At 72.3% G+C, this 52,256-nt stretch carries 47 protein-coding genes, 4 pseudogenes and 1 riboswitch; of the genes and pseudogenes, 22 read left to right on the forward strand and 29 right to left on the reverse strand.

Features of this window, described 5'->3' with window-relative positions:
- Positions 1–238 precede the first annotated feature (238 nt).
- The 5 genes and pseudogenes from ABZV31_RS28020 (at position 239) to ABZV31_RS28040 (ending at position 4,729) form a co-directional block, all read left to right on the forward strand.
- On the forward strand, positions 239–1,561 hold the full coding sequence (locus tag ABZV31_RS28020) for an MFS transporter (protein ID WP_355899223.1): 1,323 nt from the start codon (positions 239–241) through the stop codon (positions 1,559–1,561).
- A gap of 92 nt (positions 1,562–1,653) precedes the next feature.
- Positions 1,654–2,450, forward strand: a pseudogene (locus tag ABZV31_RS28025) (putative hydro-lyase).
- 19 nt (positions 2,451–2,469) lie between these two features.
- Positions 2,470–3,228: a 5-oxoprolinase subunit PxpA gene (locus ABZV31_RS28030; protein ID WP_355899225.1), complete on the forward strand. Its 759-nt coding sequence runs from the start codon at positions 2,470–2,472 to the stop codon at positions 3,226–3,228.
- A gap of 17 nt (positions 3,229–3,245) precedes the next feature.
- Positions 3,246–3,863 (forward strand): allophanate hydrolase subunit 1, encoded by a 618-nt coding sequence (locus ABZV31_RS28035; protein ID WP_355899227.1) that lies wholly within the window; start codon positions 3,246–3,248, stop codon positions 3,861–3,863.
- Complete coding sequence (locus tag ABZV31_RS28040) at positions 3,860–4,729, forward strand: biotin-dependent carboxyltransferase family protein (RefSeq protein WP_355899229.1); 870 nt, start codon at positions 3,860–3,862, stop codon at positions 4,727–4,729. Before ABZV31_RS28035 ends, ABZV31_RS28040 begins: the two co-directional genes overlap by 4 nt.
- Positions 4,730–5,205: 476 nt before the next feature.
- Here ABZV31_RS28040 and ABZV31_RS28045 read toward each other — a convergent pair whose 3' ends face one another.
- From ABZV31_RS28045 to ABZV31_RS28065, 5 genes are all read right to left on the reverse strand, one after another.
- Complete coding sequence (locus ABZV31_RS28045; protein WP_355899232.1) at positions 5,206–6,060, reverse strand: SGNH/GDSL hydrolase family protein; 855 nt, start codon at positions 6,058–6,060, stop codon at positions 5,206–5,208.
- Entirely contained in the window at positions 6,057–7,217 is a 1,161-nt protein-coding gene (locus ABZV31_RS28050) for a glycosyltransferase (protein WP_355899235.1), read from the reverse strand. Before ABZV31_RS28050 ends, ABZV31_RS28045 begins: the two co-directional genes overlap by 4 nt.
- Entirely contained in the window at positions 7,214–8,341 is a 1,128-nt protein-coding gene (locus ABZV31_RS28055) for a glycosyltransferase family 1 protein (protein ID WP_355899238.1), read from the reverse strand. Before ABZV31_RS28055 ends, ABZV31_RS28050 begins: the two co-directional genes overlap by 4 nt.
- Before the next feature lie 139 nt (positions 8,342–8,480).
- The gene (locus ABZV31_RS28060; protein WP_355899241.1) at positions 8,481–9,899 is read right to left on the reverse strand and encodes a HEAT repeat domain-containing protein; all 1,419 of its coding nucleotides are present in this window, start codon (positions 9,897–9,899) and stop codon (positions 8,481–8,483) included.
- 323 nt (positions 9,900–10,222) lie between these two features.
- Complete coding sequence (locus ABZV31_RS28065) at positions 10,223–10,615, reverse strand: ankyrin repeat domain-containing protein (protein ID WP_355899244.1); 393 nt, start codon at positions 10,613–10,615, stop codon at positions 10,223–10,225.
- A gap of 308 nt (positions 10,616–10,923) precedes the next feature.
- Between ABZV31_RS28065 and ABZV31_RS28070 the strand changes: the two genes are divergently transcribed.
- Positions 10,924–11,118 (forward strand): hypothetical protein, encoded by a 195-nt coding sequence (locus ABZV31_RS28070; RefSeq protein ID WP_355899247.1) that lies wholly within the window; start codon positions 10,924–10,926, stop codon positions 11,116–11,118.
- A 40-nt stretch (positions 11,119–11,158) separates the two neighbouring features.
- A complete protein-coding gene (locus ABZV31_RS28075; RefSeq protein ID WP_355899250.1) occupies positions 11,159–12,751 on the forward strand; it encodes a hypothetical protein in 1,593 nt (530 codons plus the stop codon).
- Positions 12,752–12,798: 47 nt separating this feature from the next.
- Here the strand turns inward: ABZV31_RS28075 and ABZV31_RS28080 are convergent, their stop codons facing one another.
- Positions 12,799–14,298, reverse strand: coding sequence for a PLP-dependent aminotransferase family protein (locus tag ABZV31_RS28080; RefSeq protein ID WP_355899253.1), 1,500 nt, complete (start codon positions 14,296–14,298; stop codon positions 12,799–12,801).
- A 34-nt stretch (positions 14,299–14,332) separates the two neighbouring features.
- Here ABZV31_RS28080 and ABZV31_RS28085 point away from each other — a divergent pair, with 34 nt between their 5' ends.
- From ABZV31_RS28085 to ABZV31_RS28100, 4 genes are all read left to right on the forward strand, one after another.
- Positions 14,333–15,061, forward strand: coding sequence for a hypothetical protein (locus ABZV31_RS28085; protein ID WP_355899256.1), 729 nt, complete (start codon positions 14,333–14,335; stop codon positions 15,059–15,061).
- A complete protein-coding gene (locus tag ABZV31_RS28090; RefSeq protein WP_355899259.1) occupies positions 15,058–15,825 on the forward strand; it encodes a glycerophosphodiester phosphodiesterase in 768 nt (255 codons plus the stop codon). Before ABZV31_RS28085 ends, ABZV31_RS28090 begins: the two co-directional genes overlap by 4 nt.
- Positions 15,826–15,886: 61 nt before the next feature.
- Positions 15,887–17,236, forward strand: coding sequence for an MFS transporter (locus ABZV31_RS28095; RefSeq protein ID WP_355899262.1), 1,350 nt, complete (start codon positions 15,887–15,889; stop codon positions 17,234–17,236).
- A gap of 279 nt (positions 17,237–17,515) precedes the next feature.
- Positions 17,516–17,890: an RNA polymerase-binding protein RbpA gene (locus tag ABZV31_RS28100; protein ID WP_003977404.1), complete on the forward strand. Its 375-nt coding sequence runs from the start codon at positions 17,516–17,518 to the stop codon at positions 17,888–17,890.
- Between the two features lie 137 nt (positions 17,891–18,027).
- Here the strand turns inward: ABZV31_RS28100 and fxsA are convergent, their stop codons facing one another.
- The 4 genes from fxsA to ABZV31_RS28120 all read right to left on the reverse strand — a co-directional run bounded on the left by fxsA (position 18,028) and on the right by ABZV31_RS28120 (position 22,216).
- A complete protein-coding gene (gene fxsA / locus ABZV31_RS28105) occupies positions 18,028–18,585 on the reverse strand; it encodes an FxsA family membrane protein (protein ID WP_355899265.1) in 558 nt (185 codons plus the stop codon).
- A gap of 208 nt (positions 18,586–18,793) precedes the next feature.
- Complete coding sequence (locus ABZV31_RS28110) at positions 18,794–19,594, reverse strand: polyprenol monophosphomannose synthase (protein WP_355899268.1); 801 nt, start codon at positions 19,592–19,594, stop codon at positions 18,794–18,796.
- A gap of 532 nt (positions 19,595–20,126) precedes the next feature.
- Complete coding sequence (locus tag ABZV31_RS28115; protein WP_355899270.1) at positions 20,127–21,728, reverse strand: amidohydrolase; 1,602 nt, start codon at positions 21,726–21,728, stop codon at positions 20,127–20,129.
- 47 nt (positions 21,729–21,775) lie between these two features.
- Complete coding sequence (locus ABZV31_RS28120; protein WP_093768230.1) at positions 21,776–22,216, reverse strand: Lrp/AsnC family transcriptional regulator; 441 nt, start codon at positions 22,214–22,216, stop codon at positions 21,776–21,778.
- Positions 22,217–22,485: 269 nt separating this feature from the next.
- On the opposite strand from ABZV31_RS28120, the gene ABZV31_RS28125 reads away from it, so the two are divergent.
- The gene (locus tag ABZV31_RS28125; RefSeq protein ID WP_355899273.1) at positions 22,486–22,932 is read left to right on the forward strand and encodes a hypothetical protein; all 447 of its coding nucleotides are present in this window, start codon (positions 22,486–22,488) and stop codon (positions 22,930–22,932) included.
- A 10-nt stretch (positions 22,933–22,942) separates the two neighbouring features.
- Here ABZV31_RS28125 and ABZV31_RS28130 read toward each other — a convergent pair.
- Positions 22,943–23,158: pseudogene (locus tag ABZV31_RS28130) on the reverse strand (phosphotransferase family protein); the annotation flags it as partial.
- Between the two features lie 348 nt (positions 23,159–23,506).
- On the reverse strand, positions 23,507–24,679 hold the full coding sequence (locus ABZV31_RS28135) for an acyl-CoA dehydrogenase family protein (protein WP_355899275.1): 1,173 nt from the start codon (positions 24,677–24,679) through the stop codon (positions 23,507–23,509).
- 470 nt (positions 24,680–25,149) lie between these two features.
- Here ABZV31_RS28135 and ABZV31_RS28140 point away from each other — a divergent pair.
- Positions 25,150–25,422: pseudogene (locus ABZV31_RS28140) on the forward strand (glycoside hydrolase family 18 protein); the annotation flags it as partial.
- A gap of 56 nt (positions 25,423–25,478) precedes the next feature.
- Here ABZV31_RS28140 and ABZV31_RS28145 read toward each other — a convergent pair.
- From ABZV31_RS28145 to ABZV31_RS28165, 5 genes are all read right to left on the reverse strand, one after another.
- Positions 25,479–26,138, reverse strand: coding sequence for a TetR/AcrR family transcriptional regulator (locus ABZV31_RS28145; RefSeq protein WP_355899278.1), 660 nt, complete (start codon positions 26,136–26,138; stop codon positions 25,479–25,481).
- Between the two features lie 61 nt (positions 26,139–26,199).
- On the reverse strand, positions 26,200–26,340 hold the full coding sequence (locus tag ABZV31_RS28150) for an SCO1431 family membrane protein (protein ID WP_355899281.1): 141 nt from the start codon (positions 26,338–26,340) through the stop codon (positions 26,200–26,202).
- 143 nt (positions 26,341–26,483) lie between these two features.
- On the reverse strand, positions 26,484–27,893 hold the full coding sequence (locus ABZV31_RS28155) for a peptidase C39 family protein (RefSeq protein ID WP_355899284.1): 1,410 nt from the start codon (positions 27,891–27,893) through the stop codon (positions 26,484–26,486).
- A gap of 411 nt (positions 27,894–28,304) precedes the next feature.
- On the reverse strand, positions 28,305–29,846 hold the full coding sequence (locus ABZV31_RS28160) for an amino acid permease (RefSeq protein ID WP_355899287.1): 1,542 nt from the start codon (positions 29,844–29,846) through the stop codon (positions 28,305–28,307).
- Positions 29,847–29,883: 37 nt separating this feature from the next.
- Positions 29,884–30,840 (reverse strand): hypothetical protein, encoded by a 957-nt coding sequence (locus tag ABZV31_RS28165; RefSeq protein WP_355899290.1) that lies wholly within the window; start codon positions 30,838–30,840, stop codon positions 29,884–29,886.
- Positions 30,841–31,057: 217 nt separating this feature from the next.
- Between ABZV31_RS28165 and ABZV31_RS28170 the strand changes: the two genes are divergently transcribed.
- A complete protein-coding gene (locus ABZV31_RS28170) occupies positions 31,058–31,711 on the forward strand; it encodes a hypothetical protein (RefSeq protein WP_355899293.1) in 654 nt (217 codons plus the stop codon).
- Positions 31,712–32,142: 431 nt separating this feature from the next.
- Entirely contained in the window at positions 32,143–34,008 is a 1,866-nt protein-coding gene (locus ABZV31_RS28175) for an AAA family ATPase (protein ID WP_355899296.1), read from the forward strand.
- A 159-nt stretch (positions 34,009–34,167) separates the two neighbouring features.
- Here ABZV31_RS28175 and ABZV31_RS28180 read toward each other — a convergent pair whose 3' ends face one another.
- The 9 genes from ABZV31_RS28180 to ABZV31_RS28220 all read right to left on the reverse strand — a co-directional run bounded on the left by ABZV31_RS28180 (position 34,168) and on the right by ABZV31_RS28220 (position 41,579).
- Positions 34,168–35,253: a hemolysin family protein gene (locus tag ABZV31_RS28180; protein ID WP_355899299.1), complete on the reverse strand. Its 1,086-nt coding sequence runs from the start codon at positions 35,251–35,253 to the stop codon at positions 34,168–34,170.
- Positions 35,250–36,596, reverse strand: a complete 1,347-nt coding sequence (locus ABZV31_RS28185) for a hemolysin family protein (protein WP_355899302.1) — start codon at positions 36,594–36,596, stop codon at positions 35,250–35,252. The genes ABZV31_RS28180 and ABZV31_RS28185 overlap by 4 nt, the downstream gene beginning before the upstream one ends.
- Positions 36,597–36,821: 225 nt before the next feature.
- Positions 36,822–37,289, reverse strand: coding sequence for a PH domain-containing protein (locus tag ABZV31_RS28190; protein ID WP_355899305.1), 468 nt, complete (start codon positions 37,287–37,289; stop codon positions 36,822–36,824).
- A gap of 22 nt (positions 37,290–37,311) precedes the next feature.
- Complete coding sequence (gene hisG / locus ABZV31_RS28195) at positions 37,312–38,169, reverse strand: ATP phosphoribosyltransferase (protein ID WP_355899306.1); 858 nt, start codon at positions 38,167–38,169, stop codon at positions 37,312–37,314.
- Between the two features lie 60 nt (positions 38,170–38,229).
- Complete coding sequence (locus ABZV31_RS28200) at positions 38,230–38,502, reverse strand: phosphoribosyl-ATP diphosphatase (RefSeq protein ID WP_355899309.1); 273 nt, start codon at positions 38,500–38,502, stop codon at positions 38,230–38,232.
- A gap of 34 nt (positions 38,503–38,536) precedes the next feature.
- Positions 38,537–39,022: a 6,7-dimethyl-8-ribityllumazine synthase gene (gene ribH, locus ABZV31_RS28205; RefSeq protein WP_355899312.1), complete on the reverse strand. Its 486-nt coding sequence runs from the start codon at positions 39,020–39,022 to the stop codon at positions 38,537–38,539.
- A 21-nt stretch (positions 39,023–39,043) separates the two neighbouring features.
- The gene (locus ABZV31_RS28210; protein WP_355899315.1) at positions 39,044–40,333 is read right to left on the reverse strand and encodes a bifunctional 3,4-dihydroxy-2-butanone-4-phosphate synthase/GTP cyclohydrolase II; all 1,290 of its coding nucleotides are present in this window, start codon (positions 40,331–40,333) and stop codon (positions 39,044–39,046) included.
- Positions 40,330–40,974, reverse strand: a complete 645-nt coding sequence (locus ABZV31_RS28215) for a nicotinamide mononucleotide transporter family protein (RefSeq protein ID WP_355899317.1) — start codon at positions 40,972–40,974, stop codon at positions 40,330–40,332. The genes ABZV31_RS28210 and ABZV31_RS28215 overlap by 4 nt, the downstream gene beginning before the upstream one ends.
- On the reverse strand, positions 40,971–41,579 hold the full coding sequence (locus tag ABZV31_RS28220; protein WP_355899320.1) for a riboflavin synthase: 609 nt from the start codon (positions 41,577–41,579) through the stop codon (positions 40,971–40,973). The genes ABZV31_RS28215 and ABZV31_RS28220 overlap by 4 nt, the downstream gene beginning before the upstream one ends.
- Positions 41,580–41,723: 144 nt before the next feature.
- A riboswitch (FMN riboswitch) is annotated at positions 41,724–41,854 on the reverse strand.
- Positions 41,855–42,133: 279 nt separating this feature from the next.
- Between ABZV31_RS28220 and ABZV31_RS28225 the strand changes: the two genes are divergently transcribed.
- The 3 genes from ABZV31_RS28225 to ABZV31_RS28235 all read left to right on the forward strand — a co-directional run bounded on the left by ABZV31_RS28225 (position 42,134) and on the right by ABZV31_RS28235 (position 43,862).
- Entirely contained in the window at positions 42,134–42,328 is a 195-nt protein-coding gene (locus ABZV31_RS28225) for a sigma factor (RefSeq protein WP_355899323.1), read from the forward strand.
- A 62-nt stretch (positions 42,329–42,390) separates the two neighbouring features.
- The gene (locus tag ABZV31_RS28230; protein ID WP_355899326.1) at positions 42,391–43,020 is read left to right on the forward strand and encodes a sigma factor-like helix-turn-helix DNA-binding protein; all 630 of its coding nucleotides are present in this window, start codon (positions 42,391–42,393) and stop codon (positions 43,018–43,020) included.
- An 89-nt stretch (positions 43,021–43,109) separates the two neighbouring features.
- On the forward strand, positions 43,110–43,862 hold the full coding sequence (locus ABZV31_RS28235; RefSeq protein ID WP_355899329.1) for an SDR family oxidoreductase: 753 nt from the start codon (positions 43,110–43,112) through the stop codon (positions 43,860–43,862).
- Positions 43,863–43,887: 25 nt separating this feature from the next.
- On the opposite strand, the gene ABZV31_RS28240 is transcribed toward ABZV31_RS28235, so the two are convergent.
- The gene (locus ABZV31_RS28240; RefSeq protein WP_355899332.1) at positions 43,888–45,342 is read right to left on the reverse strand and encodes an ROK family transcriptional regulator; all 1,455 of its coding nucleotides are present in this window, start codon (positions 45,340–45,342) and stop codon (positions 43,888–43,890) included.
- A 129-nt stretch (positions 45,343–45,471) separates the two neighbouring features.
- Here ABZV31_RS28240 and ABZV31_RS28245 point away from each other — a divergent pair, with 129 nt between their 5' ends.
- Positions 45,472–46,683 (forward strand): MFS transporter, encoded by a 1,212-nt coding sequence (locus tag ABZV31_RS28245; RefSeq protein WP_355899334.1) that lies wholly within the window; start codon positions 45,472–45,474, stop codon positions 46,681–46,683.
- Between the two features lie 234 nt (positions 46,684–46,917).
- Here ABZV31_RS28245 and ABZV31_RS28250 read toward each other — a convergent pair whose 3' ends face one another.
- The gene (locus tag ABZV31_RS28250) at positions 46,918–48,183 is read right to left on the reverse strand and encodes an alginate lyase family protein (protein WP_355899337.1); all 1,266 of its coding nucleotides are present in this window, start codon (positions 48,181–48,183) and stop codon (positions 46,918–46,920) included.
- A 122-nt stretch (positions 48,184–48,305) separates the two neighbouring features.
- On the opposite strand from ABZV31_RS28250, the gene ABZV31_RS28255 reads away from it, so the two are divergent.
- On the forward strand, positions 48,306–49,709 hold the full coding sequence (locus ABZV31_RS28255; protein ID WP_355899340.1) for a solute carrier family 23 protein: 1,404 nt from the start codon (positions 48,306–48,308) through the stop codon (positions 49,707–49,709).
- Positions 49,710–49,770: 61 nt separating this feature from the next.
- Here the strand turns inward: ABZV31_RS28255 and ABZV31_RS28260 are convergent, their stop codons facing one another.
- On the reverse strand, positions 49,771–50,148 hold the full coding sequence (locus tag ABZV31_RS28260) for a glycoside hydrolase family 6 protein (protein WP_355899349.1): 378 nt from the start codon (positions 50,146–50,148) through the stop codon (positions 49,771–49,773).
- A gap of 273 nt (positions 50,149–50,421) precedes the next feature.
- Here ABZV31_RS28260 and ABZV31_RS28265 point away from each other — a divergent pair, with 273 nt between their 5' ends.
- Positions 50,422–51,117 (forward strand): DUF5995 family protein, encoded by a 696-nt coding sequence (locus ABZV31_RS28265; protein ID WP_355899343.1) that lies wholly within the window; start codon positions 50,422–50,424, stop codon positions 51,115–51,117.
- Positions 51,118–51,210: 93 nt separating this feature from the next.
- Positions 51,211–52,151: pseudogene (locus ABZV31_RS28270) on the forward strand (LLM class F420-dependent oxidoreductase).
- Positions 52,152–52,256 lie beyond the last annotated feature (105 nt).

Raw genomic sequence — 52,256 nt, forward strand, 5'->3', positions numbered from 1 at the left:
GCACGAATCCCTGACGGCACGACTTCGGCGGCACGAACCCCTCACCGGCACCACGTCCGCACGGCACGAACCCTCCCCGGCACGACTTCCGCACGGCACGAATCCCTGACGGCACGACTTCGGCGGCACGAACCCCTCACCGGCACCACGTCCGCACGGCACGAACCCTCACCGGCACGACTTCCGCACGGCACGGCTCAGTCCTCAGCACCCTCCGTCCCTCACCTGCGAGGTGCCCATGAGCACGACCCCTCCACCCCAGGCCCTGACCTCCGGCGAAGCACGGCCCGGAACGAGTGAACACACCGTCGGCGACGGCGCGTTGGGCTGGTTGCGGGCCCTGGACCCGCGCGGCCGGCGCGCCTTCGCGGGCGCGTTCGGCGGCTATGCCCTGGACTCGTACGACTACTTCACGCTGCCGCTGACCATGGTCACGCTGGCGGCGTACTTCGGCCTGGACAGCGGCCAGACCGGCCTGTTCACCACCGTCACCCTGGTCGTCTCCGCGATCGGCGGCGCCGTCGCCGGCGTGGTCGCGGACCGGGTCGGCCGGGTCAGGGCACTGATGATTACGGTGATCACGTACGCGGTGTTCACCGTGGCGTGCGGCTTCGCCCCCAACTACGAGACGCTGCTGGCGTGCCGCGCCCTCCAGGGCCTGGGGTTCGGCGGGGAGTGGGCGGTCGGCGCGATCCTGGTCGCCGAGTACGCGAGCGCCAAGCACCGGGGCCGCACGCTCGGCGCGATCCAGAGCTCCTGGGCCGTCGGCTGGGCACTGGCCGTGATCGTCTACACGGTGGTCTTCTCCTTCGTCGGCGACGACCTGGCCTGGCGCGTGATGTTCTGGACCGGCGCGCTGCCCGCGCTGCTCGTGGTCTGGGTGCGGCGCCGGGTGCACGACGCGCCGGAGGCGACGGCGGTCCGTGAGAAGAGCGCCGAGAAGGGCTTGTTCGCCGCGATCTTCAAGCCGGGCACGGCCGGGGCTCCGGGCCTGCTGCGGACGACGGTCTTCGCGGGCCTGCTCTCCACCGGTGTCCAGGGCGGCTACTACACGCTGGCGACCTGGGTGCCGACGTACCTGAAGACGGAGCGGGGTCTGTCGGTCGTGGGCACCGGCTCGTACCTGGCGTTCCTGATCTCCGGCGCCTTCATTGGCTACCTGACCGGCGGCTACCTCACCGACCGGCTGGGCCGCCGGCGCAACATCTGGCTGTTCGCCCTGCTGTCGGCGATCTGCATCCTGGCGTACGCGAACATCCCGAGCGGCGCCAACACCCTGCTCCTGGTGCTCGGCTTCCCGCTCGGGTTCTGCATGTCGGCGATCTTCAGCGGCTTCGGCTCCTACCTGAGCGAGCTGTACCCGACGGCGGTGCGCGGCACGGGCCAGGGCTTCACCTACAACACCGGCCGCGCCGTGGGCGCCGTCTTCCCGACCCTGGTGGGCTTCCTGGCCGACAGCTGGGGCGTGGGCGGTGCGCTGGTCTTCGGCGCGATCGGATACGGACTGGCCGCACTGGCACTGCTGGGGCTGCCGGAGACGCGCGGGAAGGAGCTGGCGTGAACCGTACGGACGACCGTCCTCCGACCGTTGCGGAGGACCGCCCCCTGGCCGCCTCGGACGACCGCCCCCCGGCCGTTGCGGAGGACCGCCCCCTGGTCCTCGTCGACGAGCACGCGCACGCGTGGAGCCCGAAAGCGGCTCGGGCCCGCTTCAGGGACGGGCTGGCGGGCCCCACGGCCGGGGTCGCGGCGGGCCACACCCAGGTGAACCTGGTCTCGGTCCCCGCCGACTGGGCGTACGACATGCTGCTGTTCTGCCAGCGCAACCCCAAACCCTGTCCCGTTCTCGACGTCACCGACGCCGGATCCTTCACCACCGTCCTCGCCGACGGCGCGGATCTGCGCACCGACCTGCCCCGCTACCGGGTCTGGCAGGACGGCGAGCTGGTGGCCGAGCCGACGGACGTGCGCGCCCACTGGCGCGAGGACCTGGTGTCGTTCCTGATCGGCTGCAGCTTCACCTTCGAGTGGGCGCTGACGGAGGCAGGCGTCCCGGTCCGCCACATCGAGCAGGGCCGCAACGTCCCGATGTACGTGACGAGCCGTCAGTGCAGGCCCGCCGGGCGACTGCACGGTCCTCTGGTGGTGTCCATGCGTCCGGTGCCGCCGGAGCACCTGGCGGCCGCGATCCGGGAGAGCAGTCTGCTCCCGGCGGTGCACGGCAGCCCCGTCCACTGCGGCGAACCGTCGGTGCTGGGCATCGAGGACCTCGGCCGCCCGACTTCGGCGACCCGGTGGACGCCGAGCCCGACGACATCCCGGTGTTCTGGGCCTGCGGAGTGACCCCGCAGGCGGCGGTGACGGCCTCCCGCCCGCCGTTCGCCATCACCCACGCACCGGGCCAGATGTTCCTGACCGACGCCCGCGACGAGCAGTACCGCGTGGCCTGAGGAGAAACACATAGGAGCCATGACCTCGATCGATCTGAACGCCGACCTCGGCGAGGGCTTCGGCCGCTGGCGGCTGACCGACGACGAGCGGCTGCTGTCCGTCGTCACCAGCGCCAACGTGGCCTGCGGCTTCCACGCCGGGGACGCGGCCACCATGCGGCGGGTGTGCGAGCTGGCGGCCGAGCGCGGGGTGCGGATCGGCGCGCAGGTCTCCTACCGGGACCTCGCGGGGTTCGGACGGCGCGCGATGGACGTGCCGCCCGCCGAGCTGGCGGCCGAAGTGGCCTACCAGATCGGCGCCCTGGAGGTCTTCGCGCGGGCGGCGGGCACGCGCGTGTCGTACGTCAAGCCGCACGGCGCCCTGTACAACCGCGTGGTGCACGACGAGGAGCAGGCGGGCGCGGTGGTTGAGGGGGTGCTGCTCGCGGACGCCGCGCTGCCGGTGCTCGGGCTGCCCAACTCGCGGCTGCTGGAGCTGGCCGAGAAGGCCGGGCTCCCGGCGGTCACCGAGGCGTTCGCGGACCGTGCCTACACCGACGAGGGCACGCTGGTGCCGCGGGGCAGCGACGGTGCCGTGGTCACCGACCCGGAGGCCGTCGTGGAGCGCTCGCTGGGTCTGGCCCGCTCCGGGACGGTCACCTCGCACTCCGGGGCGCGCATCGAGATGCGGGCCCGCTCCCTGTGCCTGCACGGCGACACTCCGGGCGCGGTGGACCTGGCCCGCCGGGTCAGGGACCGGCTCGTGGAGTCCGGTGTCCGGGTGGAGGCCTTCGCATGAGGGGCGGAGGCCTTCGCATGAGGGCGCTGCCCGTCGGCGAGAGCGCCCTGCTGGTCGAGGTCTCCTCGGGCGAGGAGGCCCAGGCCCTGCACGCGGAGCTGCTGCGCCGCCGCGCGGAGGGCCGGCTGACCGTCCGCGAGATCGTGCCCACGGCCCGCACGGTCCTCCTCGACGGCCTGGACGACCCGGACCGACTGGCATCCGAACTGACCACCTCGCAGGTGCCACCCTCACCCCCGCGCGAGCAGTACGTCGTGGAACTCCCCGTGCGCTACGACGGCCCGGACGTCGCCGCCGTCGCCGCCCACTGGAACGTCCCCGAGTCGGAGGTGTCCCGCATCCACGCGGCCACCGAGTTCCGCGTCGCCTTCTGCGGGTTCGCCCCCGGCTTCGGCTACCTCACCGGCCTGCCCGACCGCTACCACGTTCCGCGCCGGGCCACCCCGCGCACGGCCGTCCCGGCCGGTGCGGTGGCGCTGGCGGGCCCGTACACAGGCGTGTACCCCCGCTCGTCGCCGGGCGGGTGGCAGCTGATCGGCACGACGGACGCGGTGCTGTGGGACCACGCGCGCGTGCCGGCCGCGCTGCTGTCGCCGGGCACGCGCGTGCGCTTCGTCCCGGTGGGTGCCGCATGACGGACCGCGCGCTCGCCGTCGTACGCGCCGGGGCGCTGACCACCGTGCAGGACGAGGGGCGCCCCGGTCACGCGCACCTCGGCGTGCCCCGTTCCGGAGCGCTCGACGCACCGGCGGCCGCGCTCGTCAACCGCCTGGTCGGCAATCCCCCTGGGGCGGCCGTTCTGGAGACCACTTTCAACGGCTGCGCCCTGCGGCCCCGTTCGACGGTCACCGTGGCGGTCGGGGGCGCGCCCTGCCCGGTCTCGGTGGACGGCCGGCCGGTCGCCTGGGGAGCGCCGGTGCGGGTCGCCGCGGGGGCGCTGCTCGACGTGGGGGCGGCCGTGTCCGGAGTACGCAGCTACGTCGCCGTCTCCGGCGGCATCGCCGTCGAGCCGGTCCTCGGCAGCCGCTCCACCGACCTGCTGTCCGGGCTGGGCCCAGCCCCGCTCACGGACGGCACGGTGCTTCCCCTGGGGCAGCCGGTCGGCCTCCACGGGCGCGTGGACGTCGCCCCGCAGCCGCGCCCTCCGGCCGAGCTGGTCCTTCGCGTGACCCTCGGGCCCCGCGACGACTGGTTCACCCCGCAGGCCGTGCGCGTCTTCACCTCACGCACGTACCGCGTGTCGTCGGCGAGCAACCGTATCGGGCTGCGGACCGAAGGACCCGCGCTGGAGCGGGCCCTGCCGGGTGAACTCCCGAGCGAGGGCATGGTGCTGGGTGCGGTCCAGGTGCCGCCCGACGGCCGGCCGGTGGTCTTCCTGGCCGACCACCCGACCACCGGGGGCTACCCGGTGATCGGGGTGGTGCGTGCCGCCGACCTCCCGGCCGCCGCACAGGCGGTGCCGGGCACGCCGGTCCGCTTCGTGGCCGTACGCCGCCGCTGAGGCCGACCGGCGCGGGCAGGCCTGGACGCCTCGCGCGGCGTCCGCTCGCGCCCGGCCCCCGGCGCCCCACACCACGCGCCCGGCCGCCCGCGCCCCACGCCACACGCCCGGCCCCCAGCGCCTCACACCACACGCCCGGCCGCCCGCGCCTCACGCCACACGCCCGGCCCCGGCACCTCACGCCACACGCCCGGCCCCGGCGCCCCACACCACACGCCAGGCCCCGGCGCCCCACACCACGCCGGCCTCCAGCGCCTCACACCACACGCCCGGCCGCCCGCGCCTCATGCCACACGCCAGGCCCCGGCGCCCCACACCACACGCCAGGCCCCGGCGCCCCACACCACACGCCGGCCTCCACGCCTCACACCACACGCCCGGTTGCCCGCGCCCCACGCCACACGCCCGGCCCCCGGCGCCCCACACCACGCGCCCGGCCGCCGGCGCCCCACACCACGCGCCCGGCCGCCCGCGCCTCACGCCACCTCGGGCTCCGACGTTTCCGCCACCGACAGCGCGGCCAGCGCCGCGGACACCGCGGCGGATGCCCGCAGATCGAGGCGGGCGCTGGTGCCCCGGGCGCGGTGGCGCATCTCGTCGGCGGCCAGGGTGAGGAGCTGCGGCAGGAGGTCGGTGCAGCGGCGGGCCACCCAGCCGGTGCCCGCGGTGACCAGCCACCACAGGGTCGCCGCCTTGGTGGGCGCGGGGAACTCGGGCTCGGGCGAGGGCGCGGCCCCCGTCGCCAGCCCCGCCTCGGCGAGCAGAGCGTGGAAGCGGACGGCCAGCTGCCGGTGACCGCGCTCGCCGGGGTGCAGCCGGTCCGCGCTCCACATCGCGCGGTCCGTGAGCCACGCCCCCTCGCCAGCGTGCAGGTGCACGGCCCCGTACCGGTCGGACAGCGCGTGCACCACCGTGTTGACCGCCCGCTGCCGCCGGGCCAGCGGGCGGGCGAGCGCACCCGGCAGGCCGAGCATCGCGCCGGGGTCGGGCAGACACGCCGTCAGCAGGACCGCGCCCTGGCCGGTGAAGGCCGCGTACACCTGGTCGAGCCGGGCGGCCACGGCATGGATGTCGAAGGTGCAGCGCAGGGTGTCGTTGACGCCGATGAGGACGGACACGATGTCGGGCCGCAGGGCCAGCCCGGCCGGGGTCTGCCGTTCCAGCACGTCCCGGGTCTGTGCCCCGCTGACCGCGAGGTTGGTGAACTCCACGGGCTCCTCGGCGAGTCCGCCGGCCAGCAGCGCGGCCCAGCCGCGCCACCCGTCGCCCACGGGGTCGCCCACGCCCTCGGTCAGCGAGTCACCGAGGGCGACGAAGCGGACGGGTCTCATGCCACGCCCTCCGGCACGAAGCGACGGGAGGGCACCGGCGCGTCGTGGGCGGCGAGGAACGCCTCGACGGAGGTGGCCCACCCGAAGCACTCCGCACGCGCGCGTGCCGCCTCGCGCCGCTCCCGCTCCGGGCGTTCCAGCAGCGTCTCCACGGCGTCCGCGAAGGCCTCCCCGCGGTCCGCCGCGGTGGCCCCGGCGGTGCCGATCACCTCCGGCAGGGCGGAGGAGGCGCTCGCCACCACGGGCGTGCCGCAGGCCAGCGCCTCCAGGGCGGCGAGGCCGAACGTCTCGGCGGGCCCCGGTGCCAGGCACACGTCGGCGGAGGCCTGGAGCGCGCCCAGGAGGCCGCGGTCGGAGACGTGCCCCAGGAAGGTGACCGGCAGGCCGCGCTCGCGCGCCCGCTGTTCCAGGCGGGGCCGCAGCGGACCGTCCCCGGCCACCACCAGCACCGCCCGCCGCCCGCGCCGCAGCAACGCCTCCAGCGCGTCGAGCGCGTTGCCGGGCCGCTTCTCCACCGAGAGCCGGGAGCACATCACCAGCAGCGCCTCGCCCACGCGCGCGTGCCGAGCGCGGAACCCCGCATCCCGCAGCGCGGGGTGGCGCTGCACCAGGTCGACGCCGAGGGGAGCGCGTACGACGTTGCGCGCGCCGATCCGGACGAACTCCCGCTCGGCGAACTCCGTGGTGCACACGACCCGTGAATAGGTGTGCGCGGTACGGACGTTGAGGGCGTCGGCGGCGCGCCGGGACAGGTTCTCCGACAGGCCCCAGGTGCGCAGCACGCCGTCGGCGGTCTCGTGGGACACCATCACGGCGGGGACGCGGGCCCGCCGGGCCCACTTGCCGGTCCACCGCAGCGTCGTACGGTCGGAGACCTCCAGGCGGTCCGGGGCCAGCTTCTCCAGGAGGGCGGCCACGCGCCGCTTGTCGGTGAGGACGCGGTAGCCGCCGGTGCCGGGCAGCAGCGGCCCGGGCAGGGTGATGACCCGGCCCTGCTCGGTCTCGCGGTCGGTGTGGCGCTCGGCCGGCACGATGAGCACCGGTTCGTGGCCCGCCGCCTTGAAGCCCTTGCCCAGCTCCCGCAGGGCGGTGCGCAGTCCGCCGGAGGCGGGGGCGACGAAGTTCGCGAGCCGGACGATGCGCAGGGAGCCGTTCATGCGGCCACCACCGTCTTCCGTGCGGCGAGGACGTCCTCGTAGTGCGCGATGAGCTGGTCGCCGACGGCCGCCCAGGTACGGCCCTCGACGGTGGCGCGCCCGGCGGCCCCGTACGCGGCCCGCAGCGCGGGGTCGGCGACCAGCGACCACACGGCGTCGCGTACGGCGGCCGCGTCGCGCGGCGGGACCAGCAGCCCGGTGCGGCCGTGGGCGACCAGATCGAGCGGGCCGCCGGCGGCGGGCGCGACGACGGGCACGGCGCTGGCCATGGCCTCCTGCACGGTCTGGCAGAAGGTCTCGAAGGGGCCCGTGTGCACGAAGACGTCCAACGAGGCGAAGATCCGGGCGAGTTCGTCACCGGTGCGCCGGCCCAGGAAGGCCGCGCCCGGCAGGGCCTCGGTCAGGTGTGCCTGGCTGGGCCCGTCGCCCACCACCACGACCCGCACGCCCTGCAGGCCGCAGACCCCGGCGAGGAGTTCGACCTGCTTCTCGGGGGCGAGCCGTCCGACGTAGCCGACGATCAGCTCGCCGTTCGGGGCGAGTTCGCGGCGCAGTGCGTCGTCGCGGTGCTCGGGGCGGAAGCGGACGGTGTCCACGCCACGTGGCCACAGCCGGACCCGGGGCACGCCGTGCGCCTCCAGATCGTGCAGGGCCGCGCTGGAGGGGGCGAGGGTGCGGTCGGCGGCGGCGTGGACGGAGCGGATGCGCCGCCAGGCCGCGGCCTCGCCGGCGCCCATGTAGGTGCGGGCGTACCCGGCGAGGTCGGTCTGGTAGACGGCCACGGCCGGGATGCCGAGCCGGGTGGCGGCCGCCATGCCGCGGACGCCGAGGACGAAGGGGCTGGCCAGGTGGACGAGGTCGGCGCGGTGCTCGGTGAGCGCCGCGGCGACGCGCCGGCTGGGGAGGGCGACGCGGACCTGGGGGTAGCCGGGGAGCGGAAGGGAGGGGACACGGACGACGGGGCACGGCGCCTGGGCGTCGGGCCCGGTCCCGGCGGCGGTGGCCGGAGCGACGACGAGGGGAGCGTGACCGCGATCGACGAGGTGCCGGGCGGTCTGGAACGCGCAGTGGGCCACGCCGTTCACATCGGGGGGAAAGGATTCGGTCACGATGACGACACGCATACCGGTGTTGTCGCCGTGCTGGACGTGGCCGCGTCAACGTGGATCTTTCCGGACGAGGAACGTCCCATGAGCGTTGGGCTGCACAGCCGAGCAGGTCAGCCCGTGTCCACGCGCTCCTGACTCCCGGGTCACCGGACGTTCATGCAGTCGGCATGTCGGGCCCGAACCGGCTGCGTACGGCTGTCTGGACCTCGGCCTCCTCGGCCGGATCGGCGGCGAGCCGGCGCAGCCGCTCGACGACGCGGGTGTCGCCGGTTTCGGCGTGCCGGGCGGCGAGCTCTCGGGTGGTCTCCTCGCAGTCCCACAGGCATTCGACGGCGAATCCGGCGGCGAAGGAGGGGTCGGTGGCGGCGAGGGCGCGGGCGGCCCGGCCGCGCAGGTGGGAGGAGGCGGTCTCGCGGTAGATGTGGCGCAGGACCGGCGCGGCGCAGGTGATGCCGAGCCGTCCGGTGCCGTCGACGAGAGTCCACAGGGTCGGTGCGTCGGGGCCCTCGCCCCGGACGGCCTCCCGGAGGGCGGCGAGGACCAGGTCGCGGTCGCGGGTTCCACCGCGGCAGGCGAGCATGCGTCCGGCGGCGGCACCGAGGGGGTCCGGCCGGTGGGCCCAGCCGCGGGCCCGGTCGACGGCGGCGACGCTGCGCATGCGTTCGAAGGCGTCGACGGCGGCCTCCACGACGACGGTCGAGCCGTCGGTCACCGCGGACTCGATCAGGTCGAGGGCGTCGGAGTCGTTGCTGTCGGCGAGGTAGCGCAGGGCGGTGCAGCGGGCTCCGTCGGTGCCGTCCTTGGCAGCCTGGACGATCTCGGGCCGGTCCTCGGGCCCGGCGACGGCGGTGAGACAGCGGGCGGCCGGGACGTGGAGGGCGGCACCGCGTTCGAGGCCCTGCTGGGCCCACTCGAAGACGGCCTGCACACTCCACCCCGGACGGGGCCCGGTGGGGCGCATCTGCCGCTGCCAGCGGTCGAAGCATCCGGTCTCCTGGGCGGCACGCACGCGCGTGGAGACGTATGCGCGCGGATCCTCGGCCCACAGCCGCCACGGCCGGGGCTCGAAGGCGTCCCGCATGGCCGCGGCCAGCTCGGCCTCGCCCTCGGCGTCGGCCGGAAAGCGCGCCAGGACGGGCAGGGCGAGGGCACGCAGCCCCGCGTCGTCGTCCCGGAGGGCCAGTTCGTCCAGGGCCCAGGCCCAGTTGGAGCCGGAGGCGGCGTACCTGCGCAGCAGGTCGAGCGCGTCCGGCCTGCCGTACGAGGCGAGGTGCCCGAGGACGGCGAGGGCGAGCCCGGTGCGTGACTCGTCGGTGTCGAGGGCGTCCTCGGGATCGAAGAGGTGTGCCTCGATCGCGTCCAGGTCGCCGTTCAGGTCGAGGAAGAGCCGGGCGTAGTAAAGGGAGCGGTTCTCCACCTGCCAGTCGTGGCGGGGGTCGCGCAGCACACAGTGGTTCAATGCCGCGAGTGCTTCGGCGCGCGGCGCGGTGAGCGCGTGCAGCGTGCCGTCGCCGCGGCCCCGCTGGAGCAGGCCGAGCAGCGTACCGCTGGGCGCTATGACCGGATCGAACATGGGAAACAGCCTCACATCAAGCGTCGACGCAACCGGGGACGTGCACTACCTGGCCGCGTGACAACACGTCGGGGCGCCCGCCGTTTCCTGCTTGCTGTAAGCCATCTTCCTCTGCCTCTCGTCGGTGGCCCATGCGGACCGCATCACGGTCCGCGCGGTGCGGCGTCACCTGCCCAGCCATCGCGTCCGTGAATCACGACGTCATGATGACCCGGCGTGTGAGCTGCCGCGACCGAAATTTCCGGCGGCCCCGTACCGCCTCCCCCGTTTTCCGTGTCCTGCCTGGTCAGGAAGGTCGTTTCAGCTACTCACGGCCCTGAAGATCACTGTTCGCCGAACAGTTCCAGCAGTTCCGTCCTGCCGAACATCCGGGCCGTGTCGACGGCCGACGGTGTCCCCGCGGCCGGGTCCGCGCCGCCCGCCAGCAGAACCTTGATCACTTCCTGCTCGCCCTTGAAGACGGCTCCGGCGAGGGGCGTCTGCCCCCGGTCGTTGACGCGGTCGACGTCGGCACCGCGGGCCAGCAGTGCGCGGACCGCGTCGGCGTGGCCGTGGTAGGCGGCGAGCATCACGAGGGAGTCGCCGCGGTCGTTGGTGAGGTTGGCCGGAACGCCCGCGTCGACGTACGCCACGAGCGCCTCGGTCCGCCCCTGCCGGGCCAGATCGAAGATCTTGGTCGCCAGCTCCACGACCTCGGGGTCGGGGGCTTCACTCATCGGCCGGACCGCCTCTCACTGCGAACGATGGGACTGCGGGGAGCAAGCGTACGGCGGCGAGCGATGCAGCCGTACGGGTGAATCGCCAGCGTACTGGCTCGTGCGGCACATGACCCGATGTGCCCGAGGTAAAGATCACCACAGACGCGGTCGGACGCAACAGTGCTGCTCATCCGGCCCAAGCGACTCCACCAAGCGACGGAAATCGAACAAAATTCACCCAGTTGCACCTTTTGTCATATGGATACATGCTGTGATCCTGGAAGGACTCAGGGTGACTGTCCCCCCTCGACACCAGGAGATCTCACATGATCCTCTCCATCTCAGGCGTCGTCATGCTCGGCGTACTCGTCGTCGTGTTCTTCCGCAAGGACGGACTGAAGCCGTCGCACGCCTGCACCTCCGCCCTGTTCGGCTTCTACCTGGCGAGCACAGCCCTCGCCCCGAGCATCAAGGCCGGCGGCGAGAGCCTGGCCAGCCTGCTCGGCGGCATGAAGTTCTGACGCCGCCGCTCCCGCCCGCACGCACCTCCAGGAGGCAGCAGTGGCCCGGCGCCCCCTCCCCCGCATTCTCAGCACAGGCAGCGCGCAGCTCGCCCGGAGCCGGGAGCTGGCCCGGACGGCGGCCGACAGCGCCACCGACGTCCTCCACCCGCTGATCACCATCGCCCGCGGTCTGCGTCGGCTGGCCTCGGGCGGGCGGCGCAAGTGGGCGGACACGCCCAAGGACCGGCGCGGGCCACTGCTGTTCCTGGTCGCCTCGCTGATCCTGGTCGTGGCGCTCGTGCCGTACGGCCCGCTGCTCGCCGCCATCGCGCTGATGGCGGCGGCGGCCTGGCAGGGCCGCGACGGCACGCGGGAGCCCGAGGGCCCCGACGAGTCGCGCATCAAGCGCCTCCAGTCGCTGTACGAGGCCCTGGTCCCGTACTTCTCGGCCGCCGAGGACCCGGCGCCCCTGTACGGGTACGGCGGCGAGTGGGCGAAGGCCTTCCCGTCCTACGAGTTCGACGACTCCGGCCGCGTCTCCCACCTGGTGATCCGCTACCCCGCGTACTTCACCGACGGCGAGCCCGAGGCCCGCGCCCGGATCGAGCACCTGCTCACCGCCAAGGCGGGCCGTGGCCGCGAGTACCTCTTCACCTGGGACGAGGAGGGAAACCAGCTCGCGGTCACCGCCCTGGCCCCGCTCCCCACCGACGTCGCCGCCCAGCGCTTCGTCACGGCCCCGGGCGAGACGGTCCTCGGCTTCACCGACCCCAGCGAGGTCCAGCGCACGCTTCCCCTCACCTACGGTGAGAAACAGCGCGACGTGCCGCCGGTCGTCTGGCGCACGGGCATCCGCTCCACCGAGCCGCACCTGCTGACCCTTGGCCAGCCGGGCAGCGGCACCTCGACGCTGCTGCGCTCCATCGCGCTGCAGGCCCTCCAGCACGGCGACGTAGTGATCGTCGACGGCGGCGGCACCGGCGAGTACGCCTGCCTGACCGGCCGGGACGGCGTCCTGGCGGTCGAGTGCGGGCTGGCCGGGGTGCTGGCGAGCCTGGAGTGGGCGGCCACCGAGACCGAGCGCCGGCTGATCGCCGTCAACCGGGCCCGGCAGGCCGGCCACCCGCCGCCGGACGACACCAAGCGGCCCCTGTGGATCCTGCTCGACCGGCCGACCGCGTTCACGCACCTGGCTGCCGCGGACGGCCGCAAGGACCCGCAGGTCCTGCTCCAGGTGCCGCTGCGGCACGGCCGCGCGGTGAACGTGACGGTCATCGTGGCCGACCAGTTCGACAGCGCGGACGCGCTGAGCGACGCCGTACGGCAGCACACGCGCGCGCGTGTCGTCCTCGGGCCCGCGACGGCCGAGCAGCTGAAGGCGGTGCTGGGGGCGCCACCGCACACCACGCCGCTTGCGATCGTCCCACCCGGGCGCGGGTACGCACGGCTCGGCACAGGGGCGGTCCACCGGCTGCAGGTTCCGGCCACTCCGGATCCCTACGACGACGCGACGAGCGAGACGCACCGGCAGGCGGTGCTGGATCTCCTGCCGCCGAAGACCACGCCGGCGGACGGGGAGTCGGTTCCGGAGCCGGACCCTGTTCCGAAGGAGGCAGTCGTGACGGAGGCTGCCGTGGCGGAGCCTTCTTGAGGGCCGGAGCCTTCTTGAAGGGCCGGAGCCTTCTTGAAGGGCGGCCGTTACGCCACGAACGTGCGGGGTGCCTCCGTCCCCGCGCTCCCGCCCGTCTCCACCAGCCGCGCCGCCGCCGCCAGCCGCGTCGCCGCTTCCTCCGCCACCGCTCCCCCGACGGTGAACGGCAGCCGGACATACCCCTCGAAGGCGCCGTCGACCCCGAAGCGCGGGCCGGACGGAACCCGCACCCCCACCCGCTCCCCCGCCTCGGCGAGCCGGGACCCCGACAAGCCCCCGGTGCGCACCCACAGGGTGAGTCCGCCGCGCGGCACCTCGAACTCCCAGCCGGGCAGCTCCCGCCGTACCGCCGCGACCAGCGCGTCCCGGTTCTCGCGGGCCTGACCGCGCCGGATCTCCACGGCCTGCTCCCAGCCACCGGTGCTGAACAGCCAGTTCACGGCCAGCTGCTCCAGCACGGGCGTGCCCAGGTCGGCGTACGCCCGTGCGGCGACCAGGCTGCGGATCACGTCGGGAGCGGCCCGGACCCAGCCGATGCGCATCCCGGCCCAGAAGGCCTTGCTGGCCGATCCGACGGTGATGACCGTGGACCCGGCCGGATCGAAGCCGCACACGGGCCGCGGCATCTCCAGGTCCTGCTCCAGGTACAGCTCGCTCATCGTCTCGTCGACGACCAGCACCGTCCCCGCCGACCGGGCCGCCTCCACCAGCCGGCGCCGCTGGTCCTCGTCGGCGAGCGCGCCGGTCGGGTTGTGGAAGTCGGCGACGACGTACGCGATCCGGGGCGCGGCCTCCCGCAGCACCTGCCGCCAGCGGTCCATGTCCCACCCCGCGAGCCCCTCGGCCATCGCGACCGGCACGAGTCGGGCGCCGGCCTCCCGCATCAGCTGGAGAATGTTCGCGTACGACGGCGACTCCACGGCGATGCGTTCGCCGCGGCCGCCGAAGAGGTGGCAGATGGCGTCGATGGCGCCCATCGCGCCCGTCGTCACCATGATCTGCTCGGGCATCGTCGGGATCCCGCGCCCGGTGTACCGCTCGGCGATCATCGAGCGCAGCGCGGGCAGACCGGCCGGGTAGTCGCCGTGCGTGTGGGCGTACGGCGGCAGCTCCTCCAGCGCGCCCTGCACGGCACGGGTGAGCCACGGCTCGGGCGCGGGCAGCGCGGCACAGCCCAGGTCGATCATCGAGCCCAGCGCCTCGGGCGGCAGCGGCTCCAGACCGCGCGCCGGGAGCGGATTGCCCGCCGGTACGGCGGTCCAACTGCCCGCGCCGCGCCGGGACTCCAGGAAGCCTTCCGTGCGCAGCGCCTCGTAGGCGGCGGCGACCGTGGTGCGGCTGACGGACAGGGCCACGGCCAGCTCGCGCTCGGCGGGCAACCGGGCGGCCACCGGTACCCGGCCTTCGAGCACCAGCAGCCGGATGCCATCGGCGAGCGCGCGATAGGCGGGCGGGCGGCGGGTGCCGGGACCCGCCGGGCGGTCCTGCTGGGAGTTGAGCAGGCGGGCGAGCTGCGCGGCACCCACCGCCGAGGTCCACTGAGCCATGACTACCAGTCCACCTTCCCCGAATTGGCCATGGATGGCTTTTCGTCCCAAGCCACAGAGTGTCACGCATCAGGCCACTACCACCACCAGGGGGCATGTCTTGTCCGCGGTCACAGCCAAGCGCCGTCTCGGGCGACGACTGATCCAGCTGTACGCCGGCCTCGCGCTGTACGGCGCGAGCTCCGCGCTCCTCGTCGAGGCGGGTCTCGGTCTGGAGCCCTGGAACGTGCTGCACCAGGGCCTGGCCGAGCTCACGGGCCTGACGATCGGCGTGGTGTCGATCATCGTCGGGGCGGTGGTGCTGCTCCTGTGGATCCCGATGCGCCAGCGCCCGGGTCTCGGCACGGTGTCCAACGTCTTCGTCGTCGGCATGGCCATGGACGGCACCCTCGCCCTGGTGCCCGACGCGCACACTCTGGCCGTGCGGGTTCCCCTGCTCCTGGCGGGCATCCTGCTCAACGGCGTGGCAACAGGCCTCTACATCGCCGCCCGCTTCGGGCCCGGCCCCCGGGACGGGCTGATGACCGGGCTGCACCGGCGTACGGGCCGCTCGATCCGCCTGATGCGGACCGCCGTCGAGGTGGCGGTCGTCGTCACCGGCTTCGCCCTCGGCGGCACCATCGGCGTCGGCACCCTCCTGTACGCGGTGTCCATCGGCCCGCTGGCGCAGCTGTTCCTCCGCATGTTCGCCGTCCCGACGGCATCCGGCGGCAGCACGGTCGTTGCCGCCGGGACACCACGGCGCGCGATACTGCGAGGGTGACCACGCTCATACGCCACCCGTATCTCGACCACCCGGGCCCCATCGCCTTCGCGCACCGCGGCGGGGCCGCCGACGGCCTGGAGAACACCGTGGCGCAGTTCCGGCGCGCGGTCGAACTCGGCTACCGGTACATCGAGACCGACGTCCACGCCACGAGGGACGGCAGGCTCGTCGCCTTCCACGACGCGACCCTGGACCGGGTGACGGACGGCGCGGGACGGATCGCCGACCTGCCGTGGGAGGACGTACGGCACGCGCGCGTGGGGGGCAGGGAGCCGGTGCCCCTCTTCGACGAACTGCTGGAGACCTTCCCCGAGGTGCGCTGGAACGTGGACGTGAAGGCGGAGCCGGCGCTGCGTCCGTTCCTCGACCTGATCGAGCGCACGAACTCCTGGGACCGCGTCTGCCTCGGCTCGTTCTCCGAGGCCCGCGTGGTCCGCGCCCAGCGACTGGCCGGGCCGCGCCTGGCGACGTCGTACGGCACGCGCGGGGTGCTCGGCCTGCGGCTGCGCTCGTGGGGCCTGCCGGCCGCGCTGCGCCGGTCCGCGGTCGCCGCGCAGGTCCCCGAGTCCCAGTCGGGCGTCCGGGTGGTCGACCCGCTGTTCCTCCGCGCCGCCCACGCGCGCGGGCTGCAGGTGCACGTGTGGACGGTCAACGAGCCCGAGCGGATGCACCGGCTCCTGGACCTCGGTGTCGATGGCATCATGACCGATCACATCGACACGTTGCGCAAGGTCATGGAGGAGCGGGGCGTCTGGGTCTGAACCCCTGAGCCCGAGACCCCGGGACCTGCACGGCATCTTCGGCGGGGAAGCGAGGGCACGGGTGGGCACCGACACCGTGCGGGCACAGGCGGCCGACCGGGCGGCCGCCGAGCGGCGGCGCGAGCAGCGCGGCTGGTACTTCTACGACTGGGCGTGCTCCGTCTATTCGACGAGCGTGCTCACCGTGTTTCTCGGCCCCTACCTCACGTCGGTCGCCGAGTCGGCGGCGGACGCGGACGGGTTCGTGCATCCGCTGGGGATCCCGGTGCGGGCCGGGTCGTTCTTCGCGTACACCGTGTCCGTGTCCGTGATCGTCGCGATCCTCGTGATGCCGCCGGCGGGCGCTGCGGCCGACCGCACGGGGCGCAAGAAGCCGCTGCTGGCCGCCGCCGCCTATGTGGGCGCGACCGCCACCACGGGCCTGTTCTTCCTGGACGGCGACCGCTACCTGCTGGGCGGTGTCCTGCTTGTCCTCGCCAACGCGTCCGTGGCCGTCTCGATGGTCCTGTACAACTCCTACCTGCCGCAGATCGCCCCGCCCGAGGAGCGCGACGCGGTCTCCTCGCGCGGCTGGGCCTTCGGCTACGCGGCCGGCTCCCTGGTGCTGATCGCCAACCTGGTGCTCTTCACCGCCCACGGCTCCTTCGGCGTCTCCGAGTCCATGGCCGTCCGCATCTGTCTCGCCTCGGCGGGCTTGTGGTGGGGTGCCTTCACGCTCGTCCCGCTGAAGCGGCTGCGCGACCGCCGTACGGCCGCCACGGCTCCGCCGGTGCACGGCTGGCGCCAACTGGCGGCCACGATCAGGGATATGCGGGGCAAACCGCTCACGCTGGCCTTCCTGCTCGCCTACCTCGTCTACAACGACGGCATCCAGACGGTGATCTCCCAGGCCTCGGTGTACGGCTCCGAGGAGTTGGGTCTGGGCCAGTCGACACTCATCACGGCCGTGCTGATGGTCCAGGTGCTGGCGGTGGCGGGGGCGCTGGGTATGGGGCGGCTGGCCCGGACGTACGGCGCGAAGCGCACGATCCTCGGTTCACTGGTCGCATGGACGGTCACCCTGGGGGCCGGGTACTTCCTGCCGGCCGGGGCGCCCGTGTGGTTCTTCGTGCTGGCGGCCGGGATCGGGCTGGTCCTCGGCGGGAGCCAGGCACTGTCCCGGTCACTGTTCTCCCATCTCGTCCCGCCCGGCAAGGAGGCCGAGTACTTCTCCGCGTACGAGATGAGCGACCGCGGCATGAGCTGGCTGGGTCCCCTATTGTTCGGGATCACCTACCAGGTGACCGGAAGCTACCGGGACGCGATCATCTCGCTGGTGGCCTTCTTCGCGATCGGGTTCGTGCTGCTCGCCCGGGTTCCGGTGCGGCGGGCGATCGCCGACGCGGGCAATCCGATTCCTGATCGGATTTAGCACTCGGGGCGAAAGGGCTGTAGTGTACGCGTTTGGCCTGCCAAGCGTACCGTTACTGCGCGTCAAAGAAGCCGAAACGCTGGGTGACATCTCCTAGCAGATGTGACAAACCGGGCGCCGGTGGGTACTGCACTGGTTGACAAGGCTGCGGCTACGACGGCGACGCATGACCCGGAACGGGACCTCGGAACGGGAATCTTTACCGCCGACCGGACGTTGACCGGATGACGACGACAGCGACACCTGTCCTGTGGGCGACAAGCCCGGGAGGCACGATTCATGAGTGAGCGAGCTCTTCGCGGCACGCGCCTCGTGGTGACCAGCTACGAGACGGACCGCGGTATCGACCTGGCTCCGCGCCAGGCCGTGGAGTACGCATGCGAGAAGGGGCACCGCTTCGAGATGCCCTTCTCGGTCGAGGCGGAGATCCCGCCGGAGTGGGAGTGCAAGGTCTGCGGGGCCCAGGCACTCCTGGTGGACGGCGACGGCCCTGAGGAGAAGAAGGCCAAGCCGGCGCGTACGCACTGGGACATGCTGATGGAGCGGCGCACACGTGAGGAGCTGGAAGAGGTCCTCGAGGAGCGCCTCGCCGTTCTGCGCTCCGGTGCGATGAACATTGCCGTGCACCCCCGGGACAGCCGCAAGTCGGCGTAGTTCCGGCGGGGCTTGGGCCAGATCACAGCTCACACCAATAACCGCGGGCGCCGTACGTGAGGGTTGACGTACGGCGCCCGCGGTTTGCGCGTGCGCAGGTCGGCCCTGCCCTCAACCCGGCTGAGCCGACCGCCTGCTCAGCGGTTCAACGGCGGCCGCTGCTCCCGCGGCGCATCCCCCGGCTGCTGCTCCCTGATCACCTCGCCCTGGACGACCTTGCCGTCGGGGCGGTGAATACGGGCCTGCTGGAAGGCGTCGCCCAGGCTGCCGGGGACGGACTCGCGAAGTTTGCGGTCGACCGTCCGTTCCGTGTAACGGCTGACGGCCTTCTGGACCGGGGGGATCAGCAGGAGCAGGCCCACCGCGTCCGAGATCAGGCCGGGGATCATCAGGAGCAGGCCGCCCAGCATCATCAGGCCGTTGCCGCCGCCGCGCGACGGAATGCCGCCTCGCTGCAGCGCCTCGTTGAGGTTCTGGAAGGCGCGCCGGCCCGCCCGCTTGATCACCACCGCGCCGAGCACGAAACCGGCGAGCAGCAACAGGAAGACCGTGAAACCGCCCGCCGCGCCCGCGACCGCCGTCAGCAGCCAGATCTCCAGCACGAGCCACACGGCGATCCCCAGCGGCAGGAACCTGCGGAGCCGGGAACGCCGGGGGCGGGTGGGGGAGAAAGAGGTCGGAGCGCCAGTCGTCATGCTCCCAGTGTGCCCGGCCCCGGCTCAGGGCGGGATAAGAGGTCGGTCGGCCCGGCCGGTGCGGCGGGCCCGGCTGCACTGGCACCAGGGGCCCGGTGGGCGGGTGCACGGTGATCGGGGCTGCGGGTGGTGGACTTCGACGGCCGTGGGCCGTTCGGGGTGGGTCACGGCGCTGCCCTTCGGGACGGCCGCAGGCCCGCCCGTACCGCTACCGCCGCGGCTGCCCGCCCCGGCCGGTGAGCTTGGCCACCCGCTCCGCCACGCCCCACGACGTGACCCGCCACAGCGCCTCGACGACGATGTCACGGCTCATCTTGGAGTCGCCGAGCTCCCGCTCCACGAACGTGATCGGCACCTCGACCACGTGGAAGCCCGCCTTCACGGCCCGCCGAGCCAGATCGACCTGGAAGCAGTACCCCTGCGAGGCCACCTTGTCGAGGCCGAGGCCCTCTAGCGTCTCGCGGCGGAACGCGCGGTAGCCGCCGGTCACGTCCCGGATCGGCACGTCGAGCATGACCCGCGAGTAGGTGCTGCCGCCGCGCGAGAGGAACTCGCGGGACTTGGGCCAGTTCACCACGCGCCCGCCCGGCACCCAGCGGGAGCCGAGCACCAGGTCGGCGCCCTTGAGCGCGGTCAGCAGGCGGGGCAGTTCCTCGGGCCGGTGGGAGCCGTCGGCGTCCATCTCGACCAGCACGCCGTAGTCACGCTCCAGACCCCAGCGGAAGCCCGCGAGGTAGGCGGCGCCCAGGCCCTCCTTGCCCTTGCGGTGCAGCACGTGGACCTGGTCGTCGGCGGCGGCCAGCTCGTCGGCGAGCTTACCCGTGCCGTCGGGGCTGTTGTCGTCGGCCACGAGCACGTGCGCCTCGGGAACCGCCTTCCGCACCCGGCCGACGATCGTCTTGATGTTCTCCGCCTCGTTGTAGGTCGGAATGATCACCAAGGCCGTGCCGAGCGGGCCGAACCGCCTCTCCTGGGCCTGTGCCGCGAGAGTGCCGTCGCCGTCGTTCACTGCTGCCCCTTCATGTCCGTACGCAGGGACCACCATAGTGGCCACGGCCTGCAAAGACGTGACAGCACGTTTGTATGGTGGTGTCGATTCAGCAAGAGCGTGGTAAGAGTGCTCTTTTCTGGATCTGTCTGTTCTGCGGATGGGGGCCCGGCGCCCTTCGGGCCGACCTGAGACCCGCTGGCTGCGGATCGACCGAAAGCCGTTGTCTACTGAGCGTCGGGCCCCACCCGGGTCACACCTTGCCGACAGTCCGGACCTTCCCTCGTCGGCGCGGGCGCTGAGCCTGGCTCCCAGTGACGGTGACCCGGTGCGGCACACCGTCCCTGACCCAGCGGCGCTGCGACGAGTGCGCGGAAGTTCCCCGGTCGGGCGTCCGGTGGTGGACTCGGCCGAACCTACCGGCCCCGTGCCGCCGCCTGTCAACAGCCCTTTGAGCTGTGCGAACACCGACCGTCGCCGAGGCGGTGCAGAGGATGCGCAGGTCGCGCGACGGGGCGGCGGGCGGTGATCGCCGCCGCGCCACCCCGGGAGATCACTCGCCCGGCCGTACGAACACCGTCCGTCCGCCCACCACGGTGCGCAGGCAGACGGGCAGGTCACGGCCGGGGGTCAGGTCGGGCAGTCCGGGGGTGCCCGAGCGCGGGTCGGTCGACCAGCGCGCGACGCGGTCGTCGGGGGCCTGGACGACCAGCTCGTCGGTGCGCCACACGGCGTAGTCGGCGGGTGCGCCCGGCACCAGGACGCCCGCGTCGTCCCGTCCGATCGCCCGCCAGCCGCCGCGCGTGTGCGAGGTGAACGCGGCGCGCACGGAGATGCGGTGCTCGGGGGTGCGGTGGAAGGCCGCCGCCCGGACCGTGCCCCACGGGTCGAGGGGCGTGACGGGGCTGTCGGAGCCGAAGGCCAGCGGGACACCGGTGCGCAGCAGGGCCGCGAAGGGGTTCAGCGTCCGCGCCCGCTCGGCGCCCAGGCGCTGCGCGTACATGCCGTCCTCGCCGCCCCACAGCGCGTCGAACGCTGGCTGCACTGAGGCGGTCAGGCCCAGCTCGGCAAAGGCCGCGATGGTCTCCGGCGTGAGCATCTCGGCGTGCTCGACGCGGTGGTGGGCGGCGCGGACGCGGGCGAGGCCCACCTTGTCGGCGGCCGCGCGCACGCCCTCGACGACGGCGGTGACGGCGGCGTCGCCGATCGCGTGGAAGCCCGCCTGGAGGCCGACCTCGGTGCAGGCGGTGACGTGCGCGGCGACGGCGGCCGCGTCCAGGTAGGCGGTGCCGGTGTGGTCGGCGTCGGCGTACGGGCCGTGCAGGCAGGCGGTGTGCGAGCCGATGGCGCCGTCGACGAAGAGGTCGCCGGCCGCGCCGATCGCGCCCAGTTCCCGCGCCTTCTCGACGTTCTCTTCCGCCCAGTAACCGACGACCCGCGGGCCCGGCTCCTCGGCGGCGAGCCGCAGCAGAGCCGCGAAGTCGTCCTCCGAGGAGATCTTCGGGCCGGCGCACTCGTGCACGGACCCGATGCCGAGGGAGGCCGCGTGGGCGAGGGCGGTGCGCTGGGCCTCGGTGCGCTGGGCGGGGGTGACGGCGGCGAACGCGGCGGCGCGCACCGCGTGGTGGGCGTCGGCGGTCAGCGGGCCGTCCACCGGGCCCAGACCGGGGACGAGGTCGAGCAGTGCCGTCGTGACGACCGCCGAGTGGACGTCGATCCGGCTGAGGTAGAGGGGACGTCCGCCGGTGGCCTCGTCCAGTTCCGCGCGCGTCGGCGGGCGGCCGCCGGGCCAGCGGGCCGCGTCCCAGCCGTGGCCGAGCAGAACGCGGTCGTCCGGGCGGGCGGCGGCGAAGTCCCGTACGCGGGCCAGGGCCGCCTCGAGGGAGGGTGCGTCGGCCAGGTCGAGGCCGGTGAGCGCCAGGCCGGTGGCGGTGGTGTGCACGTGGGCGTCGGTGAACGCCGGGGTGACCAGGGCGCCGTCGAGGTCGATCACCTCGTCGACGCCGTCCGCGAAGGCGTCGGCCGCGCCTTCGGAGCCGACCCAGGCGACTTGTCCCGCCTCGACGACCATCGCCGTCGCGAACGGGTCGGCGGGGCTGTGGACCTCTCCACGGCGGAGCAGGACGGTCTTCGTCGGGGCGGTGCGCTCACTCATGAGGAACAGTTTCGCCCCTCGGGCGAACCGTCCGGCAGGCAGGTCGATCAGATGCGCGGCGGCCGCGCCTCGTACGGCGTCGACAGCACCACCGTCGTCCGCGTCGACACCCCCGCCAGCGTCCGCACCCTCGCCAGCAGCTCCTCCAGTTCGTGCGGGGTGGCGACGCGCACCTTGAGGATGTAGTTCTCGTCGCCGGCGACGCTGTGGCAGGCCTCGATCTCGGGAACGCCGGCGAGGCGGTCCGCGATGTCGTCGGGGGCGCTGGGGTCGAACGGCTTCACCGAGATGAAGGCGGTCATGGGCAGCCCCACGGCCTCCGGGTCGACGACCGCGGCGTAGCCGCGGATGACGCCACGCTGCTCCAGCCGCCGCACCCGCTGGTGCACGGCCGACGTGGACAGGCCCGTGGCCTTGCCCAGGTCGGTGTAGCTCATCCGCCCGTCCTTGACGAGCAGCTGCACGATCTGTCGGTCCAGCTCCTCCATGGCGCAAGAACCTACAGGGCGCTTGATCTTTTCGGATACCTCAGCAGCGCAGGTCATACCCCGGTTCGTGATGTGCCCGAGAGCGGCCTGTGAGCCACCTGGGGGACAAGACCACCGCAGCGGGCACCTGCGGGCGGCATGTGACGAACGCCACAGCCAATGAAAGGGCTCCGTGACGTTCTCGTGATTACCGCCGAGACGGGACGGGAAGTGCTTGCTGTGGTCGAGGCCGCAGCGCCTTCACGGCCCAGCCCGAGGGGGAGAATCCCATGCAGAGTCTTAAGCGCCCTGGTCGATCCGCGTCCAAGCGGCAGCAGCCGGTCGTCGAGCCCGAGCCGGAGGGCGTCGAACCCGACGCCCTCGACGACGTCGACGGCGAGGAACTCGACACCTACGACACCTTCGAGATGTACCGGGTGATCTGCCCGGAGTGCGCGCAGCCCATCGCCCTGCTGGCGGACGAGGAGGTCCTGCCGGAGCACGCGCTGTGCGCCTCGCCGTGGAACCCGTTCGGGCTCACGGTCTGTCCCGGTACGGGCGGCAGGGCCTCCGGTGCCCGGCCCGCGGACGAGTCCATCGAGCCCCAGGAGCAGGACACCGCCCTCCTGTTGACGCTCCCTCAGGGACTCGACTGGCGGATGCAGCCCTTCTCGCACGTCGGCGGCCCGGGCTCGCGCCCGATGCGCGTGCCGGCGATGCGCCGCCAGGCCGCCTGAGCGGCCTCGCTCAGTCCCGGTAACTGCCCTGCACCATGGCGCGCAGGCTGCCGTGGTGCAGGATCAGTGTGTCCGGGTCCGCCGCGAGAGCCGCCTCACCGAAGTGCACCTGCCGGTGGACGAGGCGCAGCACCACGATCGCGTGCCGCAGGGCGGCGTGGAGGGTGTGGGATTCCATGTCCCGCAGGGTGTGGCCGGTGAGTTCGGCATGGCGCGCCGCCACGCGGGCACCCCCCTGGAGGCAGTGCAGCTGACGGTACGTCAGGCAACTGCCGGAGACCGGACGCGGACCCGGACGCCCGTGAACTCACGCGCGATTCCGCGGAACGGTGACCTGTCCGCCCCACGCCGCGTTGCCCAGGTATGACCCCCACGCATCCGGCAGCCGGGCGTCGGCGCCGCATCTTCGTGCCGCCGCCCGCAGGATCGGTTCCGCTGGCGCCGCCGCAGCCCCAGGACCCGCCGATCTACCGCGCTCTGATGCGCACCTGGGCCGACCGGGGCCGCACCCTGCCGGGGCGCCACGACCCGGAGTGGATCCGGCTGGCGGCGCCTCCCGTCGGCCTGGGGCAGCTCAGCGGGTCTCGGGACCCGCGAGGTGACGGGCGATGACCATCCGCTGGATCTGGTTGGTGCCCTCGACGATCTGCAGCACCTTGGCCTCGCGCATGTAGCGCTCGACCGGGAAGTCGGCGGTGTAGCCGTATCCGCCGAGCACCTGGACGGCGTCCGTGGTCACCTTCATCGCCGTGTCCGTGCAGAACAGCTTGGCCATGGCCGCCTGCTGCGCGAACGGCCGGCCCGCGTCGCGCAGCCGCGCCGCCGCCAGGTACAACGCGCGGCCGGCCTCGATCTGGGTGGCCATGTCGGCGAGCATGAAGCGCAGCCCCTGGAAGTCGGCGATCGGCTTCCCGAACTGCCGCCGTTCGGTGGCGTACGCGACCGCCTGGTCGAGCGCCGCCTGGGCCAGGCCGATCGCGCAGGCCGCGATGCCGAGCCGCCCGGAGTCGAGCGCGGACAGGGCGATGGCGAAGCCCTGCCCCTCCTCCCCGATGCGCCGCTCGTCGGAGACCCGGACGCCGTCGAGGTGGACCTGCGCGGTCGGCGAGCCCTTCAGGCCCATCTTCTTCTCCGGCGCCGCCGCGCTCAGCCCCTCGGCGTCGCCCGGCACCAGGAAGGCGGTGATGCCACGGGGGCCCTCCTCGCCGGTGCGCGCCATGACCGTGTAGAAGTCGGCGATCCCGCCGTGCGTGATCCAGGCCTTGGTCCCGGTGATCACCCAGTCGTCGCCGTCCCGGACCGCCTTGGTCCGCAGCGAGGCGGCGTCCGAGCCGGACGAGGGTTCGGACAGGGCGTACGCGCCGAGCAGGCCGCCGCCGAGCATCGCGGGCAGGTACTCGACCTGCTGCTGCTTGGCGCCGTGGGCAGCGAGCGCGTAGGAGGCCAGGGTGTGCACGCTGACGCCCAGGCCGACGGTGAGCCGGGCCGCGGCGAGCTCCTCGAGGACCTGCAGGTAGACCTCGTACGGCTGGTCGCCGCCGCCGTACTCCAAGTCGTACGGCAGGCCGAGCAGTCCCGACTCCGACAGCAGGGTGAAGACCTCGCGCGGGAAGCGTCCGGCGTCCTCCTCCTCGGCCGCCTTCGGGGCGATCTCACGCTGCGCGATCTCCCGGACGAGCGAGATCAGGTCCCGGGCCTCGTCCGTGGGCAATTGCCGGTCCACCGGCTGCTGGGCGCGGTCGGGCATGGCGACGCTCTCCTCCCTGTCGGGCACATCGGCGGACGTGCGCCTTGGGTGGGGGCGGCTCCGCCGGGGTCTTCCTCGGGCCCAGCCGATGCTCGCACTCCCGGGTCACGGAAGCTGCTGACCAGCGGCTGTGCGCTGTGAGTATGCCCGATCGGAGGCATCCCGTCACCAGTTAACGACCGCTTACTTCAGGAAATCACCCCACCCCCTCTCATTGGTCCGAACCAATTGACGAAGTGGTCTAGTCCTCCTACTGTGTGCGCCCAGCGCTTCACCGCGTTCATGCCAATCGGCGCGCGTTCCCCTCTCCCCCACGAGGAGACACCCGATGCACACTCCCCACCGTCCCCGCGCCCTCCCCCAAGCTCTCAAGTCCGTTCGAGCAGGGGTTGCCCCCGCCCGGGCGCTCGTGTCCGCCGCGTGTTGCGCCGTCCTCGGCGCCGGACTGCTGGCCGGCGCGGGCACCGCCACGGGCGGCACCCGGCGGCACGGCGACCGGCCCGGCGGCGGGGACGTACGAGCAGGGCATCGACGACTACAAGGTGCTGAAGACGAAGTGCCCGGCGACCGGCACGGTGGGCGGCACCGCGTACGCCAAGTGCGGCAACAACTGGTGGAGTTACGACACCCCGTCAACCATCGCGACCAAGATGGCGTACAAGAACCAGCAGGGTCTGGGCGGGACGTTCTTCTGGGAGCTGAGCGGGGACACCGCGAACGGTGAGCTGATCAAGGCGATCAACCAGCCGTCGGTGAAGGAGGCTCACGGCGGAGGGCCGTCACCCTCCGCCCCTTGGCGTCAGTCGTACCGGCGCGCCGGTGCGGGGGCCCGACAGGACGGGTCCATCTCCTCGATGGCCCGCAGCGCGCCGCCCAGCGTCTTCACGAGCAGTTCGCGCATGGTGTCGCGGGACAGTTCCGGACGGTCGATCCAGTCCAGGGTGGCACCCTCGACGCTGCACACCCAGGACAGCAGGCCCATGCGGGCCAGCGGCGCGATCGCGGCGTGTCCGTAGGCGCCCTCCGCGATGGTTGCGACGATCGCCTCGCGCACGCCGTCGCGGATGGCGTGCACCTCGGTGTCGAAGCCGACGCCGCCGCTGACGATGGTGCGGTAGGCGGCCTGGTTGTGCTCGGCGTAGCGGAGATAGCTGTCGATGGTGCGGTGCACCCGGTCCACGGCCGGCAGTTCGAGGCCGCTCGCCGCGAAGGTGACCAGGTCGGCGACCGAGTCCTCGATGATCGCCAGGTAGTAGCCGCGCTTGGACTGGAAGTAGTAGTAGATCAGCCCCTTGGCGACATGGGCCTGCCGGGCGATGTCGTCCATCGAGAGGGCGTCGTAGGAGGTGTCGGCGAACAACCTCCGCCCGATGGCGATGAGTTCGGCGCGACGTGCCACAGAGCGCTCGGTGCCGCGCACCCGGGGGCGGGCCGCGTCGCGCTGTTGACTCATATTCAATTTCGACCCTGGTCTCCAACTGGCGGACATCCGCAGTATGGCAGGTCGGGTATGCGTCAGATCACAGCAGGCCGAGCTGGGTGACGAGCATCGCGATCACCACGACGAGGGTCCAGCCCAGGACGTGCTCGAGGGTGTTCGGGCCGTCATCCTTGGGGCCGCCGGTGCGGGCGCGGGCGGCGATGGCTGAGTGTGCGGTCATGGTTTCTCGCAGTGGTAGGACGTGTTCGGTGGACTTCCCCCGCCTTTGTCCACCTTGCCACTCGGAGCGGCTTTTGTAGCAGAGACGTTGGTCACAGGGAAGGGGGCCCCGGTCTCCCGGGGCCCCGCAGCCGTCCTGCCATCTCAGCGCACGCCCACCGCCGTGAGCGCCTTGCGCTGGTGGGCCGTGGGATGCGCCGGGAAGTACAGGTAGCAGACGCCGCCGGTGCCGGAGACGACCTTGCCGGAGGCGTTGTACCGCTTGGTCCTGAGCCAGATGTTCTCGAACTCCCGGCGCAGGTAGACGCGCCGCACCGCCTCGTCGCTCGGCGACGCCGGATCGTTGGCGATCACGTCGCCGTTGGCGGTGAAGCCGATGACCGTCATCAGGTGGCCGGAGGTGCCGTAACCGGCTCCGGTCAGCTCGGTCTTGAGGAAGGACTGGGACGTTATGGCCGGGATCCCGGCCGCGATCAGCGTCTCCAGGTCGGTGAGCGAGCCGAGCCGGGTGACGACGCCCTGGAGGTCCTTGTACGTGGCCGCGTAGGCGGCGTTGAACGGCCAGTTGCCGCAGCCGGTGTACTGGTAGTCGTAGGTGCACCGGGCCGCGTGGCAGATCTGCGGGTCGGCGTAGCTCGGGTCGACCCAGGCCAGCTGCTCGGGCGTGAGGCGGCCGCCCCAGTACTCGATGATCATCTGTGAGGAGGTGGGGCTGCACCAGGCCTCGCCGCCGTTGTCGTACTGGGGGTACTGGCCGGCGTGAATCTCCTGCGAGTAGCGCGGGACGATCAGCTCCTTGGCCAGGCCGGGCGTGGAGGCCGGGACGGTGAAGCGGTCGGGGACGTCGGACCCCATCGCGCCGATCCGCCACACGGTGGGGGTGAGCTTCGTGCCGGTCCTGCGGTAGAGGGTGAGCCGCAGCCGGTACGAGGTGAGGCGCAGCCCGGAGGCCGGATCGTCGAGGGAGAGGGTGTCCGTCCAGATGGTGCTCTTGCCGTCGCTCTGGCCGTCGACCGAGGTCCGCCTGATGTCCTGGTCACCGGCCGCCCAGCGGCCCATCACGTACCAGGGGGTGTCCGTGCCGTCGGAGTACGTGCCCTTCAGCTCGACCTGGAGCCAGGTGCCGGCCGGGGTGCGCGCGTTCCAGGAGGCGATCGCCTCGGTGGCGGGCACGGAGAGCCGGTGGACCGGGGAGGTCCAGGTGGCGTACTCCCAGGTGGCGGTCGTGCCGGTGTGCGGGTCGGTGTAGTCGGTGGTGCCCGCGGGGGCGGCGATCTCGAGGCCGGGGCGGGCGCCCGCGACCGCGCAGGTGCCGTGGGCTGTGCCGCTGCGCCAGTCGTTGTACGTCGTCCAGGCGCGGTTGTCGACCGGGCGCACCGGGGCCGCGTCGGCGCCGGAGGCGTCGCCGGCCTCACCGGCGTCGGTGGCCGGGCCGGCTGCGGTGGCCGGGCCGGCTGCGGCGGCGGCGGCCGCCGGGGCCGCGCCGCCCGTCACCGCGGCGGCGACCGCGGCGGCCAGGACGGTTCTGCGGGACGGCTGTTCGGCTCTGCTCATGGGTGGAAGACCCCCAGTGTCCGAGTCGGGGCGGGTCCGTGCACGGCTGTGCGCCCACTATGGCCGTGGCGAGCGCCTCCTGCCAGCACTTCAGCCCACGCCACGCCCACCAATATTGGTCTGAACCACTGGCATGACCTGGGGCGGGACGACCCCGGCCCACCCGGTGTGGGGTGCACCGGGGCCGGATGCACCGGGCCGGGTGGACCGGGGCCGGATGCACCAGGGCCGGATGCACCAGAGCCGGATGCACCAGAGCCGGATGCACCAGAGCCGGATGCACCAGAGCCGGATGCACCGGGCCGGATGCACCGGGCCGGATGCACCGGGCCGGATGCACCGGGCCGGATGCACCGGGCCGGATGCACCGGGCCGGGTGGACCGGGGCCGGGTGGACCGGGGCCGGCGGGATCAGACGAGGTCCATCGCCGCGACCTCGTCCGGACGGCCGTAGCTGACCGGTCCCTGGAAGCGGCGGCGGGCGGAGGCGAACCACCACACCGTGGCCACCACGAGCACGACGGCCAGGGCGATCGGGGCGTAGTTGAAGGAGTCGACGCTGATCGGCGAGGCCTGCGGCAGCATGAACAGCACGCTGCTGAGCACGATCCACGTCACGGCCACGATGCCGACCGGCCGGCTCCAGCGGCCCAGGTGCCAGGGCCCCGGCTGGAACTCGTCGCCGAGCCGCAGCCGGAGCAGGATCGGCATGGCGTAGGCGAGGAAGAGACCGACGACGTTGACGCTGACGATGGCGGTGAACGCCGTGTGCGACCACCAGCCGGGCAATACCAGCGCCAGCGAGCAGGCCACCGCCAGCCAGACCGCCTTGACGGGGGTGCGGGTGCGTGGCGAGACCGAGTGCCACCAGCGCGAGCCGGGCATCGCGCCGTCTCGGGAGAAGGCGAAGATCTGCCGGGTGTTGCTGGTCAGGTTGGCCAGGCCGCAGAAGAGCATGGCCCCGATCACGATCAGCAGCAGCACCTTCGCGGCGCCGAGGCCGAGTGCGTCGATGAGGATCTGGACGGGCGGCGCGGCGGAGCTCGCCACATGGCCGTAGTCGCGAATGCTGTAGACGAGGGCGAGCATGAGGACCAGTCCGGTGAGCGCCGAATAGCCGATCGCGCGGGTGATGCCCCTGGGTGCGTTGACGGTCGCCCGGACCGTTTCCTCGGACATGTGGAAGCTGCCGTCGAAGCCGGTGAAGGTCCAGCTGGTGACCAGCAGCCCGAGCATCCCGCCGTAAAGTCCGCTCGTGAAACCGGTGTTGTTCGCGAAATGCGTGACGAAGGACGCCGGGCGGTGATGATCGGGCACGGCGACGAGGGCGGTCACGATTACGACGAGGCCGATCAGCAGCCACCACACGGAGATCCGGTTGACGACGGCGACCAACTGGACGGTGTAGGTGTTGGCGAGCCCCTGCAGGACGATGATCAGCGCCGTGATCAGCACCGTCTGGTGGGCGGTCGGCCGGTAGGAAGGCCACTGGAGGGCGAGGAAGGCCTGGATGAAGGTGGCGGCGGCGTAGCCGGTGGCGGCGGTGCCGCCGACCTGGCCGACGAAGTTCAGCCAGCCCGTGAACCACGACCAGGCACCCTTGTGCCGTTTGGCGAGTTTTCCGGCCGAGAAATACAGAGCCCCGCTCGTCGGATAGGCGGAGGCGACTTCCGCCATTGCGGCGCCGACGAACAGCACCATGACGGAGACGCCGATCCAGCCGAAGACGAGAATGCGGGGCCCGCCCGCGTTCATGCCAAAACCGAAGGACGAGAAAATACCGGAGATGATGTTGATGATGGTGAACGAGATCGCGAAATTGTCGAACGCCTGGAAGCGCCGGGTGAGTTTCCTCGGATAACCCATCGCATGCAGGGTCGCGTCGTCGTCGAGGCTGATCGGGTCCGCGTTGCCCTGGGCGCCGGGACGCGGGACCGATATCCGTTCTGACACAGATCGACCTTTCTTTCGGTGGGGGGTCGGGCGAGGGTCAGGGGGTGCCGGGTACGGGCAGGCCGCAGGCACGCCGGGCCCGGGACAGCTGCTCGGCGGGGTCGCCGAAGACGCACCAGGGCATCCGTGAGGCATAGGGCCCCATGGCGGTGAGGACCGCGCGGGCCTCGAACTCGCGCCGTGCCATGACCAGCGCGTGGGCGAGATAGGCCAGGTCGAGCACCGGGGTGAAGCGGTAACCGGCCACCGTGGGCAGCCAGTTCTGGTAGATCGCCAGCGCGGTGGAGCGCCACTGGGGCTGCTCCCAGACGCGGTCGGCGAGCAACTGGGTGGGGTTGTAGCTCTCCACCAGGGCGACCAGCGGCAGCAGCCGCAGCGGGGAGTCGGCGGGCGCCCGCTGACTCAGGAAGGCGGCGACGTCCCAGGCGGCGTTGACCGAGCCGCCGTACCGGGTGAAGAAGAACGCCAGGAAGCGGTGGTGGGCCTCGCGGTGCCAGGGGTCGAGGGAGAGCACGTGCGCGAACAGCCGCCACGGCCCCGGCGGGGAGGTGAGCAGCCCCTGCGGCGCGGAGTCGCGGAACCGGTGCAGCCGGGCCATGGCCAGCTTGGCGACCCAGGGCGTGGGGTCGGCGGGGTCCAGGGCCGAGGCCCGGTCGCAGGCGGAGAGGGCTATCCGCTCCAGGGTCCCCGCCCGCTCGTCGCGGGCATCGGCCGCGTGCAGCGCCCTGAGCACCGCGACGCGCGCCCACATCATCGCGGCCTCCGGCGTCGGCTCCTCGGCCAGCCAGCGCTCCGTGAGGTCGGAGTCGGCGGCCTCCGAGGCCAGCACCAGGGAGCGGTGGGCCCGCAGGCCGAAGTCGCCGCGCGTCTCGACGAGCGCGTCCCGGGCGCTCACACAGCGGCCGGCCCGGACGTCGACGCAGACGCTTGCGAGCACACGGTCGTCGGCCGCCGGGTGCCACACATACTGCCCTTCGAATAACCCAGCGGCCATGTTCCCCGTCCGTCCCCGTACGACGCCTCGCAGTTGCGCACCAGGCACTTTACTCACCACCGGGCACAACCGGAACGCCGATTTCGACATATCCACCCGCGGATTCGGGATGACAATAGCGAGCTTGACGGATGCTCAGCGATAGTTCAATGCGACACTAATTCCCGGTCTCCCGGCACCGTCCGGAAGGGCCGCCACTAGAATGTTCCCGCGAAATATGCCGTCACCTCACCACACGTCGGGAACCGCCATTCACGCCCTCGCCTCCCACCTCCGCCGCCTCCCCCCGTCCTGCGGCCCCGTCCGCCTGATCGGCGTCGACGGGCACGCGGGCTCCGGAAAGTCCACGTTCGCCGGGCAGTTGGCCGCGGTACTGGACGACGCGCCCGTGCTCCACCTGGACGACATCGCCAGCCACGAGGAGCTGTTCGCGTGGGACCGGCGGCTGCTGGCCGAGGTGATCGAGCCGCTCGCCCGCGGCGCCACGGCGCACTACTCCCCCTACGACTGGCACGCCCGGCGCTTCGGACCCGCCCGCGCGCTGGCGCCGGCGCCCGTGATCCTCATCGAGGGCGTGGGCGCCGGCCGCCGGGCGCTGCGCCCGTATCTGGCCCGCCTGCTGTGGATGGAGCTGCCGAACGAGGAGTCCTGGGCACGGGGGCGCTCGCGGGACGGGGAGGAACAGCGGGAGTTCTGGGCCGGGTGGGTCGAGGCGGAACGCCGGCACTTCGCCGAGGACCCCTCCCGGCCGTTCGCCGATCTTCTGGTACGGCAGTTGTCGGAGGGATACGAGCTGCTGCAGGGTCCCACTGGGACCGTTGGACCGGACCAGAGTGTCACGCACGGTGACGGACCGTCCGCAATGTGCTGAACTTGTGAAGACCTGTGCGGAGGGAACTTCCTCAAGTGCCCCAACTCGGCTTGACCCGGGGGCCGTACAGGACTTACGTTCTGAATGTGCGGTCGAACGAGACCGCCGCCATACGCGAAGCCCCCGGTTGTTCCCCCGTGATCGGGGGCTTCGTTCTGCCCTGGCTTCCTTTTCCGGACGCGACGTGGCGCGATTCGCTCACCCTCGGTCACCAAGCGCAATGTGCCCGGTCCGCTCCCACCGCGCCAAACGGCCTGTGCGGCACCCTTCGGCGAGCGACGGCCCCACAGGTACGATGCCCTCGGTGCGACCTTCGAACGGCTGCTTCGCGCACCTGCAACTCCGGTCCGCGGCACAGCGGTTCGACCAAGGCAGCCGCCGGACGACGGCCCGGCGGTGAACCTACGGGGGCACGGTTTGTGGGGGACGTGATGGACTTCGGCACGCAGGGCCCCGCGGCCCCGGCCGACCTGGCCTGGCTGCGAGGCGTGGACGCCTACACCATGGGCGCCTATCCGCAGGCGGAGGAGGAGTTCCGGGCCGCGGTGCGGATGGATCCCGGGATGGCCGACGCCTGGCTCGGGCTGCACGCGCTGCGCGTCGACACGACGACCGCGCTGCTCAGGATGTTCCGGCACCGGGACCGCTTCGGCGAACAGCGCACCCGGCACCGCCGCACCCTCAACTCCTGGTACTGGCTGGGCTGGTGGGTGCAGCCCGTCCTGGAGAGCCCCCGCGACCTGCTCCTGGCGCACGCCTCGCACTGGCTCGACGGCCGCCACGTCCCGGAGCTGGACCGGGCGCTGGCCGGGCTGCCGCCCGTGGACACCGACCCCCAGGTCCGCTTCCTGCACGCCTGCCGCGCCTACCTCGTCAAGGACTGGGAGCAGCTCGTGCGGCACACCGACCCGCTGCTCGACGATCCCATGCTCGGGATCGAGGCGGGCCTCTTCGGCGGCATGGCCCGGATCCGTCTGGAGATGTACGGGCAGGCCGAGCCGCTGCTGTCGGCCGCGCTGATGCGGTGCCGCAGCGAGCAGCCCCAGCGCAAGGAACTGCGGTACTGGCTGGCGCGGGCCCACGAGGGCACCGGCCGCAGCGCCGCCGCGCTCCCCCTGTACCGGGCCGTGCACCGGGTCGACCCGGCCTTCATGGACACCTCGGCGCGGCTCGCGGCGATCGCCGAGGGCGACGGGTACGACGACGTGGCCGACCTCGCCGCGATCACGCTCACCGGCGTCGGGCAGGACACCGTGGACGGTCCGGACGTCCTGGACCCGCTCTTCGGCACCGAGGGCCGGGACCTGAAGCTCTCCGAAGCCGACCTGCCGGCGTCCGCTCCCCTGCCGCCGGTGACCGATCCGGCGGTGCGCGAGCGGACCGCCGTACCCGCCGGGCCGCTGCCCACCGGTCCCACCGACCCCGCGTTGCTCGAGGAGGCGCTCGCCGAGCTCGAGCGCATGGTGGGCCTTGAACCGGTGAAACGCCAGGTCAAGGCGCTGTCGGCGCAGTTGAACATGGCTCGGCTGCGTGCCGGGAAGGGGCTGCCCGTGCAGCCGCCGAAACGCCACTTCGTCTTCTCCGGCCCCTCGGGCACCGGCAAGACCACGGTCGCCCGCATCCTCGGCCGCGTCTTCTACGCCCTCGGCCTGCTCGGCGGCGACCACCTGGTGGAGGCCCAGCGGGCCGACCTGGTCGGCGAGTACCTCGGCCAGACCGCCGTCAAGGCCAACGAACTCATCGACTCCGCGATCGGCGGCGTCCTCTTCGTCGACGAGGCGTACTCCCTGTCCAACTCCGGATACGGCAAGGGCGACGCGTACGGCGACGAGGCGTTGCAGGTCCTGCTGAAGCGGGCCGAGGACAACCGCGACCACCTCGTGGTGATCCTGGCCGGCTACCCCGAGGGCATGGACCGCCTGCTCGCCGCCAACCCGGGGCTGTCATCCCGCTTCACGACCCGCGTCGACTTCCCCTCCTACCGGCCGCTCGAACTCACCGAGATCGGCAAGGTGCTCGCCGCGGAGAACGGCGACGTGTGGGACGACGAGGCCCTGGACGAGCTGCGCTCGATCGCCGGGCACGTCGTGGACCAGGGGTGGATCGACGAGCTCGGCAACGGGCGGTTCCTGCGGACGCTGTACGAGAAGAGCTGCGCGTACCGGGATCTGCGGTTGTCGACGTATCCGGGGACGCTGTCGCGGGAGGATCTGGCGACGCTGCGGTTGCCGGATCTGATGCAGGCGTATGGAGAGGTGCTGTCGGGGCGCGGGCCGCAGGATCCGTCCGCCATGTAGGGAGCCGGTGCTGGGCCGGCGCCGGGGGTGGATCGCTCGCCCGCGCTTGCGGGGTGCCCCCCCAAGCTCTTCGAGCAGGGGTGCACCCCGCGTCCAGCCGTGCCGCCCCGGGGGTGCCCCAGGCCATCAAGGCACCGGGGGAGGCACGACTGCCCGCAGCTACGTGGCCAGCACTTGCTGCGGCTCCCCGCTCCCCCGCGGCTCCGTCAGCCTGACCTCCGTCGGCACCCGGTGGGCAGGATCGCGTACCTCACCCACCAGCATCTCCAGCACGTCCTCCAGCGCCACCACCCCGAGCACCTTGCCACTCGCGTCGGCCACCTGCGCCAGATGCGTCGCGGCCCGCCGCATGACCGTCAGTGCGTCGTCCAGCGGGAGTTCCGCCCGGAGCGTCGTCATCGGCCGCCATATCTGCTGCGGCACGGCCCGCTCGGAGTCCTCCAGGTCGAGGACGTCCTTGACGTGCAGGTAGCCCATGAAGGCGCCGTTCTCCACGGCGACCGGGAAGCGGGAGTACCCGGTGCGGGCGGTGAGGGCGACGATCCCGCCCGGGGTGACCGAAGGGCTGACCGTCACCAGCGCCTCGCGCTTCAACAGCACGTCGGTCACCGGGCGGGAGCCCAGCTCCAGCGCGTCCTCCAGGCGCTCCTGTTCCTCGGGATCGAGCAGGCCGGCCTGGCCGGAGTCCTCCACCAGCCGGTTGAGCTGCTCGCTGGTGAAGGCGGCCTCGACCTCGTCCCTGGGCTCGACGCGGAAGAGCCGCAGGATGCCCTTCGCGCAGGCGCCGAGCGCCACGGTGATGGGCTTGCAGAGGCGGGCGAAGGCGACCAGACCCGGGCTGAGCCACAGCGCGGCCTTCTCCGGCGCGGCCATCGCGAGGTTCTTCGGCACCATCTCGCCGATGACGAGGTGGAAGAAGACCACGGCCGCGAGCGCGATGACGTAGCCGAGCGGGTGGACCATCCCGTCAGGCAGGTGGATCCACTCGAACACCGGCTCCAGCAGGTGCGCCACCGTAGGTTCGGCGACGGCCCCCAGGGTCAGCGAGCAGACGGTGATGCCGAACTGGGCGGCGGCCATCATCTGCGGCAGCCGCTCCAGGCCGTAGAGGACCTGGCGGGCCCGGGCGGTGCTGAGCGGTTCGATCTGGCTGCGGCGGACGGACACGAGCGCGAACTCGGCGCCGACGAAGAAGCCGTTGGCGAGCACCAGCAGCGCGGCGAAGACCAGTTGGAGCACGCTCATCGGGCCGCCTCCACGACAGCGGCGACGGCGTCCGTCGCAGGTGCCGTCTTCACCAGGCGGACCCGCTCCGCGCGGTAGTGCCCGACCTGGCGCACGGACAGCCGCCAGCCGGGCAGCTCGGCCTTGTCGCCGGGGGCCGGGATGCGGCCGAGCAGGTCGGCGACCAGGCCCGCGACGGTCTCGTACGGGCCCTCGGGCACGTCGAGGCCGATGCGCTTGAGGAGGTCGACGCGGCAGCTGCCGTCGACGTCCCACGCCGGCTTGCCGTCCTCCGGAGGGGCAGGGGCGAGCTCGGGCACGTCCTTGGCATCGTGCTCGTCGCGGACCTCGCCGACGAGTTCCTCGACGATGTCCTCCAGCGTCACCACGCCCGCCGTGCCGCCGTACTCGTCGACGACGACCGCGATGGGCTGTTCGCTGCGCAGCTGCGCGAGCAGCGGCTGCACGGGCAGCGTCTCGGGAACGAGCAGCGCCGGGCGGGCGATGCAGCCGACGGGGGTGCGCAGCCGCTCATGCGCCGGGACCGCGAGGGCGTCCTTGAGGTGGACCATGCCGACGACCTCGTCGATCCTCTCCCGGTAGACGGGGAAGCGGGACAGGCCGGTGGCGCGGGTCAGGTTGACCACGTCCTCGGCGGTCGCCGACGACTGCAGGGCACTGACCTTCACGCGCGGGGTCATGACGTGCTGCGCGGTCAGCTCGCCCAGGGACAGGGTCCGGACGAAGAGGTCGGCCGTGTCCTGCTCCAGGGCGCCGGCCTGCGCCGAGTGGCGGGCGAGGGAGACGAGTTCGCCGGGGGTGCGGGCGGAGGCCAGCTCCTCGGTGGGCTCGACGCCGAGAGCGCGGACGAGCCGGTTGGCGACGGCGTTGAGCGCGGCGATCACCGGGCGGAACAGGCGCGAGAAGACGTGCTGCGGGCCGGCGACGAAGCGCGCGACCTGCATCGGCCTGGACACCGCCCAGTTCTTGGGCACGAGCTCGCCGATCACCATCTGCGCGGCCGAGGCGATCAGCATGCCGACGACCACGGCGACCCCGGAGACGGCACCCTCGGGGACGCCGATCGCGGTGCCCGGGCCGCGCAGCAGCTCGGCCAGCGCCGGTTCGGCGAGCATGCCGACGACGAGGGAGGTGATGGTGATGCCGAGCTGGGTTCCGGAGAGCTGGAAGGACAGCTGCTTGACCGACTCGACGACCGTACGGGCGCGTTTGTCGCCCTCGGCGGCGGCCTTCTCGGCCTCCGCGCGCTCTACCGTCACCAGGCCGAACTCGGCGGCGACGAAGAAGCCGTTGGCGAGAATCAGCAGGAACGCCGCTCCCAGGAGCAGCAAGGGGATGGTCATGATGCCGCCGCCTCCGCGTGCACGCGGACGCGGTCCGCGCTATGTCGGCAGGGGGCGGCGCAGGTACTGCAGGACGATCCGTCCATCGCCGGAGGGAGTCACTCCTCGGGTAGCAGGAAGCCCCGGGCGCCGGGCGGAGCTCAGGGGCGGAGGCGCAGCGAAAAACGCCTCCATCACCAGATTAATCAAGACACCCGCCCGTGCGGCAGGGTGGACGTCCCCGAGTCAGCCCTGATGTTCCCCCGGGGACCGCTCGGGGTCCCGGAGGGAATGGGCCTCGACGAGTGCGCGAAGGGTGCGCGCATCGGCGATGGCACGCTGCTTGGCGATGCCCGGCTGGATGCCCAGCGCGGGCAGGCTGGTGCCGTCGCTGAGGTTGAGGAACACCCAGGGGTCGCCGGGCCGCAGGATCACCTGGAGGATCTCCGCCCAGTCCAGGTGACGCCTGCCGGCGATGTTGACGACGGTGACCCCGGACTCGTCTGCGACCACCTTCGGCCGGGAGAGCATCCCCAGCATCCCGAAGAGAATCGCACCCGTCAGGATGAAACTGACGCGCTCGCCGGGGCTGAGCTGCTCCAGCAGCATCGCGACGATCGTGATCACCGCGAAGATCGCGACTCCGGCGGTGAGCAGGACCGCGCGGGTGCGACTCGGCCGGAACGTGACGGGAAGTACAGGCAGATCGGACATTTTTCTGTGCCTCTCCGTGCCCTCAGAGGCGGCAGGCGTGAATGGCCGTGGTCAGGATGGCCCGGGCGCCGATCGCGTACAGGTCGTCCATGATCCGCTGGGCCTCCTTGGCCGGGACCATGGCGCGCACGGCGACCCAGCCCTCGTTGTGCAGCGGGGAGACGGTCGGCGACTCCAGGCCCGGGGTCAGTGCCACGGCCTTCTCCAGCTGCTCGACGCGGCAGTCATAGTCCATCATCACGTACGTCCGGGCCACCAGCACGCCCTGGAGGCGGCGCAGGAACTGCTGAACCTTCGACTCGGCGGTCTCCCCGGCGTCGGCACCCGTCCGGCGGATGACGATCGCCTCGGACTTCATGATCGGCTCGCCGATGACCTCCAGGCCCGCGTTGCGCAGCGAGGTGCCGGTCTCGACGACGTCGGCGATGACCTCGGCGACACCGAGCTCGATGGCGGTCTCGACGGCGCCGTCGAGGTGGACGACGGGGGCGTCGATGCCGTTGTCGGCGAGGTGCTTGGCGACGATGCCCTCGTAGGAGGTGGCGACCGTCATGCCGTTCAGGTCCTCGACGCCGTTCGCCGTGCCCGGCTTGGTGGCGTAGCGGAAGGTGGAGCGCGCGAAGCCGAGCGGCAAAATCTCCTCGGCGTTGGCGCCGGAGTCGATCAGCAGGTCGCGGCCGGTGATGCCGATGTCGAGGCGGCCGGAGGAGACGTAGATCGCGATGTCGCGGGGGCGGAGGTAGAAGAACTCGACCTCGTTCTCCGGGTCGACGATCCTGAGCTCCTTGGACTCGCGTCGCTGCTGGTAGCCGGCCTCATGCAGCATGTCCGCCGCAGGGCCGGAGAGTGAACCCTTGTTGGGGACGGCGATGCGCAGCATGAGGTCGGCTTCCTTTGCTCGTTCGTAGCTGATTGGGTACGAAAATATGTGCGATACGGCTCAGAGGTGGGCGTAGACGTCGTCCAGGGAGATCCCGCGGGCGACCATCATCACCTGGACGTGGTACAGCAGCTGCGAGATCTCCTCGGCGGCCGCCTCCTTGCCCTCGTACTCGGCGGCCAACCAGACCTCGGCGGCCTCCTCGACGACCTTCTTGCCGATGGCATGGACACCCTTGCCGACCAGCTCGGCGGTGCGGGAGGTGGCGGGGTCGCCGTGGGCGGCCTTGTGCTGGAGCTCGGTGAAGAGCTCCTCGAACGTCTTCTTGGACATGGTGGTCCCCACCCTACGCGGTTGCGGGGACTCCTTACCGCCAGGGTTCGGATACTGAGCGCAGTGTGGCCGCGGTGGCGACCGCGGCGGTCACCGCCTCGTGGCCCTTGTCCTCGCTGGAGCCCGCAAGGCCCGCCCGGTCCAGGGCCTGTTCCTCGGTGTCGCAGGTGAGCACGCCGAAGCCGACGGGGACGCCGGTCTCGACCGACACCTGGGTCAGGCCCTGGGTGACGCCCTGGCAGACGTAGTCGAAGTGGGGGGTGCCGCCGCGGATGACGACGCCGAGGGCGACGATCGCGTCGTAGCCGCGGCCCGCGAGGACCTTGGCGACCACCGGCAGTTCGAAGCTGCCGGGGACCCTCAGCAGGGTCGGCTCGTCGATGCCCAGCTCGTGCAGGGCGCGCAGGGCGCCGTCCACCAGACCGTCCATCACCTTCTCGTGCCACTGTGCCGCGATGACGGCGACCCTGAGGTCCCCGACGTTCCGGACGGACAACTCCGGTGCACCCTTGCCGCTCACGTGTCTCCTCAGTGCTCTCTCTTACTGGTTGCCGCAGGTGGACACGGTCGTCGTGTCCAGCCAGGGCAGGTCGTGCCCCATCCGGTCCCGCTTGGTGCGCAGGTAGCGGAGGTTGTGCTCGCCCGCCTGGACGGGCATCGGCTCCCGCCCGGTGACCTTGAGGCCGTGGCGGAGGAGCGCGTCGGTCTTGTCGGGGTTGTTGGTCATCAGGCGGACGCTGCGCACGCCGAGGTCCTCGAGGATCTGTGCGCCGGCGCCGTAGTCTCGGGCGTCGGCGGGCAGGCCGAGTTCGAGGTTGGCGTCGAGGGTGTCGCGGCCACGCTCCTGGAGCTCGTACGCACGCAGTTTCGACATCAGGCCGATACCGCGCCCCTCGTGGCCGCGCAGGTACACCACCACTCCCCTGCCCTCGGTCTGGATGCGCTCCAGGGAGGTGTCCAGCTGGGGGCCGCAGTCGCAGCGCAGGGAACTGAAGACGTCGCCCGTGAGGCACTCGGAGTGGATGCGGACCAGGACGTCCTCGCCGTCGCCGATCTCGCCGTGCACGAGGGCGACGTGCTCGACGCCGTCGACGGTGGAGCGGTAGCCGTACGCCGTGAAGGTGCCGTGGGCGGTGGGCAGGTGGACCTCGGCCTCGCGGCGGACGGTGGGCTCGGAGGTGCGGCGGTAGGTGATCAGGTCCTCGATGGAGATGATCGTCAGACCGTGCTTGCGGGCGAAGGGGATGAGCTCGGGCAGGCGCAGCATGCGCCCGTCCTCGCCGGCGATCTCGACGATCGCGCCGGCCGGGCGCAGCCCCGCGAGCCTGGCCAGGTCGACGGCGGCCTCGGTGTGGCCGTTGCGGACGAGCACGCCGCCGGGCTTGGCGCGCAGCGGGAAGACGTGGCCGGGGCGGACGAAGTCGGAGGGCTCGGCCGTGCCGCTCGCGAGCAGCTGAAGCGTGGTGGCGCGGTCGGAGCCCGAGATGCCGGTGGTGACGCCGTGGGCGGCCGAGGCGTCGACGGAGACCGTGAACGCGGTCTTCATCGACTCGGTGTTGTCCTCGACCATCTGCGGGAGCCTGAGCCGGTCGAGCTCCTCGCCTTCCATGGGGGCGCAGATCAGGCCGCGGCACTCGCTCATCATGAAGGCGACGATCTCCGGGGTCGCCTTCTCGGCGGCGATGACGAGGTCGCCCTCGTTCTCGCGATCCTCGTCGTCGACGACCACGACCGGGCGGCCGGCGGCGATGTCGGCGATGGCCTGCTCGATCGGGTCGAGCGCGAAGTCCTCGATGTTGTCCGTGCTGTACAGGATCGGGGCCACGCTCATGCGGGCGCTCCTTCCAGGACGGGCTGCGCGGCCCGGCGGGAGCGCAGCCACCAGTCGCGCATGCCCCACAGGACGAGTGCGCCGTAGATGACGTAGACGAAACCGGAGAAGGCGAAGCCGTTGGCGAAGTTGAGCGGCACGCCGACGGCGTCGACGAGCAGCCAGGCGAACCAGAACTCGACCATGCCGCGCGCCTGGGCGTACATGGCGACGATGGTGCCGACGAAGATGTAGGCGTCCGGCCAGGGGTCCCAGGACAGCGACGGGTACGCGGTGAACAGCCCGGCGACCGCGAGCGTGCCGAGGGCGGCCACACCGACCAGGACCGCGCGCTCGCGCCAGGTGGCGAACCGTACGGCGATGTGGCCGTCCTCCGCCTGGCCCTTGCCACGGTTCCATTGCCACCAGCCGTAGCCGGCGACGACCATGACCACGACCTGTTTGCCCGCGCTGCCGGAGAGGTGGGCGGTGGCGAAGGCCGCGAACAGGATGAGGCCGGAGAGGAACTGGGTGGGCCAGCTCCATATGGAGCGCCGCCAGCCGAACGTCAGCGCGATCAGGCCGATGACGTTGCCGATCATGTCCGACCACTTGATGTGCTGGCCGAAGAGGGTGAAGGCCTCGGAGTTGAGCCAGTTCACTGCGCGGCCCCCCGCACACGGTCGCCGAGCATCCGCTCGACGTACTTGGCGATGACGTCCACCTCGAGGTTGACCGGGTCGCCGGGCTGCTTGAGCCCGAGGGTGGTCAGGGCGAGGGTGGTGGGGATGAGGCTGACGGTGAAGTAGTCGGGGCCGGCGTCGACGACGGTGAGGCTGATGCCGTCGACGGTGATGGAGCCCTTCTCGACCACGTAGCGCGCGAGGTCCGCGGGGAGCGAGATCTTGACGATCTCCCAGTTGTCGGAGGGCTTGCGCTCCAGGACGGTGCCGGTGCCGTCGACGTGTCCCTGCACGATGTGCCCGCCGAGGCGGGCACCCACGGCGGTGGGGCGCTCGAGGTTGACGCGCGAGCCGACGGTGAGGACACCCAGGCTGGAGCGGTTGAGGGTCTCCGCCATGACGTCGGCGGTGAACTCGTCGCCCTCGTGCTCGACGACCGTGAGACAGACCCCGTTCACGGCGATGGAGTCGCCGTGCTGCGCGCCCTCGGTCACGACGGGGCCGCGGAGCCGGAAGCGGGCGGCGTCGCCGAGGTTCTCGACGGCGGTGACCTCGCCCAGCTCTTCGACGATTCCGGTGAACACTTCCCGGGTCCTCCTGCCTCTTCGGGCACGGACTCCGGGGCTGTCGAGGACGACAGAAAGTACGAGCGAGAAACCGGGGACGACGCCTACGGGACCCGTCCGCACGGACGACTCCAGACGGCGGCGCGCACGGATGCCCGCTCGCCGCGCACTGCCTCCCATCCGGACTTTAACCGTCGGTCCAGGAATTTCACCTGGTCAACCGGCCGCTGGAAGCGACCGGGTCGCGGACTGTAACCGCCGGTTCGGACTTTCACCGACCCCGGAGTGCGCTGCTACTGGTACAGGGCCAGTCTGCCACGCCTGATCGACGTCCATACAGACGATGGGTGTGGAGTGGCTCACAGCATGCGGGACTGGACTTCCCCCGCACACCCGTGCGGCCTCAACTCCCATGGCCGGCCCCGGCCTTGAGATTGGTTCATACCTATTGACCAGAATGGTCTAGTCCTCTTAGGGTCGCTGTGTACGGGCCCGGCGGCGGTGAAGACGGCCCTTGCCCGCCGCCGGACCCTCCCCAACCCGGCCCCGAGGCGCTCTGGCAGGGTGACCGCATGACGAGCCCCGATGCCGAGGAGTTCGAGACCCACCGCCCGCGTCTGTTCGGTCTGGCCTACCGCATGCTCGGCTCCGCCGACGAGGCCGAGGACACGGTCCAGACGCCTATCTCCGCTACCGCTGCGCCGACCGCTCGGCCGTCGAGCACCCGGGCGCCTGGCTCGCCAAGGTCGTCACCAACCTCTGCCTGAACCGGCTGACCTCGGCGCGGGCCCGGCGCGAGAGATACGTCGGGGCCTGGCTGCCGGAACCGGTGGTCACCTCGGACGGCACGCTCGGCCCTCTGGAGTCGGCCGAGCAGCGGGACGCCGTGTCCATGGCCGTGCTGGTGCTGCTGGAGCGGCTCACGCCCACCGAGCGGGCGGTGTACGTGCTGTGGGAGGCGTTCGCGTACGGGTACCGGGAGATCGCCGACGTGCTAAATCTGACCGACGTCAACTGCCGTCAGCTCCACCGGCGGGCAACGCAGCGGGTGGGCGATCCGCGCACCCGGTTCCAGCCCGCTCCCGAGCGGCAGGAGGAGCTGGTCACCTCGTTCGTCGCGGCGGCCCGCGAGGGCGATCTGGCCCGACTGGAGAAGCTGCTCGCGGCCGACGTGACCTGGTGGAGCGACGGCGGCGGCAAGGTCTCCGCGGCCCGGCGGCCGGTCGAGGGGCGCGACAGGGTCGTCCGGCTCCTGGCGGGCGGCGCCGAGCGGTTCGCGGCGGGCCTGGACTTCACGGTGGCGGAGATCAACGGCGCGAGGGGGCTGGCCGCATGGGCGGGCGGCATGCTCGTCGGGGTCGTCTCCTTCGAGCTGCGGGACGGCCTCGTCGCGCAGGTGCGTGCCGTGGTGAACCCGGACAAGCTGGACTTCGTACGGCGTCAGCTGACGCGCCGGTAGCGGCCTGTCACGTTTCCGCGGGCTGTCCGGTCTCAGCTGTCGAAGGGCGCTCCACCGGGGAGCGCCGGTGTCCGAAGGGACGGAACAGCATGACCACGATCCTGGTGACCGGCGGCACCGGAACGCTCGGCCGGCTCGTCGTCGAGCGGCTGCGCGCGGACGGGCACGAGGTGCGAGTGCTCAGCCGCCACACCCAGCCGTACGCAGTGGATCTGCGCGAGGGCGGCCCCGGTCTGGACGCGGCCGTCGCGGGCGTGGACGCGATCGTGCACTGCGCGACCTCCCCCCGGGGCGACGAGGAGGCGGCCGCCCACCTGATCGCGGCGGCGCGGCGGGCGGGGGTGGGCCACCTGGTCTACATCTCGATCGTGGGCATCGACCGGGTGCCGTTCGGCTACTACGAGACCAAGCTCGCCGTGGAGAAGCTGATCGGGGAGTCGGGGCTGGGCTGGACCGTGCTGCGCACCACGCAGTTCCACGATCTGCTGGTCCGGGTGTTCCAGGTGCTGGCCAAGCCGCCGGTCGTGCTGTTGCCGGCCGGCCTGCGGGACCAGCCGATCGAGGTGGCGGAAGTCGCGGACCGGCTGGCCGAGTTGGCGCTGGGGGCACCGGCCGGGCGGGTGGCGGACATGGGCGGGCCCGAGGTGCGCAGCTTCGAGTCGCTGACCCGGGCGTATCTGAAGGCGACGGGTCGGCGGCGGGCGGTGCTGAGCGTGCCGCTGGCGGGGAGGGCGTACCGGGGGTTCCGCAGCGGTGGTCATCTCACGCCGGAGCGGGCCGTGGGGAAGCGGACGTTCGAGAAGTATCTGGCGGCGCGGTTCGGGGGCGGTCGACGGAGCTGAGCACGGTCGCTGCCCCGGCACAGGGTCATCGCTCCGGCGGGGCGAACAGCTCGTCCTGGGCGCGGTCCCGTGCGGTCAGCAGTGCTCCACGCAGGACGGCGCCACCGCCCAGGGCGCTCGCCCGCACCTCCGTGGGCAGGGGCGACATCCGCCGGATCCGCTCCGCCACGCGCGCGGCGAGCACGTCCCCGCCGGCCTGCCCCACCTCACCGCCCAGCACCACGCACCCGGGGTCCAGGACGGCGACGACGGAGGCGACACCGATGGCGAGGCGGTCGGCGAGGGCGTCCAGGAAGCGGACGGCGCGGGCAGGGTGGGACGCGGAGCGGACGGCGCCGGGCGCGCTCGCACCTGCGCCGGGGGCCGAGTCGGCCCGCCGGGCGTCGTCCGCTTCCGGCACGTCCTCACCGCCGGCTTCGGCCCCGGGGGTGCCGGCCGCGTCGGGACCGGTCGCCGCGGCGTCCTCGGCTTGCGCGCCGCCCGCGTCCACTCCCTCGGCCCGCCCGCCACCGGCCCCGGCCCCGGCCCCGGCACCAACAGCCTCCGCCACCGCTGCCCGCACCAGTTCCGCGGCGGCCGGCTCTGGTCCGGCTCCGACTCCCTCTTCCCGCAGCCCGTACTCTCCCGCCAGTTCCACGACCGCCGCCGACCCGGCCAGCGAGTGGAAGCCTCCCGCGCAGTCCGTCGCCGTCGGCAGGGCGCCCGTGCCCGGGACCGGGAGGAAGCCGATCTCGCCGGTGCCGCCGGAGGCGCCGCGGCGCAGGGTGCCGTCCAGGACGACGGCCGCGCCCGTGCCGTGGCCGAGCCAGAGCAGGACGAACGTGTCCCGGTCCCGGGCGGCCCCGTCGCGCTGCTCGGCCAGGGCGGCGAGGTTGGTCTCGTTCTCGACGATGACGCGGGCGCTCGGGAGCCTCTCCTGCAACGCGGCCACCAGGCGGCGGTGCCACTCGGGCAGGCCCGTCGAGTCGCGGAGCTCGCCGGTGACCGGGTCGATCAGGCCCGGCGCGCCGATGCCGACCGTGTGCAGCCTCCCCCGCGCTCGAACGCGCTCCCGCGGGGGCATCCCCATCGCCCCGGCCTCCTTCGCCACCCGCTCCACCAGCGCCACCGCCTGCTCCACCGCCGGTCCGGTTCCCGTGTCCCCGCCGATCGGCACGGATGCCTCCGCGAGCACCCGGCCGAGCAGGTCGGACACCATGACGGAAACGCCCTCGGTGCGCACGTCGAGGGCGGCCAGGTGGGCCCGGTCGGCGACGATCCCGTACAACCGCGCGTTCGGGCCGCGCCGCTGCTCCCCGGACTCGCCCACCACGGTGATCAGGCCGGAGGCCGTAAGGCGTTCGACGAGGTCGGCTACGGTCGGCCGGGACAGGCCGGTGAGCTGCTTCAACTGCCCTGCCGTCAACGGTCCTTCCTGCTGCAGCAGCCGGAGGGCGAGCCGGTCGTTGATGGCCCGGGCGGTGCTCGGGGATGCGGGCATACCGGGAATCCTCCCAGATCGGCGGGGCCGCGCCGCGGGCGGGCGTATTTCCCCTATCTATCAGGCAGGGTTCCTGATAGTTTACGCCGGCGCAGCGGGGAGACACAGAGCCGGGGGAGGGGCCCCAGAATGAGTGCAGTGGTCTACGAGCAGCGCGAGGTGAGGCGCGCCCGGTACGCCGTGGCGGCCGTGTTCGCCGTGCACGGCGCCGTCACCGGCTCGTTCGCGACCCGCGTGCCGTGGATCCAGGACCACGCCTCGGTCAGCGCGGGCCAGTTGGGACTGGCGCTGGCGTTCCCCGCGCTCGGTGCGTCGGTCGCGATGCCGCTCGCGGGCGGCATCAGCCACCGCTTCGGCGCCCGCAACGCCCTGCGCGGCCTGATCGCGCTGTGGACGCTCTCCCTGATCCTGCCGTCCTTCGCCCCCAACCTCCTCACGCTCTGCCTGGCCCTGTTCGTCTACGGCGCCTCCGCCGGCATGGCGGACGTCGCGATGAACGCCCTCGGCGTGGAGGTCGAGAACCGGCTCGGCCGGTCGATCATGTCCGGCCTGCACGGCATGTGGAGCGCGGGCGCCCTGATCGGCTCGGCGGCCGGCACGCTCGCCGCACACCTCGGCTCGGACGCCCGGCTGCACCACGCCCTGGCGGCCGCGGTCCTGACCGTGCTGGGCCTGGTCGCGTGCACCTGGGTCCTCGACCTGCAGCCCGCGGAGGACGAGGAGCCACCGCCCCGGTTCGCGCTGCCGCCGAAGTCGGCGCTGCTGATCGGCGCGATCGGGTTCTGCGCGGTGTTCGCGGAGGGCGCGAGCCTGGACTGGTCGGCGGTGTACCTGCGGGACCGGCTGGAGACCTCGGCCGGACTCGCGGCCGCGTGCACGACGGGCTTCACGCTGACCATGGCCGTCGCCCGGATCGCGGGCGACAAGGTGGTGGACCGGTTCGGCTCCGTGCGCACGGTCCGCGCGAGCGGAGTCCTCGCCGTCCTCGGCGGGCTGCTCATCGTCACCGCGGCTCGTCCGGCCATGGCGATGGTCGGGTTCGCGCTGATGGGCCTCGGCATCGCGGTCGTCGTGCCGCTGTGCTTCGCGGCGGCGGGCCGCAGCGGGCCGAACCCCAGCCAGGCCATCGCGGGCGTCGCGACCATCACGTACACCTCGGGGCTGGTCGCGCCGAGCGCGATCGGCGGACTGGCCCAGGCGACCAGCCTCGTGGTGTCGTTCGGCCTGGTGACGGTGCTGGCGTGCGGGCTTGCCGCCTTTGCGGGCGGGCTGCGGGCGGGCGACCGGAACCGGCCGAAAGTTGCTCCGCAGGCCGCACGGGTGCCCGACCCCCGGCCCTGAACGCCCCGGCGCTGCTGCCCACTCGCTGGGTGCTGCCGCCCCCAGCCCCTCATGCCCTCAGGCCCCAGCCCCTCATGCCCCCAGGCCCCAGCCCCTCATGCCCCCAGGCCCCCGCTTCGGACTGAACGGCCTCGTCCTCGAACGGGGATGGTGAAGCGGCCTCGAGGCCGGACGGCTCCGCCCCGCCCGCAGACGGTCACAAGCACACACTCGGTCCGACCGGGAAGGCCCCGGTCAGCCCGCGATCGAATCCAGCTGCTCCGCCGCCGGCCGCAGCGCCCACAGGTCACCCCCGGGCGGTGCCTGGAGCTTCGGTACGGCCGCCTTCGCCGCCGCGTCCCCGGCATCGGCCGCCGCGTGCACCACGTCGCTCGCCGCATACCGGTAGAACTCCAGCTCCGGATGCGGCCACGCGGCAGCCCCCGTCGCGGCCGGCAGCAGGTAGTCCACCGCCTTGAACAGGCTCTGGCCGTCCGGCCCCCGGTACGCCCACAGGTTCACGCCCACGTGCCTGCCGATCGCCGCGAGCCGGGTGTACGCGACCAGATCGAACGTCGAGTAGTGCCAGCTCCGGGTCCGCTCGAGCTCCTGCGGCTGGCTGCCGTCGGCCGCGATCTGCGGGTCGATGCGCTTGGCGCGCGCGTCGAGCACCGTCCGCCGGGCCAGGTCCCTGTCGCCGGTCGCGTAGGCGAGGGCGGCGAGCTGCATGTCGTAGAAGGTGCCGTGGTTGTTGGCGGCCGCGCCCTCCTGCTTGCCGAAGTCGCTCTTCTCCAGCCAGCCGAGGAAGTCGGAGTTCCACTTCGCCATGCCGGTGCGGTCGGTCTTCGTCCAGCCCGGGGCACCCGTGGCGAGGATCGCCTGCGCGTCGACGACGCCGGTGTACGACTGCGAGAAGTCGATGATGCCGATCGCACGGCCGTCGTACTTGCACGGGATGAACTGTGCGTGGTTCAGGTTGGGGTTCATCCGCGTGGCCGGGTCGAGGAACCAAGTGCGCAGCACCTGCGCGGCCTTCTCGGCGTACTGCCTCCTGCCGGTGTAGTACCAGGCGAGCGAGAGGTCGTACGCCGAGTCGAAGACCTTCTCGACGTCCTGGCGGTCGGTGCCGCTGTCGACCTCGGGGTTGCGCCGGCCGTCGCGCTGCACGTACGGGCAGCCCCAGGGGTTGTCGGCGGTCGGGGCCTGGGTGGGCCACCAGTACGGGGCCTGGCTCAGGTAGTCGTGGACGTCGCCGCCGGGCGCCGGCTTGGGCTTGTCGACGACCGTCCACGGGCCCTGGTCCAGCCAGGCGTCGGCGCGGGCCGTCAAGTCCTCGAGCGCCCGCCGGAGTTGGGGGTCGCCGTGGTCCAGGCGGAGCCTGGTCTGCTGGAGCCGGGTGCCGTCGAGGACGGCGGTGTGCGGGACCTTCGGGGCCGCGTGCGCGGAGGCGGAGGGGACGAGTACGGCTGCGAAAGTCGCCACCGCGGCCACGAGGACGGCCACACGGGGTCTTCCACTCATCAAGCCCTCCGATCAGATACGTGAACGCAGTTCATAAGTAAGACCGTGTGAGCGTAGAAGCGCCAGGCACCCCTGACAATGGTTCGGACAGTCTTCACGTACAAAGAAAGCGAAACCCCACCATGGACCTCGGCGTGCGCTGGAAGCTGCACGGTGACGGACGGACACCCGCACCCGGAGCAGTGGTACGCCCCGACGAACGGCTCTCCTGGCCCCGCACGATCGGACTCGGCGCCCAGCACGTCGTAGCCATGTTCGGCGCCTCCTTCGTCGCCCCCGTGCTAATGGGCCTGGACCCCAATCTCGCGATCATGATGTCGGGCGTCGCGACCGTGATCTTCCTGCTCGCCACCCGCGGCCGGGTGCCCAGCTACCTGGGCTGCTCCCTGTCCTTCGTGGGCGTCGCCGCGGTCATCCGGGCGCAGGGCGGCACGAGCGCGACCGTGACCGGCGCAGTCTTCGTCGTCGGTGTCGCACTGTTCCTGGTGGGGCTCGCCGTGCAGCGCTTCGGGGCGCGGATCATCCATGCCGCGATGCCGCCCGTCGTCACCGGCGCGGTCGTGATGCTGATCGGCTTCAACCTCGCCCCGGTGACCGCCTCCACCTACTGGCCGCAGGACCAGTGGACCGCCCTGCTGGTGATGCTGTTCACCGGGCTGGCCGTCGTCTGTCTGCGTGGTTTCTGGTCCCGGATCGCGATCTTCCTCGGTCTGGTCTTCGGGTACGGCATCTCCTGGGTCTTCGACCGGATCTTCGGCAGGATCCACTCCGTGGACGCGAGCGGAAAGCTCACCGACCACTGGCGCCTGGACCTCTCCGGCGTCGGCAAGGCCGACTGGATCGGGCTGCCCTCCTTCCACGGGCCGTCCTTCCAGTGGTCGGCGGTCCTGGTCGCGCTGCCCGTCGTCATCGCGCTGGTCGCCGAGAACACCGGGCACGTCAAGGCGGTCGGCGAGATGACCGGCGACCCGCTGGACGACAAGCTGGGCACCGCGATCTCGGCCGACGGCGTGGCCTCCATGCTGTCCACCGCCGTCGGGGGCCCGCCGAACACCACGTACTCGGAGAACATCGGCGTGATGGCCGCGACCCGCGTCTACTCCACCGCCGCGTACTGGGCTGCCGCCGGCTTCGCGCTGCTGTTCGGCATCTGCCCAAAGTTCGGCGCGGTCGTGGCCGCGGTCCCCGGCGGGGTGCTCGGCGGGATCACCGTCATCCTGTACGGCATGATCGGCCTGCTCGGCGCACAGATCTGGCTCAACGCCAAGGTGGACCTGCGCAACCCGCTGAACCTGGTGCCGGCCGCGGCGGGCATCATCATCGGCGTCGGCAACGTCACCATGAAGTTCACCGACACCTTCTCCCTCAGCGGCATCGCACTCGGCACGCTGGTCGCCATCAGCGGCTACCACGCGCTGCGGCTGTTCGCGCCCGCCCACCTCAAGACCCAGAAGCCGCTGCTGGACGAGGGCACGTCGTCGTACGACGAAGCCGCCGAGGCCGACGCTCAGCGCGCCAAGTCGTAGGCGTACGACGCCGTGAACGTCCCCGGCGCCCCCCTGCACCCGTCCGACTCCCCCGGCAGTTTCACCCACAGGTAGGCGTCGATCCGCGCCTCGCCCGTGTGCAGGGTGGGCGTCCGGCCGATCTTCCGGCCCGCCGGTCGCACCACTGGCCGTCGGGCGGGGCGCCGTTGCCGTTGCGGCTGGTGTCGATCACCGCGCCGAGGCCGGCCGGGCCCCCGAGGGCGCCGAGGACCTGGCGTTCGTAGGCGATCTCGTCGGCCGTGGGGCGGAAGTTGGAGACGTTGCTGAAGACGCCGTCGGAGGAGTCGGGTGAGGCGGCGCCCGCCTGTTTCAGCAGGGCCGCCTGTTTCTCCGCAGGGTGCCAGCCGGAGTGCCCGGCGTCGTAGTAGACCCGCGCCCTGGGGTTCGCGGCCTTGAGGACGCGGCCCGCGCGGGCCAGCGAGGCGAACCGGTCGGCGTGTTGGACGTCGGAGAGGCTGCGCCGACATCGTCCCGGTGACCGTGCCGACCGCGACCACGGCCCATGCGACCGCGATCATGGTGTGGCGCCGGGCGGCGCGCCTGCGCTCGGCCCTGCGCGCGGCCAGGCGCCGGGCACGTAAGCCTGACACGGTACTGCTCCCCCTCCCCCGCGACGGGCGCGTTCCCCCGTTCTGGGGAAGCGTCGGGCCCGTCGGCACCCGGGCCAGCCTAGGCCTGGGACCCTGCCCCCATGGCGCAATCGGCACAACTCACCCATCGCGTGGACACAGTGGACGCAGTCGTCACCCGTATGCGCGCCCTGGACACCGCCCTGCCGGAGCGGGACGGGGTCGCGGTCTTCAACCGCGTCTATCTCGCCGTCACCGAGGAGGTCGACCGGCGCCTGGACGCGGGGCGGTTCGCGGACCCGCGGGCCGCGAGCACGCTGGACGTCCGGTTCGCGCAGCGATATCTCGCCGCCGTGGACGCGGTGGCCGACGGGCGGCGCCCGCCGGCCTGCTGGCGGCCGCTGTTCCAGTTCCGCCGGCATCCGGGCGTACGGCCGCTGCAGTTCGCGCTGGCGGGCATCAATGCGCACATCGGCCACGACCTGGCGCTCGCCGTCGTGGACGCCTGCCGTACGCTCGATTGCGAACCGGCCGACCTGGAGGACGAGTTCGACCGCGTGGGCGACCTCCTCGTGTCGCTGGAGGAGCGCATCCGCGAAGATCTGATGCCGGGCCCGGATCTGCTCCAGATCGCCGACCCGCTCACGCACCTGCTCGGCTCCTGGAGCCTGGAGCGGGCCCGGGACGCCACTTGGTCGGCGGCGCGGGCGCTGTGGGCGCTGCGCCGACTGCCCGACGTGGCCGAGGAGTTCACCGAGCGGCTGGACGCGGCAGTCGGCTTCGCCGGACGCATGCTGCTCACGCCGCTGCCGGACTGACCGATCCGGACACCCCCCGGGGATCTCCCCGGAACTCCTGGGTGATCGCTGTACGTTGATCGACGGATACTCCGATCACGAAGGAGCACAGCCATGGCGACCCGTCTGGGACTCGGGCTTCCGCAGAATCGGCAGTACGACCTCGGCAGGGACGTGCCCGACGTGGCACGCACGGCGGAGCGGATCGGCTTCGACAGCCTGTGCGTGTACGAGCGGGCCCTGTTCCCGGAGCCCGCCGGACAGGGGCTGTACGGCATCGAGGGGCTGCCCTGGCCGGAGTTGTACCGCCACGTGGCCGATCCGCTGGTCACGCTCACCCTGGCCGCGGCCGCCACCGAGCGGGTCCGGCTGGGCAGCAGCGTGCTGGTCGCGCCGCTGCACGTGCCGTTCCAGCTCGCCAAGGCCCTCGCCTCGCTGGACGCGGCGAGCGGCGGCCGGGTGATCGCGGGCTTCGGCACCGGCTGGTCCCTCGACGAGTACGCGGCCGCGGGAATCCGGCCGATCAAGGAGCGCGGCCAGGTGCTGGCCAGGTGCTGGACGAGGTGATCGACGTCTGCCGGGCGGTGTGGGGCCCGGACCCGGTGCGCTACAACGGCCGCATCACGAAGATCGAGTCGGCGGTGGTCGGCCCCAAGCCCGCCCGGCCGATCCCGATCCTGCTGGCCGCGAGCACGCCGAAGGCGCAGCGCCGGCTCGTCGATCATGCCGACGGCTGGCTGCCGGTCGGCGCAGGCGTGGAGCAGATCGCCGCTCAGTGGCACGAGTTGCAGGATCTCGCCGCCGAGCGCGGCCGCCAGGAGCCGATCCGGACGGTCCTCAGGGTGAACGCCGTGCACTCCGCCAAGGCGTACGACGGCGCCGACCGGCGGCCCTTCCAGGGCAGCGCCGACCAGATCGTAGAGGACCTTCTCGCCCACGCCGAGATCGGTCTGGAGGAGATCCTGGTCGACCTGCAGACCACCCCGCGGGACGCCCAGGAGCTCAAGGACGTCGCCGCGGAGGTGTACGAGAAGGCGCGGGCGGCCGGGGTGTGATCGCCTGTGGGACGGCTCAGTCCTCCCTACCTTGTTGATCGGGATGAGCGAGCCATTCGTAGGGTTGGCTCACCCAGGGGGTCCGGGTGTGGCTTTCAGTCCTCT

Origin of the sequence: Streptomyces sp. NPDC005202 (assembly GCF_040608235.1) — a bacterium.
Classification (GTDB): domain Bacteria; phylum Actinomycetota; class Actinomycetes; order Streptomycetales; family Streptomycetaceae; genus Streptomyces.

What these genes read in the sequence shown, in the direction of transcription:
- ABZV31_RS28150 (WP_355899281.1), bottom strand. Translation starts at nt 26,340, where the DNA reads ATGACCGCACACTCAGCCATCGCCGCCCGCGCCCGCACCGGCGGCCCC.
- ABZV31_RS28065 (WP_355899244.1), bottom strand. Translation starts at nt 10,615, where the DNA reads ATGAGTGAAGCCCCCGACCCCGAGGTCGTGGAGCTGGCGACCAAGATC.
- ABZV31_RS28080 (WP_355899253.1), bottom strand. Translation starts at nt 14,298, where the DNA reads ATGGCTCAGTGGACCTCGGCGGTGGGTGCCGCGCAGCTCGCCCGCCTG.
- ABZV31_RS28255 (WP_355899340.1), top strand. Translation starts at nt 48,306, where the DNA reads ATGGACCTCGGCGTGCGCTGGAAGCTGCACGGTGACGGACGGACACCC.
- ABZV31_RS28035 (WP_355899227.1), top strand. Translation starts at nt 3,246, where the DNA reads ATGAGGGCGCTGCCCGTCGGCGAGAGCGCCCTGCTGGTCGAGGTCTCC.
- ABZV31_RS28030 (WP_355899225.1), top strand. Translation starts at nt 2,470, where the DNA reads ATGACCTCGATCGATCTGAACGCCGACCTCGGCGAGGGCTTCGGCCGC.
- ABZV31_RS28085 (WP_355899256.1), top strand. Translation starts at nt 14,333, where the DNA reads ATGGCTTTTCGTCCCAAGCCACAGAGTGTCACGCATCAGGCCACTACC.
- ABZV31_RS28055 (WP_355899238.1), bottom strand. Translation starts at nt 8,341, where the DNA reads ATGCGTGTCGTCATCGTGACCGAATCCTTTCCCCCCGATGTGAACGGC.
- ABZV31_RS28225 (WP_355899323.1), top strand. Translation starts at nt 42,134, where the DNA reads ATGACGAGCCCCGATGCCGAGGAGTTCGAGACCCACCGCCCGCGTCTG.
- ABZV31_RS28135 (WP_355899275.1), bottom strand. Translation starts at nt 24,679, where the DNA reads ATGCCCGACCGCGCCCAGCAGCCGGTGGACCGGCAATTGCCCACGGAC.
- ABZV31_RS28190 (WP_355899305.1), bottom strand. Translation starts at nt 37,289, where the DNA reads ATGTCCGATCTGCCTGTACTTCCCGTCACGTTCCGGCCGAGTCGCACC.
- ABZV31_RS28200 (WP_355899309.1), bottom strand. Translation starts at nt 38,502, where the DNA reads ATGTCCAAGAAGACGTTCGAGGAGCTCTTCACCGAGCTCCAGCACAAG.
- fxsA (WP_355899265.1), bottom strand. Translation starts at nt 18,585, where the DNA reads ATGACGACTGGCGCTCCGACCTCTTTCTCCCCCACCCGCCCCCGGCGT.
- ABZV31_RS28100 (WP_003977404.1), top strand. Translation starts at nt 17,516, where the DNA reads ATGAGTGAGCGAGCTCTTCGCGGCACGCGCCTCGTGGTGACCAGCTAC.
- ABZV31_RS28250 (WP_355899337.1), bottom strand. Translation starts at nt 48,183, where the DNA reads ATGAGTGGAAGACCCCGTGTGGCCGTCCTCGTGGCCGCGGTGGCGACT.
- ABZV31_RS28245 (WP_355899334.1), top strand. Translation starts at nt 45,472, where the DNA reads ATGAGTGCAGTGGTCTACGAGCAGCGCGAGGTGAGGCGCGCCCGGTAC.
- ABZV31_RS28115 (WP_355899270.1), bottom strand. Translation starts at nt 21,728, where the DNA reads ATGAGTGAGCGCACCGCCCCGACGAAGACCGTCCTGCTCCGCCGTGGA.
- hisG (WP_355899306.1), bottom strand. Translation starts at nt 38,169, where the DNA reads ATGCTGCGCATCGCCGTCCCCAACAAGGGTTCACTCTCCGGCCCTGCG.
- ABZV31_RS28120 (WP_093768230.1), bottom strand. Translation starts at nt 22,216, where the DNA reads ATGGAGGAGCTGGACCGACAGATCGTGCAGCTGCTCGTCAAGGACGGG.
- ABZV31_RS28170 (WP_355899293.1), top strand. Translation starts at nt 31,058, where the DNA reads ATGCCGTCACCTCACCACACGTCGGGAACCGCCATTCACGCCCTCGCC.
- ABZV31_RS28185 (WP_355899302.1), bottom strand. Translation starts at nt 36,596, where the DNA reads ATGACCATCCCCTTGCTGCTCCTGGGAGCGGCGTTCCTGCTGATTCTC.
- ABZV31_RS28165 (WP_355899290.1), bottom strand. Translation starts at nt 30,840, where the DNA reads ATGGCCGCTGGGTTATTCGAAGGGCAGTATGTGTGGCACCCGGCGGCC.
- ABZV31_RS28050 (WP_355899235.1), bottom strand. Translation starts at nt 7,217, where the DNA reads ATGAACGGCTCCCTGCGCATCGTCCGGCTCGCGAACTTCGTCGCCCCC.
- ABZV31_RS28040 (WP_355899229.1), top strand. Translation starts at nt 3,860, where the DNA reads ATGACGGACCGCGCGCTCGCCGTCGTACGCGCCGGGGCGCTGACCACC.
- ABZV31_RS28060 (WP_355899241.1), bottom strand. Translation starts at nt 9,899, where the DNA reads ATGTTCGATCCGGTCATAGCGCCCAGCGGTACGCTGCTCGGCCTGCTC.
- ABZV31_RS28180 (WP_355899299.1), bottom strand. Translation starts at nt 35,253, where the DNA reads ATGAGCGTGCTCCAACTGGTCTTCGCCGCGCTGCTGGTGCTCGCCAAC.
- ABZV31_RS28265 (WP_355899343.1), top strand. Translation starts at nt 50,422, where the DNA reads ATGGCGCAATCGGCACAACTCACCCATCGCGTGGACACAGTGGACGCA.
- ABZV31_RS28070 (WP_355899247.1), top strand. Translation starts at nt 10,924, where the DNA reads ATGATCCTCTCCATCTCAGGCGTCGTCATGCTCGGCGTACTCGTCGTC.
- ABZV31_RS28240 (WP_355899332.1), bottom strand. Translation starts at nt 45,342, where the DNA reads ATGCCCGCATCCCCGAGCACCGCCCGGGCCATCAACGACCGGCTCGCC.
- ABZV31_RS28235 (WP_355899329.1), top strand. Translation starts at nt 43,110, where the DNA reads ATGACCACGATCCTGGTGACCGGCGGCACCGGAACGCTCGGCCGGCTC.
- ABZV31_RS28210 (WP_355899315.1), bottom strand. Translation starts at nt 40,333, where the DNA reads ATGAGCGTGGCCCCGATCCTGTACAGCACGGACAACATCGAGGACTTC.
- ABZV31_RS28175 (WP_355899296.1), top strand. Translation starts at nt 32,143, where the DNA reads ATGGACTTCGGCACGCAGGGCCCCGCGGCCCCGGCCGACCTGGCCTGG.
- ABZV31_RS28155 (WP_355899284.1), bottom strand. Translation starts at nt 27,893, where the DNA reads ATGAGCAGAGCCGAACAGCCGTCCCGCAGAACCGTCCTGGCCGCCGCG.
- ABZV31_RS28045 (WP_355899232.1), bottom strand. Translation starts at nt 6,060, where the DNA reads ATGAGACCCGTCCGCTTCGTCGCCCTCGGTGACTCGCTGACCGAGGGC.
- ABZV31_RS28020 (WP_355899223.1), top strand. Translation starts at nt 239, where the DNA reads ATGAGCACGACCCCTCCACCCCAGGCCCTGACCTCCGGCGAAGCACGG.
- ABZV31_RS28125 (WP_355899273.1), top strand. Translation starts at nt 22,486, where the DNA reads ATGCAGAGTCTTAAGCGCCCTGGTCGATCCGCGTCCAAGCGGCAGCAG.